This window comes from Thermorhabdus hydrogeniformans, from assembly GCF_049310025.1.
Taxonomy (GTDB): domain Bacteria; phylum Bacillota; class Thermosediminibacteria; order Thermosediminibacterales; family Tepidanaerobacteraceae; genus JBJYKD01.
Genome location: NZ_JBJYKD010000002.1, coordinates 114647 through 166342 on the forward strand (window position 1 = coordinate 114647; position 51696 = coordinate 166342).

The window sequence follows — 51696 nt, forward strand, 5'->3', positions numbered from 1 at the left end:
CCGGATCTTTTCGTACAGTTTTTGCTGCTGAAATTTGTCGGCTATTTCATCGGTTATGGCATCGGAGTCGGTGCCCAGGACGTCCATCAGGGAAATTTCGTTTCCTTCTTTGTCCACGCCGATTGGATCCTGGAGCGAAACCTCGGATTTGACCTTTTTTGTGGCCCTGATGTTCATTAAAATTTCGTTTTCTATACAGCGTGCGGCATAGGTCGCCAGGCGACTTCCTTTACTGTCGTTGAAAGTAGAAATTGCTTTTATAAGCCCGATGGTACCTATGGAAATAAGGTCATCCATTTCTTCGCCGGTGCCGGCAAATTTTTTTACTATATGAGCTACAAGCCGGAGGTTCCGCTCGATAAGAATATTTCTCGCTTCCTCACTTCCGTTTTTATACATCTCCAGGTACTTTTCCTCTTCCTTTGGTGTAAGCGGTTGGGGAAAAGTGGTGCTGTTCGTTATGAAACCGAGCCATGCCAGTATTTCCTTAAAAAGCAAAAAACCCAAAGTCAACATTACTGACAGGGCATCCATCATGTCACCCCTCCCTGTGCGGTACCTATAATATATGACTTTGGGTTATAAAAAGTGCATGTTTTACTCTCCATTAAATTCAATTAATTTTTCGGCTATCTCTCTAAAAACAGGCGCCGCTTTTGTGGGGCCGGAACCTCCTTCTTCAACAAATATGGAAATCACATATCTGGGGTTCTTTGCAGGAAAATAGCCAACGAACCAGGCATGGTAAGTATTCTTTTTTATTTCAGCCGTCCCGGTTTTCCCCGCGCTTTGCCAGGCTTTTTTATCGGGAGTGGCATATATGCCGGTGCCGTATTTTGTAACGGCTTCCAGCGCTTCCCGAACTTTTTCGGAGGTTCCTTCGGATACAATCCTCTTCTCCTCCGCCACCACCGGTGCTTTTATTATATTTCCGTTGAGATCTATGATTTCTTTAATCAAATAAGGTTTTTTCATCACACCATTATTCACTATCGCCAGAACCATTTGAGCCGCCTGTAAGGGTGTTATTTCAATAGAACCTTGCCCTATGGAAATATTACCCAGGTCCGCGTAATACACTTCGTCCGGCTGTGGGATAAAGCCGCGTTTTTCTTCGGGCAGACCTATTGATACCTTTTCTCCGAGCCCGAATCTCCGCGCGTACTCAAGGATTTTTTCACTGCCGAGCCTCATACCCAGTTCGATAAAAACGGAATTGCAGGAATGAGCCATGGCGTCTTTGAGCGTTATTCTCCCGTGGCCACCTTCTTCGTAACTGGAACATTTAAAAGTATTTCCGCCCACTTTTATATATCCCGGACATATAAATTCCTCTTCCAAACTTGTAATGTTTTCCTCCAGGGCGGCCGACAGAACTATTATCTTGAAAATCGACCCCGGGGCAAACCCCTCCACCGCCCGATTGATCAAAGGCGCGCCCTGCCTGTCCAGGTAATCCTTCAACCGGTACTGCTTATAATTGGGCCGGCTGGCCATGGCAAGTATCTCACCTGTATTTGCATCAAGAACAACCGCCGCGCCTTTTTCCACCTTTTCATCCATTATTTTTTCAACAATGGATTGAATTTTTTTATCCAGCGTCAGTTTTACCCCCCAGAGCCGCGAATCTATTTCTTCATTTGAGGCCCCGGCAATGGGCTGGCCATAACCGTCATTCACAATGTCAATGCGGTTTTGGTCTTTTGTCCCACTTAAAATCCCATTGAATGTTTTTTCCACCCCGGCCTTGCCGTTATAGCCCACCACATGAGTTGCAAGGGCTTCCGGACCATATCTAATCTTTTTTTTATACATAAAGACACCTGGGGTTCTACCCAACAATTCCTTGATTATGCCTGTATTTTCCTGGGAAATTTTTATATTTTGAGGTTTTTCGACATACAAAGAGCCCAATATGTGTTTCTCAAATAAGAACCGTTTCTGGGATTCTGTCAGCCAGCCAGGAGATATTACTGCATATGTCTCATAATAAGACCCGGTCAACGGCTCCCCGCTTCTGTCCATGACCTCCCCTCTTATTCTTTCCGCAAATGGACTGATTTTCTGGGCCGCGGCCATTTTGGAATAATACTGTCCCGCTACTACCTGAATGTAAAATAAACGCAATATCAAAATTGCGCTTATTATGCATATGCTCATATGCAAATTTCTCAAACGGCCGTATTTCTGCATAAAAATCCCCCGAAGGTATAATGCCCTTTTTCAACGACATTATTCCCCGGGTTTCCTCAAGATTGTGTAAGTGGTTACAGGTCTTTCTACTTTTATTTTAAAAATCTGCCTTGGATGAGGCGCTTTTTCAATTTCTTTTCCTTCTTCATCCCGCATTTCTTCAATTTTCTGTGTAAAGCTTGGCTGATCCGGGCTTAAAAATTCCACAATCTCTCCCGTTTTTACGGGATTTCTCTGTTCTACGGTAGCCACTTTACCGTCTTCGTCATAGTGTCTCACTATTCCAATAAAATCGTATTCCTTTACGTAAGCCCCCTGCTCATAGTTCTGGTCGACGCCGGTGGGCCTGCCGAAATAAAATCCGTGAGTGAATTCCCTGTGGGTGGTTTTCAAAAGCTCTCTCATCCATTCATCTTTAAAAGTATATGTTTCCGGATTTTTGTAATACTCGTCGATGGCGTTCCTGTATAGTTTGGTAACCTGTGCCACATAATGTATACTCTTCATGCGACCCTCTATCTTATAACTCGTAAGTTTTAAGCGGGCAAGTTCAGGAATCTTATCCAGCATACACAGATCCCTGGAATTAAAAAAATATGTCCCCCTCTCGTCTTCAAATACCGGAAAATACTGGCCCGGCCTTTTTTCCTCTACCAGGTAGTATCTGTATCGGCACGGGTGGGCGCATTCACCCCGGTTGGCGTCCCGGTAGGTCATGTAGTTGCTGATGAGACAGCGCCCGGAATAGGAAATGCACATGGCTCCGTGGACAAATATTTCCAGTTCCAGGGAGGGCGGGGTTTTCTCTCGAATTTCCTTTATTTCTTCCAAACTCAATTCCCTTGCCAGCACTATCCTGTCTACGCCCTGGCTTGCCCAGAAATTGCAACTCGCCCAGTTTGTAGGGTTGGCCTGAGTGCTTAAATGTATTTTAAGGGAAGGGGCTATTTCTTTCACCATCGTCAAAATCCCGGGGTCCGACAAAATTACCGCGTCAATACCCGTTTTCCAAACGGAATGAATAAATTTCGGCAACCGCTTTAAATCTTCGTTATGGGGAAAAATGTTTATGGCCACGTACACCTTTTTCCCCCGGGCATGAGCAAACTCCACCCCTTCTTCGATTTCGTCCAGGCTGAAATTTCCAGCACCGGCACGCAGACTGAATTCCTTTCCTCCTATATATACGGCATCGGCCCCGTATATAATCGCAAATTTGAGTTTTTCCAGATTGCCCGCCGGCGCCAGCAGCTCCGGTTTCACCATCTTTTTGCCCCTCCGTGGTTCAGTTTTTGCTGTCGCTCAGTCTCTGAATTCTGTTTTTGGCGTTTAGATGCTCGGTATAGGTCCTGCTGAAAGTGTGAGTTCCGTCCCCGTTTGCCACAAAATACAGATAATCCGCATCCGCCGGGTTTACGGCGGCCGCAATGGCGGTTGCACCCGGGGACCCGATGGGCCCAGGCGGAAGACCGGTGTATTTGTATGTGTTGTACAAAGAATCCACCTGAAGGTCTTCCAGGGTCAGAACTTCTTTATGCTCTTTGAGTGCGTATTCCACCGTGGCGCAGGATTGCAAAGGCAGCCCCTTTTCGAGACGGTTATAAAAGACCGCCGCGATGACGGGCTTTTCCTGATCCAGCTTTGCTTCAGCTTCGACTATAGAAGCTATCGTTATAATCTGATAGGTGTTAAAACCCGATTTTTTCTGTTTTTTGTTGAAACCGTTTTGTTTATAGTAAACTTCCTCAAATCTTTTCAGCATTTTCTCTACATAAAAACCGGCCGGTTTACCTTTAGGGAAAAAATACGTATCTGGAAATAAAAATCCTTCCAGGGTGGCGCCTTCAGGAAATTCCCTGATAAAATCGAATTTAGCTTTATAGTTATCGGCTTTTGCTGCTTTTAAAAACTCATCTCTGGCAACAAGACGATATTTTTCAAAAATGTCGGCTATTTTCTCAAGCGTGCTCCCTTCGGGTATTGTCACCCTCTCATCATCTCTAATTGCATCTCCCGCAATCATTTTTTTTAAGATTTCCCGCGGTGACATCGAAGGGCTTAACAAGTAAGTGCCTGACTTTATCTTTTTATCAAACCCTTTTAACCTGGCATAAATCTTGAATGCCAGGGGATTTTTTATTAAACCCTCCTGATGCATTTTTTTTGCAAGCTGCTCTGTCGTGGTTCCGCTTTTAACATTGAAATTCACAAAAGCTTCACTAACTACGTTTTTAGGGCTCAGCATCATCTGAAACCATAACATTACTGAAAATATAACCAACAAAACCGTAAATGCCACTATCCGTTTTTTATGTATCTTTATATACAGTAAAACAGGGCTTTCCAGGAACCTCTGCCATATAATTTTAATTTTAGAGTACAGAGGATGTCACCCCTTCATCTATTTTTCAAACATCCTGGCAAGGCCTGTCCTTTTTAGGACATAAAACAGAGGAATGCCAAGCCCCACCACCGCTATCATCTCGCCCAACCCGATATACGCCACCGTGACCCAGTAGGGGACATCGTATAACATGCTAAGGTAATAAGATACTCCAAATGCGTTTAAAACAACAGGCGGCACCGCTCCGAGGACTGGCCCAGGCATTTTGCTCGTCAGGTAAGCCGCGGCCAGCGTAATGAGGCTGCCGCCGTATATATCCCAGGGCCCGAGGCCTCCGAGTATATTGGCCAAAAGACACCCTACAAAGAGGCCCGGTATGGCGGATTTCTCCAAAAGCGGCAAAAGAGTCAGAGCTTCGGAAACTCTCACCTGTACGGGACCGTAGCTTATGGGTTTCAGCGCGTATGTAAGAATGGCGTAAACAGCAGCGATAACCGAGGCTCTCACCACGTAGCGCACAGGGTTCATAAAAGATTCTCCTTTCAATGATTTATGATCAATACCATATTTAGTTTATCGCTACTTAAACAAGCAGTCAATGTTCTGCACCGGAAGATTATTTACAATTGGCCTTTTTTATTATATAATTTATAACGCAAAACTAAAAAATTCATTTTTGCTGTTAAAGGGGAGTAGCCGTAATCGATAAAGCCACCAACACGGTATTTACCTGGCTTTATCCTCCGGAGTTTCCGAGGGCAAGACCTTTAACATAATTCATCTATAGAATTATGTTAGAGGTCTTTTTTAATTTTCTGTTGAGGGGAGGTGAGGTTAAAAAAGGTGTTTTTCCCACATACTAAAAAATAGACGGTAAAGGGAGGGCTTTTTTTGGAAAAAAAGAAATGGTACGCTCTTGAAAAGAAAGACGTGGCCGAATCTTTAAAAACACATCTGGAAAAGGGCCTCTCTTCACGCCAGGCGGAAGAGAGATTAAAAGCTCACGGATATAATGAGCTTATAGGAAAAAAGGGACTGACAATATGGGAAATGCTGCTTGAACAGTTTAAAGATTTTCTGGTGCTTATACTTATCGCAGCAAGCCTTGTTTCTATGCTGATAGGAGAGATTACGGATTCGGCCGTAATCATACTTATAGTCATATTAAACGCGGTCCTGGGCGTAATCCAGGAATCCAGAGCCAGCAAAGCCCTGGAGGCTCTACAAAAGATGGCCGCTCCCGAGGCCAAAGTCATCAGAGACGGGCACATAGTTGAAGTCCCGGCAAGGGAATTGGTGCCGGGAGACCTGGTGCTGCTCGAGGCGGGCAATTACGTACCGGCCGACTTGCGGCTGGTGGAGAGCGTAAATTTGAAAATTGACGAGGCTTCGCTGACTGGAGAATCTGTGCCCGTTGAAAAAAATGCCGACATAGTTTACCAGGAGGAAATGCCCCTCGGCGACAGGACCAATTCAGCTTTTATGGGAACCGTGGTGACCTACGGCAGGGGCAAGGGCATTGTTGTTTCCACAGGGATGAATACCGAAATAGGCATGATTGCAGAGATGCTGGAATCTTACCAGGAAGAAGAGACTCCCCTGCAGAAAAAACTCGCCGAACTTGGTAAAATTTTGGGTATCGCCAGTCTTGCCATATGCGGTGCGGTTTTCGTTCTCGGTCTTATAAGGGGAGTGCCGGCCCTTGAAATGTTTATGACCGCGGTGAGCCTTGCTGTGGCTGCCATACCCGAAGGGCTTCCGGCCATTGTGACAATTGTGCTGGCGCTGGGTATGCAACGAATGGTAAAACGCCATTCGATAATAAAAAAGCTCCACGCAGTCGAAACCCTCGGCAGCATCACGGTCATATGTTCAGATAAGACCGGGACCCTTACTCAAAACGAGATGACCGTTACCAGGATTTATACGGACGGCAAAATGTATTCTGTAAGCGGCGAGGGATACAGGCCTTACGGCGAGTTTACTCTGGATAAGTCCAAAATAGACCCCAAGGCGGACCCTCACTTAAAGCTCCTGTTGACCATCGGCACCCTGTGCAACGACTCTAAACTGGAAGAAAGCGGCACTGAAAAAGACAGTGAGAAATCCTGGCGCATCCTGGGGGACCCGACAGAAGGCGCCCTTGTGGTAGCCGCCGCCAAAGCCGGCATTTATACAGAAGATCTCGCCAGAACCATGCCCAGACTCCAGGAAATACCCTTTGATTCCGACAGGAAGAGAATGACTACTTTCCACCCGGCCGACCATGGTTATGTGGCATATGTAAAGGGAGCCCCCGACGTTATGCTCGGTTTATCCTCGACTATATATAAAGGCGGTAAGGTGGTCCCCCTGACTTCTGAGGATAAGAAAAAAATCATGGACGCCAACCGTGAAATGGCCACCCGCGCTCTCAGAGTTCTGGCCCTGGCTTACAGAAATCTCGACAGCATACCCGGAGAACCCAGGCCCGAAGAGATCGAAAAAGATATGACTTTTGTGGGCCTCGTTGGAATGATAGACCCTGCCAGGCCGGAAGCAAAAGAAGCCATTAAGATTTGCAAACAAGCCGGCATCAGGCCTGTTATGATCACCGGCGACTACAAAGACACAGCCGTAGCCATAGCAAAGGAACTGGGGATGATCGAAGACGAGACCAGGGTTTTAACCGGAGCCCAGCTGGATGAACTGAGTGACGAAGAATTGGCGGCCGCTGCCAGTGATGTATCCGTATACGCCCGGGTATCTCCGGTCCACAAACTTAAAATCGTCGATGCCATAAAGAAAAACAAACATATTGCTGCTATGACCGGAGATGGCGTCAACGACGCTCCCGCTTTGAAAAAGGCCGACATAGGCGTAGCCATGGGAATTACGGGGACCGACGTTGCAAAAGAAACAGCCGACATGATATTGACCGACGATAATTTTGCCAGCATCGTTGCGGCGGTGGAAGAGGGAAGGGTCATTTATTCCAACATACGGAAGTTTATCTTTTTCCTGCTTTCCTGCAATATCGCCGAAATATTGATTATTTTCGTGGCAATGCTTACAGGGTTGCCCGTGCCGCTGAAGCCCATTCAATTGCTGTGGTTGAATCTTTTGACCGACGCTTTCCCGGCGCTGGCGCTGGGGATGGAAAAGAGAGAACCGGATATTATGAAAAGACCGCCACGGGACCCCGATGAACCAATTATGGACAAACGCATGAAATGGCAGATCGCGATTCAGAGTACTTTCATGACGGTAGCCGTTCTCGGAGTCTTCGTATATGCCCTGAATTTCGAAAACGGCATTCAAACAGCCAGGACCTATGCCTTTACCACTCTTATATTCAGCGAGCTTTTAAGAGCTTATACATCCCGCTCGGAAACTTTCTCGGTATTTGAAATTGGATTCTTTACAAACAAATACATGGTGGGCGGCACCATAATATCATTCTTGCTGCTTCTTACCGTGATTTATGTTCCGTATTTAAGGTCGGTTTTCGATACAATATTTCTTTCCTTCCACGATTGGGATGTAATAGTGGCCTTCGGCTTGATACCGTTTATAGCCGCCGAAGTAAGCAAAGTATTCCTGAGAAGGCACCAAAACTGAAAGGATCAAGGGCCTGTCGTCTTTGACAGGCCCTTGATCTTATCCGGTTTAATTTTCTTTTTTTATGTTTTGCGGCTCCTGACATTCCCGGCAGTAGCCCAGAAATTTTACCACGTGGTCCACTATTTTAAACTCGTTGCTTTTTTCGACTTTCTGTTCCAGTTCATCCAGCAGGTCTCCGTCGAATTCGTAAACCCTGCCGCATTTTATGCATATCAGGTGGTGATGCTGGTGCTTTTCTTCTTCACTCAATTCGTATCTGTAACAACCATCCCCGAAATTAAGTTTTTTTATGATGTCAAACTCGTCGAAAAGCTGAAGGGTCCTGTAGATGGTAGCAAGACCTACGTCGGGGAATTTTTCTTTTACCAGGCCGTAAATTTCTTCGGTGCTAAGGTGCTTCGACTGGTTCTCCAAAAGCACGTCCAGCGTGGCTCTCCTCTGCGGGGTAAGCTTGCACTCTTTTTCCCTCATTTTTTCTTCTATCAACCTGAGTTTCCGGCTTTTTTCATCCAGCTTTTCTTCTGCGGCCACTTTGATCCCCCCTGATACCTATCCTGTACCTAGTATAGTGTAAATAAAAATCATTGTCAAGATTTTTAAAATCTGATGAGGACTGCATTGGCCATATCTTCAATCTTCCTGATTTCGTGTAATACTTCATCCGGAATGTTTTCGTCCACCCCCAGAGCCATTAAGGCTTCGCCCCGATATGATTTTCTGCCGACCTGCATGTAAGCAATATTTATGTCGTTTTTACCGAGCAGGGTCCCCACTTTTCCCACTATTCCCGGCCTGTCTTTATGAAAAGTTATCAAAACATATCCCGAGGGGATGAGATCAATCTTGTAGTCGTCAACGGCTATGATTCTCTCTTCATTATTGCCTGTAACCGTACCGGAAACAAGGCCTTCACCTTTATCGGTGGTTACCTTCATCGTAACCACCCCGGGGGCATCCTGCTCCTGTCTTATCTTTTTTTCTATGATTTTAATACCCCTCTCCTTTGCTATAAGGGGAGCATTTACCAGGTTTGCCTGAGTTTGAAGTATGTTCGACAAAATGCCCTTTATCCCGGCGGTGGTTACAAGTTTGACATCCATTTTTTCAATTTTGCCGGTGTATATCATTTCCACTTCTCTGATTCTTCCGTTTCTCAACTGTGTGTAAAAGGACCCCATTTTTTCCGCCAGGTCTATAAAGGGTTTTATTTCGTTGAATTCTTCCGGCTTTACAGACAGCATGTTTACGGGATTCTTAACAATTTCGCCTTTCAGCGCTCTCATTACATCCCTGGCCACCTCTTTTGCCACACTAATCTGTGCCTCAGCCGTCGAGGCCCCCAGGTGCGGTGTGGCTATCACATTGGGTAAGGCAATTAACGGGCTCTCAATCGGAGGCTCGTGCTCGAACACATCCAGAGCGCATCCGGCTATTTTTCCCGACTTTAAAGCATCGTAAAGAGCTTTTTCGTCTATGATGCCACCCCGCGCACAGTTTATGAGCATTACACCGTCTTTCATCATGGAAATTTGCTCTTGCCCGATCATATGATAAGTATTTTTTGTCAGCGGCACGTGAAATGTTATAAAATCCGCCTCTTTTAACAGCGTATGCAAATCCGTTACGGTAATATTAATATTTTCGACCTGGTCTTTGTTGATGTAGGGATCGTAAGCCAATACGCTCATTCCAAACCCCATCGCCTTTTTGGCCACTTCTTTTCCTATCCTTCCAAAACCCACAACGCCCAGAACTTTACCGTTTAATTCCACACCCATAAATTTGTTTCTTTCCCATTTCCCCGCCTTCAGGCTCGCTACCGCCTGAGGAATGTTTCTGGAAAGCGCCGCCAGCAAAGCCATAGTATGCTCGCTCGCAGCGATGGTATTGCCCTCTGGAGCATTTACAACGAGAATTCCTTTTCTGGTGGCCGTCTCCACATCTATATTATCCACACCAACACCGGCCCTGCCTATGACTTTTAAATTGCTGTTTTCTATAATGTTTTTTGTAACCTTCGTTGCACTTCTAACAATCAGGGCGTCGTAATCCTTGATTATTTCAATAATTTCTTTTTCGCTCAACCTGGTTTTTACATCCACTTCACACTCCTGTCTTAAAATGTCTATCCCTTCTACGGCGATATCATCGCTTATCAGTATTTTCATTGCCAACCACCTCTCCTTCAAAAACCTTCTCTGCGGCATTGACTCCTTTGCCGTAGAGACTTTCATCCCCCAGGACCATTTCCAGAGCCGCCAGCACATTGATTATATCAAGTTCGTCAACATATCCCAGGTGACCTATCCTCATTATTTTATTTTTCAATCTGTCCTGGCCGCCCGCGATGGTTATGTTGAACCTGCTCTTCATCAACTTTGGAAAGGCGAGTCTGCCTTCATACTGGGAGACATCCACTGAAGTCACCGTGGGAGACGCCCACCTGTCTTCTACAAAAAGCTTGAACCCCAGGGCCTTTAAACCCTCCCTTAAACCCCGGGAAAGCTTCATATGCCTTGCAAAAATATGAGCGAGGCCTTCCTGTTTAATCAATTCCAGAGACTCCTTCAGGGCAAAAATCAAAGATACCGCCGGAGTGTACGGCGTTTGTCCTTTTTCAAGACTTTTTCTGGCTGCCTTAAAATCCCAGTAAAATCTGGGCATCTTAGACTTCTCCACAAAGTGCCAGGCCTTCGGGCTCAGAGACACAAACCCAAGCCCCGGCGGCATCATGAGGGCTTTTTGCGAACCGGTAACCACCACGTCCAGATTCCACTCGTCAGTCTTTAAATCCACAGCTCCAAGAGAGCTTATGGCATCCACCAGCAACAGTGCCGGGTGGTCCCCCACCGCTTCCCTCAAGGACTTTACATCGTTTAAAACACCTGTGGATGTTTCGTTGTGTGTCAGCAAAATCCCTTTTATTTCCTTATTTTTATCCCTTAAAATTCTCTCTCTTACAATTTCCGGCGTAACAGGCTTTCCCCATTCTACTGAAATTCTTTCAACCCTTGCTCCAAAAGCTTCTGCAATCGAAGCGAACCTTTCGCCGAAGACGCCGCACGTAAATGAGACTATCAGGTCCCCGGGCGAAAAAAGGTTTACAATGGCTGCCTCCATCACTCCTGTACCGGCGGAGGGGAAAATGAGAACATCATTTTTTGTTTGAAACACCTCTTTTAAGCCTTCACTGACATCTTTAAAAAGCTTTGAAAACTCCTCTCCCCTGTGATTTATCATGGGCCGCTGCATCGCCCCTAAAACGCTTTCAGGCACTTCGGTGGGCCCAGGAATCCTCAAATGGTGCTTTTTCACAGTATCTCCTCCCCTGCAAAAATAAAAATATAAAAAAAACCGCCCACCAAGGGGCGGTAATTACCGCGGTGCCACCCTATTTCGGTTTCCCAAAATACAATAGCCCTCTCTCTATAATGTAACGGTTATACCCGTTTGACTCATCGCCAACAACTCCGAGGTGGAAATAAAGGTATTCTACCGGTTTGCACCTTCCACCGGCTCTCTTAAAGAATTGACCTTTAATTTTCCTCTTCATCGCTTTAACGATTTAATTTTTATCAGTAATTATAACATAAAAAGCCGGCATGTCAAGAGCTCATTCATCTTCGTCATCAATGTCCTCTTCGTCATCCGCCTCGTCCACTATATCAAAGTCTCCCTCTGATACGGCTTCCCATGCTTCTTTGACCTTTTCAAACTCATCATCGTCTTCCACTTCCGTCAGTACCTCTTCACCGTTTTCATCGGCGTCGATCCGGAAGATGTAAGCCTGTTCCCCGTCTTCGTCTAAAGGCACCAGAATGGCATAGTCGTTGTCTTCAACGTTTACCACACCCAACACTTCAAATTCCGTTTCCTGTCCTTCTTCATCGTAGAGAGTTATGGTTTCCCTTTCATCCATGGTCTTTCACTCCAATTCTATTAAATTACAAATATTGTATAGTATATTTCATTTAGTGTCAACATGGGATTTGTATTTGTAATCTAAATAATTCTGCAATATAAGCACCGCCGCCATTTTATCGATTAAACCTTTTCTTTTTTTTCGAGATAAATCGGCTTCTATTAAAGTTCTTTCAGCCGCTATGGTTGTAAGCCTTTCATCCCAGTATACGATATCGATGTTTGCATGATTTTTCAATTTTTCGCCAAAATTTTTTACCGACTCGCCCCGGGGCCCCAGCGTCCCGTTCATATTCCTCGGCAGACCGATGACCACCTTCCCAATATGGAAACGTTCAAGGATGTTTAAAATTTCTTTAATATCCTCTTTTAAACCTTTCCGCTCTATCACTCCTATGCCCCGGGCCGTCAGCTCTAGCTCATCGGAAACGGCGATTCCGATCCTTTTGTCTCCGACATCCAAACTTAAAATACGCATTTATTAGTACCCCTTTTATATGATTTTTATGCAAAACTCCGGACAGTAACCGGCACAATAACCGCAGAGAATGCAAGATTCCGGATTAACCGCCGCCTTGCCTTTTTGTAAAGTTAGGGCTCTAAACCTGCAGTGTTTAACACATCGCCCGCATCCCGCGCACCATTCCTCTATCATCAATTTTCTCTTCTGGCTTTCCAGTCTCTTCTCGAGCTCCTCAGGAACACGCTTTCCTTCAAAAATCATGGTGTTCGCCAGGACCTCATCTATGGATTTCATGCCGACGGCCACCGAATGCAAATAAGGAATATCAAGCACAAACCGAAAAGCCTTTTCTTTTATTCCTATTAAATTTCCACCTCCCAGGCACTTCATGCCGTATATACCTTTTCCATTTTTATAAGCCTTTTCCACCGCCAGCATCATATCGTTTACGTTTCCGTCCTTTATGCCGATCCCTTTTATGTTTATTATGGGGTGAATGACGTCAATTTCATCCATATCGGCCGCCACATTCACCACCTCTACAGTGTGTGTCGAAACCCCTATCGCTTTTACAAACCCCTTTTCCCTGGCATCGATTAAATACTCCAGAGCCGGTCGGTGGCCTTTTAAAGTCCATCTCGATTCCTGTTCGTGAAGCATGAATATTTCTATTACATCTTTATCCATTTCCTTTCTCGCCTTTTCTACGCTGGCCCTCATGCCGTCGTATGTAAAAGCGTAGGATTTTGAAGAAACCAGCAGTGGACGGTCGGAGTGCTTTAAAGCTTCTCTGATATAAGGATAATTATTGTAAAACTCCGCCGTATCAAGGAAATTTATTCCCAATTCCATAGCGGCCATGATAACTTCCGCCCCTTTTCTTAACGGCAAATTCGCCTGCAGAGGACTTATACTCAAACTGCCAAAACAAAGTCTCGATACTTTAAGGCCGGTATTTCCCAAAACCCTGTATTCCATCATCAAAACCCTTCTTAAAACCAAAAAAATAAAAACTTCGGGCCCATACCCGGAGTATTTCTTTAAAACTTCAGCGACATTCATCTTTGCGAATGCCGCAGCCTTTATAAAGCAGGTTGCCTCGCTCAGTCTTCGTCTAAATAATTTCTCAACAATTCTTCCAGCAACTCGTCTCTTTCCAATTTTCTGATGAGATTCCTGGCATTTTTATAACTTGTTATATACGCGGGATCCCCCGATAAGAGATAACCAACTATTTGATTAATGGGGTTGTATCCCTTTTCCTTGAGAGCTTCGTAGACCTTATGCAAAATCTCCTTCGTATCGGCCGCCTGCTCTTTTTCAACTTGAAATTTCATGGTTTCCTGAAAATTTTCCCCCATTAGATCTCCCTCCCTTTAATGGATATATTCTAGGCCCAGTTAAAAAATCCTCTTTTTAATTCAAAAGCGTGGAAAATTCCACGCTTTTCCTTAAAATATTATTTCTTATTAGCGGTTATTTATTCTACATCCCGCTTATTATACCCGGCACAGACTGTAAAGCCTCTTCCAGTTTGGCTGGATTTTTTCCGCCGGCCTGAGCGAAATCGCTCCGGCCGCCGCCGCTGCCTCCGGCTATCCTCGCTACTTCCCTGACAATTTTCCCGGCATGATAACCTTTTTGAATCAGGTCGTCAGAAACCGTCGCGACGAAATTCACCTTTTCACCGACGGCACTGCCCAGCACTATCAAACCCGATTTCATTTTCTGCCTCAGCATATCGCTCATTCTTCTGAGGTCGTCGATGTCTTTAGCTTTAACTCTAGTAGAAATCACATCTATTTCGTTGATGCGGAATTTCTTTTTTATAATTTCATCCACCTGGAGATTTATGAGATGCTGCTTTAAAGTTTCTATTTCCCGCTCCTGGTTCTTCAATTTCTCCATGAGTTCCTCGATTTTTTTAGTAACTTCCTGAGGCCCCACTTTAAGCAGCGCTGCCGCACTGTTTATAAAGTTCAGGGTTTGGTCCAGGTAATTTATCAAATTCCTACCGGTTACGGCTTCTATACGCCGCAGGCCCGCTCCTATGCTGGATTCGGAAATTATTTTAAACATGCCGATTTCAGCAGTGCTTTTTACATGGGTTCCTCCGCAGAGTTCCTTGCTATAGTCGCCCATGCTCACCAGGCGCACTTTTTCTCCATACTTTTCCCCGAATAGTGCGATCGCGCCGTGCTTCTGGGCTTCCTGGACGGTGGTTTCCTGAATTCGCACCGGCAGATTACCCAAAACGGCTTCATTTACCCTGCGTTCGATCTCATGGATTTCTTCCGGGGTGAGGGCGGAATAATGGGAAAAATCAAACCTCAGTCTGTTTTCATCGACCAGAGAGCCGGCTTGATTTACGTGTTCGCCTAAAACATCTTTCAACGCCCTGTGCAAAAGGTGTGTGGCGCTATGATTCCTGGCTATATTCTTCCTTCTCTCTCCGTCTACCCGGGAGAAAACCGCCTTTTTTATCGTCACGCTACCGCTTTCTATTTTTCCGATGTGATAAATTTTGCCGTCCGGTGTTTTCTGGGTATTTATAACCCTGAACTTAAACTCCTCATTTTCTATTGTACCGGTATCCCCCACCTGGCCTCCGGACTCACCGTAAAAAGGTGTCCTGTCGAGGACCAAAATCACCTCACCCGATTTATCGTCACAGCTTTCTACAGGCTTCTGATCCGATATTATCAACCGGACGAGGCCTTCCGATTCCAGGCTTTCGTAACCCACAAACTCTGTCTGCGGTAGAGGTGCCATTATTTCAAAAAGCCCATCTATTTTGTAGTTCTCTTTCCTCGCCGCCTTGGCTTTTTCTCTTTGCCTTGCCATAAGCTCTTCAAAGGCTTTTATATCTACCTGAAATCCTTTTTCCTCCGCTATATCTTTAGTTAAATCCAGGGGAAAACCGTAAGTGTCGTACAACATAAAGGCCATTTCGCCGGGAACAACTTTTGTTCGTTCTTTTTCAAGTTGCCCGATGCCTTCGTAAAGCATCTTCAAGCCGTCGTTTAAAGTCTCGTGGAACCTTTCTTCTTCAAATCTCACCACTGTCTGGATGTATCCGGCATTCTTTTTCAGCTCCGGGTAGGCGTCCTGCATCAGGGACACCACTTGAGGCACAACTTTGTACAAAAACGGCTCATTTAAGTCCAGTTCCTTTCCGAAGCGGGCGGCTCTCCTCAGGATACGCCTTAAAACATAGCTCCTGCCCTCGTTTCCGGGCACAACCCCGTCGGAGATTAAAAATGTGACAGCCCTGGAATGATCCGCTATTACCCGGAAAGGAAACCCTCTCTCATCTCCATAGTATTTTTTGCCGGTCATGTTTTCAACGAAAGCTATTATGGGCCTTAAAAGGTCGGTGTCGTAGTTGCTGTAAACATTTTGCATTACGGTGGCAATTCGCTCAAGGCCCATTCCCGTATCTATACTCGGTCTCGGCAGCGGCGACAAATTGCCTTTCTCATCCCTGTTGTACTGCATGAAAACCAGATTCCACAGTTCTCGCCAACGGTCACAGTCGCACCTGCCAATTTTGCATTCTGGGGCGTTACAGCGATGTTCCTCACCTCTATCGATATATATTTCACTGCAGGGACCGCACGGCCCCGTGTCTCCCATGCTCCAGAAGTTGTCTTTCTCTCCCATGCGCACGATTCTATCGGCCGGTAGCTTCGCCACTTCCTGCCACAATTCAAAGGCTTCATCATCTTCCCTGTAAATGCTCACCCACAACCTGTCTTTTGGCAGCCCGAGGACTTCTGTCAAAAACTCCCATGCGTAGGATATGGCTTCCCTTTTAAAGTAGTCGCCAAAAGAGAAATTCCCAAGCATTTCAAAGAAAGTGTGGTGCCTTGCGGTCCGGCCCACGCTGTCGAGGTCATTGTGCTTGCCGCCGGCTCGTACACATTTTTGGGAAGACGTGGCCCTTGTAAAAGGCAGCTTTTTAAGGCCCAAAAATACTTCTTTAAACTGGTTCATACCGGCGTTGGCAAACAGGAGTGTGGGATCATTGTGCGGAACCAGTGAAGAACTGCTAACTCTGGTGTGACCCTTGCTTTCAAAATAACTTAAAAACTTCTCTCTTATTTCATTACTGGTCATCATTCCGAAAACCTCCATAAACAGCACTCGAATGAATTATATAGAAAAGGGCCACCATTGTCAACATTTAGTATTTTACTGTATAATGCTGACTATACTTGAAGTATATTTTTTGCTTTTTTCAGCATCTTTACTGGTAAAATGTATCGCCAAAAAACCGAGCCCCATTGCCGCAAGGCCTGAGAACAAAGCAAATACTTCGCGAAGGCGAATTTGCAGCATCTCTGCTCCTTTATACCCAAGGGCGACGCCCACAAGGAAGGCAATTAAAGGCACGACATAAACCATGAAAGTGGCGGTGAGGAGTGCCGCGGTTTCCAGTTCAATCTCAACGGTCTGACCCACTTTCGCATGGACAGGGTTTTTGACCCAAACCTGAAGGGCCTTTTTTTCGGTGCCCACCGCACACCCCCGGCAATGATCGCAGGCTGAAGACCTGAGAATGGACACCTTTGCCTCTTTTCCTTTGCTCTCCACCACGACAGCCCTTTCTCTCAATTTTTCCCCCTCCTATTTTATAAATTTTAAAATTACATCCACCAGTTCTGAAATTTTCTCATCACGCATTTTCGTATCCATAGCCTGGGCCACACAACCCCTTATATGATCTTCTAAGATAATTAATCCCACTTTGTTCAAGGCAGCGCGAACGGCCGCTATCTGTATCAAAATGTCTACACAGTACTTTTCTTCTTCAATCATCTTTTGAATGCCCTTTATCTGACCTTCTATCTTTTTTAAACGCCTGAGCAAATCATCCCTGCTTTCATGATAGGAGCAAGAATTACACTCCATCTCATCGCCTCCAATACCATATAGGGGTATATTAATTATATACTTTTATACCCAATCAGTCAAATATTTAAAATATCTTTAATTACCTCCCCGGCAATGATTAGGCCGGCTACGGACGGCACGAAGGATATGCTGCCTGGAGTGGTGCGGCGGACGGCGCAGTGCCTTGCCGAATCCCGTGGACAGATGCAGTTGGTCTTACACGGATTTGCCTGCCCGTAAGTTTTCAGCGGGGGTTCTGTGGAGTAGACCACTTTAACGCCCCTGTGAATTCCGGCTTTTTTCAACTCCCGCCTCATAATTCTCGCCATGGGGCATACGGTAGTTTCGGATAAATCGGCGACCTTAAATAAAGTGGGATCCAGCTTATTCCCCGCACCCATGGAAGAAATCACGGGGATATTCATTTTTTTGCACCTTATTATAAGGTCTTTTTTTGATTTTATTGTATCAATGGCATCTATCACGTAATCAAGATCCCCTGTTATTATTTTGTCCGCATTATCTTCCGTGTAGAATTCTTTTAATGCTGTAACCTGGGCGTCGGGGTTGATATCCAGTATCCTTTTTTTCATTACCTCTACTTTCGGCAATCCTATAGTAGACTCAAGGGCGTGAATTTGCCTGTTGATATTCGTGAGGCACACCAAATCGTCGTCGACCAGCACCATTTTACCCATGCCCGCACGGGCCAGGGCTTCGGCCGCAAAAGAACCAACTCCGCCAACGCCTATGACCGCTACTTTGCAATTCTTTAGCTTTTCCAGTCCTTCTTTACCTATTAAAAGCTCCGTCCTGGAAAACCTGTGCTGCATTCGTTTCACCCCAAAAAAAATACCCCACTATGCCGTGCTACTGACAGTAAATAGAGACCCCGCTCTAACCAGGTGGGTGTCCTCCTAGATGCTTTATATTTCCCTTCCAAGAGGGCCTATATGCCACATCTAGAGACCGGACTCCCTATGTCATGGTGTTGGCTCTTTACTATGTCAGCTCGCACGCACACAGCAGGGAAGTTATTTGCTTTTTCTAGTCTTTATAATACCACAAATCATGCCTTTTATCAAGGTTACCGTGGTTTCGTCCGGTGCCAAATTCATACATTTTTTATATGAGGATTTTTTATATGAGAAAAGAAATACCGTACTTCCTTGGCCCCGGCAGGCCGAAGTTTTAAACACTAAGGCTATATTTGAACTTTAATATGAACATCCCTCAATTGTTTTGGGTCGACCTCCGCCGGCGCTTCCGTCATGAGGCAAGCCGCATTTTGAGTCTTTGGAAAAGCGATGCAATCCCTTATGCTTTCAAGGCCCAGCAAAAGCATAATCATCCGGTCGAGCCCATAAGCTATGCCGCCATGGGGGGGAGTACCGTATTCGAAAGCACGCAGCAAAAAACCAAAATTGCTTTTGGCCCGTTCTTCGGTAAAACCTAATACTTTAAATATCTTCTGCTGCAAAGAGCTGTCATGTATCCTTATACTGCCTCCCCCCAGCTCAACGCCGTTCAGCACAATATCATAGGCCTTCGCCCTAACCCGAGAGGGGTCCGTCTCCAGCAAAGGTATATCTTCATCCATGGGAGACGTAAAGGGGTGGTGCATGGCCACAAAGCGCTTTTCCTCTTGGCTGTATTCTAAAAGCGGGAACTCCGTCACCCACAGGAAATCCAGCCTGTTTTTATCTATCAGATTCAGGGCCTTACCCAGATAAAGCCTGAGTTGCCCCATGGAAGACAGCACCAGCTCCGGGTCGCTGTCGGCTATGAAAATCAGCAGGTCGTTAGTTTCAGCTCTCATCCTTTCAACAATTTCTTTGATCTTGTCTTCACTAAAAAATTTTGATATAGGAGATTTAATCCCCTCCGGAGTTACATTTATCCACGCCATGCCTTTGGCACCGAATCCCTTAGCCTTTTCAACCAGCTCGTCCACCTGCCGGCGACTGAAGATTTCCCCACCCTTCTTGATGTTAATTCCCTTTACCCTGCCGCCGCCTTTTACGGCCTCGGTGAACACTTTAAACTCACTTTGAGCGGCGATGTCCGAAACGTCCACCATTTCCAGACCAAACCGGATATCGGGTTTATCCGAGCCGTACCTCTCCATGGCTTCTTTATAAGTTATTCTTTTGAAGGGGATTTTTACTTCCCGTCCGGTAGTATTTTCTACCACATATTTTATTAATTCCTCGTTTAGCGATATGACATCTTCCACTTCCACAAAGGACATTTCTATATCCAGTTGTGTAAACTCCGGTTGCCTGTCCGCCCTCAGGTCTTCATCTCTGAAACACCTGGCTATCTGGTAATAGCGTTCCACTCCGGCTACCATCAAAATCTGTTTGAAAAGCTGCGGGGATTGGGGCAATGCATAAAAGTGACCGGGATTCAGGCGGCTGGGCACCAGGAAATCGCGGGCACCTTCCGGTGTGCTCCTGGTCAGCATCGGAGTTTCAATCTCCAGAAAGCCCTGCCCATCCAAAAAATCTCTTATGGCTTTATTTACCCGGTGTCTGAAAGTAATGTTTGAAAGCATCCTCGGTCTTCTCAAATCCAGGTACCTGTACCTGAGTCTTACGCTTTCGTCCACGTTTATGTTATCTTCTATGGGGAAAGGCGGAGTCTTGGCTTTGCTTAAAATCTCCAGCCGTTCCCCCACCACTTCCACATAACCGGTGGGTATTTTAGGATTTACGTTTTCCTCGGGTCTTTTAAATACTTTGCCTTTTACGGCGATGACATACTCGCTCCTGATTTCTTCGGCTTTCTCAAAAGCCTCGGGATACTCGGAATTGAAAACGACCTGTACTATGCCGCTGCGGTCCCTTAAATCGACGAAAATCAAACCTCCCAAATCCCGCCGCGTCTGTACCCATCCCATTAAGCCAACTTCATGACCAGCATCGCTTTCTCTTAAGTTTCCACAGTAGTGAGTCCTCTTTATTTTATGCGTCATAAATCCTCTACACCTTTCTTTATTTGATTTAACAAATAGTCTTGAATATCGTCCAGGCCTACCTTTTGCTGCTGACCCTGCGATAAATTCTTAACTGTAAGGAAATTTGATTTTATTTCTTCTTCCCCGATTAAAATTACATATTTTGCCATTATCTTATCGGCGTACTTCATCTGACCTTTTAAACTCCTGCCCAAATAATCCGTATCCGCGGAAAAGCCTTTTCTCCTCAAATCATAAAGAAGTTTTATGGCCACATCATTATATTTCTCATCCAGAAGGGCTATAAAGATGTCTGTTCTGTCCGGGGGTATATTGAACAGACCCTTTTTTTCCATTATGTTTAACAGGCGCTCAATCCCCATGCCGAACCCCGCCGCGGGTGTAGGCGGTCCCCCGCACTCTTCCACAAGATTATCATAGCGGCCGCCGCCGCAAACCGTGCTCTGAGCTCCCAGGTCTTCGGAAATTATTTCAAATACAGTCCTGGTGTAGTAGTCCAGCCCCCTTACCAGCCTGGCGTCCACCTCAAAATCTATTCCGACAGACGACAGGTGGGTTTTTACTTCCGCAAAGTGGGCTTTGCATTCATCGCAAAGGTAATCCAGGACCACCGGTGCGTCTTCGAGTATCTTTTTACAACCGGGATCCTTGCAATCCAGAATCCTGAGGGGGTTTCTATCCCACCTTGATTTGCACGTGGTGCAAAGAAACTCTTTTTTTTCCTCAAGGAATTCTTTTAAAGCTTTTTTATAACCGGCACGACATGATCCACAGCCTATGGAATTTATTCGGAGACCAACATCCTCAAGGCCCAGTTCTTTTAAAAAGAACATGGCCAGAGACATCGCCTCTACATCCACCTTTGGGCTCTTCGAGCCAAAAGCCTCGATGCCGAATTGGTGAAATTCCCGAAGTCTGCCGGCCTGAGGCCTTTCATACCTGAATCCGGGAATGATGTAAAAGAGCTTGATCGGCAAGGGCATGGTATAAAGTTTATGCTCTATATAAGCCCTTGCCGTGGGCGCGGTGCCTTCGGGCTTTAACGTAATACTTCTTCCCGACCTGTCAAAAAATGTGTACATTTCCTTCTCCACTATGTCTGTGGTTTCACCAACACCCCTTTGAAAAAGTTCGGTGTGTTCAAAAACGGGCGTTCTTATCTCTTTATAGCCGAACCGCCGGCAGATGTCCCGAAATTTGTTTTCCAGGTACACCCACTTGGCCGCCTCGTCGGGCAAGACATCTCTCGTGCCTCTCGGAGCCTGTGTCAGCATGATACCTTTTCCTCCCCGTGCATAATAAAACTCCCGCCACTGATACGCTTATCAGGGGCGAGAGTATTTTCCCGCGGTGCCACCCTGCTTGGATAATCCCACTCGAAAGGTTAACGGTGCTACCGGAAACCCCTACTTCATGTTCAGGGTCTCGGCTCCGGGGTGTTGTTCGGCATCCGTCCCCAAAAAGTGCTCTCAGTCGCGGCACTTTATCCCTGTTGAGTCATCTATGCCTGCTTCCCCTTCTTCGCCTTTACCTTATTTGTTGATAATTATAAAAAATATTAACATGAATGTCAAGATTAGAAACGGGATAATGGGCGATAATTTTGTAACATTGTTATTCTTGATATATTTGGTTAAAATATCGTAACAATACTGTTAATTGAAGTAAAACGCCCATTTTTTTCACAAATTCATAACAAATTCCACATAAACTCAATATAATCAATGGTTAAAATAGAATTTGAAAATCAATAAAAAACAATCGGAGGGGTGTAAAATGGCTCTATTCAATAAAAATAAATACCTGGTGGCTGTACTGCTCGGTTTTACCATCGGCGCAGCCGTTGTGGCCGGCGGTATATTCGCCTACAACCTCATTTATCCTTCTAATTGGGCCAAAGCGGGGATTGAAAATTCTTCACTGTTAAGTTCCCCGGCAACCGCCCTGCCAACAAATATACCCGATATAGTGGATAAGGTTAGCGATGCTGTAGTCTATATCGAGACAACTGCAGAAAGCCCGTCGGCTTCGGATCCCTTCTTTAATGATCCTTTTTTCAAGTATTTCTTCGGCGATAATTTCCGAATCCAGCCGACGCCTGAAATTAGAAAAGGAGTAGGCTCGGGCTTTATAATGAACCCGGAAGGGTATATATTAACCAACGAACACGTCATAGACGGTGCCAATGAGGTCAGCGTCACCGTAAAAGGGTTTGATAAGCCTTTTAAGGCCACAATAGTCGGAAAAGATTTTGACCTGGACCTTGCGGTTCTGAAGATAAACTCCACACAAAAGCTGCCTTATATAACTCTCGGAGATTCCGATAAGATGAAGGTAGGCGAATGGGTTATAGCCATAGGAAATCCCTACAGGCTCGATCACACCGTTACGGTAGGCGTCATCAGCGCAAAAGGAAGGCCCATTACCATCCCCGACCAGTCCGCGGGCAAGACGAGGGCCTATAAAAATCTTATCCAAACCGATGCGGCTATTAACCCCGGCAATAGCGGCGGGCCTCTCATATCCTTGAACGGCGAAGTTATTGGGATCAACACTGCCGTAAATGCCGAAGCTCAGGGCATCGGCTTTGCAATACCAATAAATACCGCAAAAGAAGTTCTGGACGACCTCATGAAAAACGGAAAGGTTACACGCCCCTATATTGGAGTTGGCCTGCAAGACTTGACCAAAGATCTGGCCGATTATTTTAAGCTGAAAGATACCAACGGCGCCATTATAACATACGTTTACCCCGGCAGCCCTGCGGAAAAAGCTGGCCTGCAGAGAGGCGACATAATCCTGGAAATCAACAAGAAATCTATAAAAAGCTCCAGCGACGTCAGCGATATAGTGAGCAAGGCAAAAATTAATGACAAACTCGTTCTCTTGATTTTCAGAAACGGTCAGACCATTTACAAAACTGTGACCGTCGGTCAAAAGCCTTAAATTTGAACCAAAATTGAATAATTTTTAAAAACCGGCGGAACAATCAGGTTTTCCGCCGGTCTTTTTTGGGCTTCCATGTTTTAAAAAAAGTCGATGGTGCATCATTAATCTCATCATCTTGCAATTCCTTTTTTATACTTCTGACCGTCTCAATGTCCAAATTCATATACCTGGCGATTTCCTCGTCGCTGACATCTTCGTTTTCCAGGAGATCATAAATTTCCGCGTAATCCGGGCCGGGATTAAGCGCATTCTTGATTTTCTTAATTCTTTTAACCATACCATCCCTCCATTCCCCGCTCTTATTTTTCCCGTTGAAGGAGATAATATTAGCGCAGGAACGGATTAGTATCTCTTTCTTGACCAATAGTGGTCTTTATGCCATGTCCGGGATAGATTATTGTATCATCTGCCTGTGTCAACAATTTGTATTTTATAGAATTGATCAATTCATCATAAGACCCTCCCGGAAAATCGGTCCTGCCAACGGAACCCGCAAAAAGGGTGTCGCCAGTGAAAATCAGGTTCCCGGTTTTTATGCATATGCTACCGGGGGTATGACCCGGAGTATGAATTATTTCCAACTCCAGGGAACCCGCCGTCAATTTTTCGCCGCCTTTTAATTTTACATCAGCTTCCGGTTGGGTTACGCCCGCTCCAAGGTATTCCGAGAGATTCTCCCGTGAGGAAAGAAGCATTTGTGAATCCTTTTCGTGTATCACAATTCTGGCGCCGGTGGCTTTTTTTATTTCCCGGACGCCCCCGATGTGGTCTATGTGACCATGGGTGAGAATTATAAACTCAACCTTGAAACCCTGACCGCTTAACACATCCAGAATGTCGGCAGCATCACCCCCGGGGTCGACCACAATGGCCTTCCCGCTTTTTTCGTCAGCCAGGATATAGCAGTTTGCCAGCAGCGGTCCTGCCTGCAAGCATTTTAAAAACATGCTGCACCTCCCTAAAACAGTTTTTTGCTATCCAGCAATATGGTGACAGGGCCGTCATTAATTATACTTACCAGCATTTCCGTCTGAAACTGCCCCGTTTCGACGCGCCCGATTTTCTGACGGCACATGTCCACGAAAGTTTCATAGAGGCTCTCGGCCAGTTCCGGGGAAGCCGCCAGGGTGAAACTGGGCCTCCTGCCCTTTCTCGCATCCCCCATTAAAGTAAATTGGGACACTATCAGCACCTCACCGTCTATATCCTGGACGGACCTGTTCATCTTGCCATGTTCGTCTTCAAATATTCTCAGGGACGCAATTTTATCGGCCAGGTAACCCGCGTCCTCCGCTGTATCGTCCTTCGCCACTCCAACCAGCACCGCAAGCCCTCTGCCTATCTCTCCCACGGTTTTTTCTCCAACGCTTACCGAGGCCTTTCTCACCCTCTGAATCACGGCTCTCACATCCACCACCCTCCATTTTATTGATTCATGACTCTTTTAACCTCAAATATTCCGTTGACCCTTCTCAGCTTTTGCATCACGTTTTCCAGGTGCTGCTTATCGTTGATTTCCACCACAAGATCTATTGTGGCAATACCGTTTTTTGAAGCTCGGGCATTAACCGCATCTATGGTGGTTTTCATATCTCCTATGACATTGATGATGTCGGAAAGCATCCCGGGCCTGTCATAAGCCGAAGCCTCAATCTCTACCGGATACGATGTGTCCCGGAAGCCTTCCCACTTCACCTCGATTAAACGCTCTCTATCGTATAGATTATTAAGCACATTTGGGCAATCCTGCCTGTGAATGGAAACTCCCCGGCCCCTGGTAATATACCCTATGATCCTGTCACCCGGCACCGGATTGCAACAGCGGGAAAATTTGATTAAGATGTTGTCGACACCGTCGATTTTTATGCCCCTGTCAACCTTTTTTCTGTCTTTCAACTTTGCATCTGTTTTATCCGCCGCCAGCTCTTCTTTTTCTGGTTTAACGGTTTTTCTGTACTCGTCAAGGATTTTCTGCATGATCTGATTGGGGGTTACACCACCGTAACCTATAGCGGCATACAGGTCTTCTATGCTGGCAAAGCTCATTCTCTTCAACAGGGCGGGCATAAAATCGTACTTTATCAGCTGGTAAATGTCATATCCCTGTCTTTTTGCCTCTTTTTCCAGCAGCTCTTTGCCCCTTGCAATATTTTCATCCCTGCGCTCCTTTTTAAACCACTGCCTTATTTTATTTTTGGCCTGGGTGGATTTTACAATATTCAGCCAATCTCTGCTCGGGCCATTGCTGTGGGCTGAAGTTATGATTTCAATTATATCGCCGTTTGAAAGTTTATAATCCAGAGGGACCATTTTACCGTTAACCTTGGCGCCGATGCACCTGTTCCCCACATCGGTGTGAATTCTGTATGCAAAATCTATGGGACACGAACCCGTGGGTAGGTCGATGACATCGCCTTTTGGAGTAAAGACGTAGACCTCGTCGGTAAAAAGATCTATTTTCAAAGACTCCATAAATTCACGGGCATCCCGCAACTCCCTCTGCCAATCAAGAATTTCCCGGAGCCATGACAGCTTTTTGTCAAATTCTCTGTCGCCCTTATCCCCTTCTTTGTACCTCCAGTGGGCCGCAATGCCGTATTCCGCGGTCTTGTGCATTTCATAGGTCCTTATCTGAATCTCCAGGGGATCCCCCGAAGAGTCAATAACCGTGGTATGGAGGGACTGGTACATGTTGGGTTTGGGCATGGCTATATAATCTTTAAACCTTCCGGGAATGGGCTTCCACAAAGTATGGACCACCCCCAGGGCGGCATAGCAGTCCCGCACCGTCTCCACAATTACACGGACTGCGGTCAAATCGTAAATCTGGTCAAAGGATTTATTCTGTTCCTTCATTTTTTTGTAGATGCTGTAAAAGTGCTTGGGCCTCCCCTGAATTTCGGCGGATATCCCGGCGGAGCTCAACCTCTCCCGCAATACGGAAATCATTCTATTGATGTGTTCTTCCCGTTCTTTTCTCTTCTTTGCAACTTTGTCCACCAGGTCATAGTAATGTTCAGGTTCCAGGTATCTAAAAGCCAGGTCTTCCAGCTCCCATTTTATTTTGGATATCCCGAGGCGATGCGCCAGGGGCGCAAAAATTTCTATGGTCTCAATAGCCTTTTCGCGCTGTTTTTCTTTTGGAAGGTATTTTAATGTCCTCATGTTGTGGAGTCTGTCCGCCAGTTTTATGAGGATAATGCGAATATCCTTGGCCATGGCCAGAAACATCTTCCGCAGGTTTTCCGCTTGCTGTTCCTCTTTTGTTCTGTATTCCAGCTTGCCCAGTTTTGTCACGCCATCCACCAGTAATGCGATTTCCGGGCCAAAGTTTTTCTCAATATCCTCAAAGGTGTACTGCGTGTCTTCCACTACATCGTGCAATATACCGGCGGCTATTGTCGCCAGGTCCAGTTCCAAGTCCGCCAGTATCATTGCCACTTCCAAGGGGTGGAATATGAAAAGTTCTCCGGATATCCTGTGCTGGCCGCTATGGGCATCTTTTGCGAAATCGTATGCCCTTCTGATGAGCGAAAGATCGGCCGAAGCATTATAAGTAAGTATACGCTTTTCCAGTGAAGCCAGTGTCAAATCTTCCACCCCTGATTCATTTAATATTTAATGAGAGAAATAACTTCGTAATTGGACAGGTAATCCCGGCCTTTTAATTCTGTCAACTCAATTAAAAATACCACCGCAGAAACCACTCCTCCAAGCTTTTCAACCAGTTCGATGGTAGAAAAAATCGTTCCCCCCGTGGCCAGTAGATCATCCGCCACTATAACCTTCTGGCCCTTCTTAATGGCGTCCACATGCATCTCCAGGACATCGGTACCGTACTCCAGTTTATATTCCGCTTTTATGGTCTCCCCCGGCAATTTTCCCCTTTTCCTAGCCGGAATAAACCCAACTCCAAGCTCATATGCCAGAGGGGCTCCTATAATGAAACCCCTGGCTTCCGGGCCGGTGATTAATTCAAACTCTTTGTGTCTTATCAGATCGGCCAGAGATTTGATGGCATACCTGTAAGCTTTGCCGTCCTTCAACAGCGTGGTGATGTCTTTGAAACTGATGCCCGGCTTTGGGAAGCCCTCGATTACTCTGATTTTCTCTTTTAAATCCATGTGGTCTCCTCCTAAAATATAAAATTAAAATTTGCGGCTAAACTCCACAACCATATCTCTAATGGCTTTAAGACTTCTATATGTACCGGAATCGTCAAGTTTTAGCTTCCTGTCCTGTTTTTTGTACTTCGTGATGTTAATAAAACCATTCTCCAGTGTAAAATCCAAGATTCCCAATTCACTAAAAATCTTGAAAGAATTTATTAATCCCGCATAGTGTAAATCACCTGTCAGATAATCCTTTAAAACGGCTGTAAACTCCCTCATATTTATCCTGCCGATAAATCTTCCGCAAGTAAATTTGTTAACCAAACCGTAAATCGCTCTAATCCCCTCGAGGTCCGGAAACATTTTTTGACATACCAGCAAGTTGTAGCGCAGATCGTCCCTGTTGAAAATTAAGTGCACACCGGCACCGGGAGGAACGCCCCCCAGTTGCCTTTCAAGAATCTCCACGCCAAAGGGTGTATCATAAAACACGATGTCATCGGCCCAATCATCAAAACACGTTACCATCGGGTTTATTAAAATAACATTTTTTTTACACATTTTTTCTTTCGAAGCGGGATTATAAAAAACGCCCACACTATTTCGCAAATCTTCCATATTCCTCAGGTAAACCAGCAGCCGCCACGCCTGGTAAGGGGTGTTTATAATTACCAGAACTTTTTTATCCTGTTGAAACAACGCTTTAACATAGTCCCTTTTTTTCAGTTCGTTCATCTTTTCTGAAAAAGGTTTTTCATGCAGCACACGCTTTGAATCGACGTGAAAGGTGTCGCTCATTCCCCGACAAAATTTGGATAAAAACCGCTTAAAATAACCCTCCTCAAGCCGGTTCAATAAATCGTCTTTCAGGTAGAGCACCTTCATATCTTTTATGTTTAACTGGGGTTCTACGTATCCCTGCCAGCGGTTTACCTCCAGGTGAAAAGCCAGGTCAAGGGCGGGGGCCAGGTCGAGTTCTTCTTTGCAAAAACCCAGGTTAAAACCTATGGCCGCCAGCGGTTTTTGCTTTTTGCTTAAACTCAATCGCAAATGTTTATCCTCACCGCCCACCGTCTGTATTTTTCGTATGGTTAAATTTCTGCACATGAATACCGGCTTTGGATTGCCGAATCCGAAAGGTTCGAGCAATTCCAACTGCTCAGCAAGTTCCAGGCTTATGTCTTTTTCTTCAAGCTCCAATTCAATATTCAGTTTTGGAGCTATATCCTCGTCTTTGATAAGTTTTTTAGCCAGAGCATTAATTTCTTCCCTGAATTCGCCTATCTCGCTTATTTTTATGGCAAGGCCCGCCGCCTGTTCATGTCCACCGTATCTTAAGAGCCTATGGGATAGCCGGCTCAGGGCGTCAAAAAGATTAAAACCCGGAATGCTCCTCCCCGAACCTCTGCCTTCCTCACCCTCCTCGGCAATGAGGATGCAGGGGCGGTGGTAAAGTTCCACCAATCTGGACGCCACAATTCCTATAACCCCTGGATGCCACTCAGGGCTCGAAATCACTATGACTCTATCTTCATCCAGATCCATGTGGCTGTCAATTTTTTCTCTGGCTTCCTCCAGTATTCTGGTCTCTATGGATTGCCTCTCCTGATTTACGTGCTCAAGAGTCCTCGCCAGTTCCAAAGCCTCGATTTCATCTTCCGTAAGCAAAAGTTTTACCGCCACATTGGGATCAGAAATCCTCCCTGCCGCATTCAGCCTGGGAGCCAGCATGAAACTTATCTTCCTTGCATCAACAGGAGCATCCTTTAAATTTAAAACAGAAAGCAGGGAGGAAAGACCCTTATTCCGTGTATTTTCAATGGCTTTAATTCCGTTTTTTACAATTATTCTATTTTCATCGAGGAGCGGCACTATATCCGCCACTGTTCCCAGGGCGGCCAGATCCAGATATTCCTGTATAGACTTAAAATCCATGTCCATCAGTGCGTGGGCCAGTTTTAATGCAACTCCCACCCCCGCGAGGTTTTTAAAAGGGTATTTACAGTCCCTTCTTTTGGGATCAACTACGGCCGCCGCTTTCGGTATCGTATCCTGAGGCTCGTGATGGTCGGTTATAACCGTATCTATTCCCAATTCTCTCGCAAACTCCACTTCTTCAAAGGAACTTATGCCGTTGTCCACGGTTATTATTAGTGTAGCACCGGAACCGTGAATTTTTTTTACGGCTTCTTTGTTCAGTCCGTATCCCTCATCCAGCCTGGATGGGATATAATAATCCACCATTGCACCCATTTTTCTTAGAAGCCTTACTATCAAGCAGCAGCTTGTTATTCCGTCTACATCGTAATCACCGTAAACCGTTATCCTTTCGCTGTTTGCGATTGCCTTTTTAATCCTGGCTACGGCTTTGTCCATATCTTTTAAAAGCATCGGGTCATACAGGTAATCCATCCTGGGGTCCAGGAAACGGTTTAGCTCCTCCCGGGTCTTTATACCCCTGTTTTTTAAAAGTTGCAGTATTACCGGATGAAGCCGGCTGTGGCTTATCTGGACATCCGCCGGCAGATTCACTTGCCATTCGTAATCGCTTTCTATAGTAAACATCAAAAGCCTCCGAATTCTTATCTTGGGAACACACAATTAATTATAAACCAAATGACCGGTTATATCAATAAAAAAGACAACCGGTTAACTACCGGTCGTATCTGGGCTTTGATCCACTTTGCCGTTTTTTCCATCTTGAGAAATGTGATTCAGTCTCTCATTTTGAAGATTCATTCCCCGATATTTTTCATTTTCTTCCCTGAAGGTTTTGTATTTCCTTTTCAAACACAAGAATGAATTGCATATATTAGACCCCTACTCACATATTTTATTTAAAATACTTCTATGTTTTTTGCTGATTCCTGCATGACTAGAGCAGCTGGCCACTTTTCCTGGCCGCATCCAGCAGAGCCTCTCGATTGAGTTCATCAACTATAAACAACTTGCCTTTGGCAGCCTGAGTAATTTTCACAAGGCAGTCTCTATTCGGTTGAAGACCTATACAGCAAAAATTAATATTTTTTCTGGAAATTCTGGTCGCGGCATTTATGGCATCCTGTACCGGATCGGCCGTCCAAAGGGAAACTGTTGGAATCCCATCTGTTATCAGTATTATAAGAGGGTTTTTTAAATGCCTGGAGCTCAAATATGAAAGCCCCCTGTCTATAGCCAACGCCAGAGGGGTAAGGCCGGTGGAAATAATGTCGTTAAGGCCTTTTTCCAGTGTATCGAAATTTTTCGTAAAGGGTACGAATACCTTGACATCTTTCTCCTGAAATGCCAGCACGCTAACCCTCCGGTGTGATTTTAAGATGAGGTGTTTGGCCAAAAACTTGGCGTTCCTCAGACGGTATCCGGCCATGCTGGCGCTGGCATCTATTATAAGACATACATCCTGATTAATTTTAGGGTAATGTTTTACGGTCACAAGGTCGCACTTATTTATGCTGAAGGCTTCTTTCTCATGATAGCATCTGACAAGAGAGTTTTTAACCGTTTCCACTACATCCAGTTCTTCTATCCAGTCCGTTGAGTCGTAATTTTCCCTTACGGTACGCCCTCGTTTTATCTGTTTTTCCTTTTTGGCGGTGTAGGCGATGTTTAGGCCGGTATCATTGTTCAATCTCGGCAATCTCTTAATGGATTTTTTCAATATCGATTCCAATTGTTTGTAGTTTAAATTAATATATTCATGCAGTTTTTCTCCATCCCTCGTCAAACGATACCGGTTCTGACGCTTATTCAGAAATTGTTTGCGCTCCATGTAGCTTATAATATCCACAAGATCGGCGTATTTTCTTTGTAAGTTACATACTCCCCCGGCCGAACTGGCTTCTTTCACGATAGTGTCCAGGATCTCCTTAATTTCACTTAAACTTCCGAATTTATCGAGCAGCTCCACCGCTTCTCTGGCCATCCGCTCCTCGTTGTATTTTGCCGCGTTTTGCTTGAGATATGAATCGAAATCCGCAGAATATGGGGACATATCCATGGGAGTGTTGCCAAACTCGTGGACTATTTTTTCAATTTTTCTCAACTCTATCTTCTGTTCCCTTAAGGCTTTTTCCACATTATCTATCAAAAAAAAGATGAAAGCAAGTTCATCATCCGGCAAGAGTATAGCCAGGTGAACATGGTTCAAATGGTCTTTTTTCAAGCTCTCGGATAAACCATAGTCTAGACTGCCTGAAAGCCTGCCTCCTCCACCGCCGGTCTGGATGTCTATATAATCCACCAGATATGAAAGCGGGCTTAATTCAATATGTTTTTTAAGGAATAAAGCCAATTTTTTAACATCACATACGGCAATCTGGTGAAATAAATCAATATGGACTATTTCATTTTCTTGAAAACGATTGTAAAATACTCTTCCGGCATCGGAATTCACTACTACATGAACCACTTCAGGACAGTTGGGATATATGGAATGGACCTTCCTGCTGACAACCGCGGTCTGACCAACCCTGACGCCCCTTTGCCTTAAAAGTTCCATTTGAAGTTTTTCCACAGGAATCATCAGCCGAGTTCCTCCTCGGTCTTAACATATTCCGTGATATCCAGTTCCTTGATCGGTAAGGCCTTTTGAGGAGGGGCTTTTATTTCTACATCTTTAGGGTCTATGCTCCTGGGGGAGGGATTTTTGCTTTTTGATTTAAAACCGTTTTTCAGCCGGGATAACAATTGCTCAAAACCGTTAAAAAATTTGTCCTGCATCTTTCGAGAAGCCATTTTTTTGTTTTCACCGGCTCTCCTGGAGGTTGAGGTCTTTGTGGATTCATCTTCTGGCAGAGGCTTTGTCGCCTTGAGACTTTTCTCCTGCAGGCTTTTTGATTGCTCCAAACTCTTTAAAATGTCGTTCAATGTTTTGGCGTCGGTCCTGTGGCGCAGAGCGTACCTTGCGACAAAAATCACATCGTCAATGTCGGGTGTTTTCCTTAACAGTGCCCCTCTTAAGTTTACCCCCAGTAAAATTGATTCGATCCCCCGCAGGCTTTCAAGGCCGAAGTTCACATATAAAGAAGCCAGCAAGGAATGTATATCGGCTGCAGGAACAAAATTGTTTATTATTTTTTTCGCTTCCAGGAGCATTTTCATTTTTTCTTTCTCAGAACGGGAATCGACTGGCAAATGCTGTTCATCTAATATCCGTTTTATATAGTCTACATCTACGGGTCGCTCAACATTCACCGCAAAATCAAATCTGTCGGAAAGCTGCCTGCGAATTTCCTCAAGCGGACCTGGATCTTCATCGGGGTTGGAAGCGGCCCAGACGCTGACCTGTACCGGTATTTCCACAGTGGGCAGCCCGACTTCTTCGATCTGAAGACGGCCGGGCTTCGTTCCCATTACATCCAGCAAGATATCCGCCAGTTCCGGTGATGTATCGGCTATTCGATTTATTTCGTCTACAAATATAATTCCCCTGTGGGCCTTTGGAATAGTACCCAAGAGAAGCGCGGCTTCAGGGTGTTCTTTAGAAGATAATTTTTTCAAATCTATGCTTCCAACCACTGTACCTTTTTTTGCCGAAGGAGAAATTTCTAAAAACGGCATATCAACAATTTCAACCCCAATTTTTTCTATCTCAGCAGGGGTGAGATGGCTGTGTTCAGGGCAGTGGGGTTTTTTGGGGTCACAATTGTATAAACAGCCTCTTATCCTTTCAATCTTAGGCAGAATTCCCTTTGATGCACGAATTATGGTGGTCTTCCCCGTTCCCCTCAAGCCCTCGGCGTGGATGTGTACCGGAACCCCGCTTAAAGTCCCCAGTATGGATATGTCGATTATATCGAAAAGAGAGCTGTTGCCCTGATGTCGTATGAGTTGAGAATATTTTTTCATGGTTTATCCCTCTCGCTGTTTCATTTTTTACTTTGAATTCTTATAAATATTTTCTCCGAAAGGGTTTTTTTTAATTAAAAAAGAGGCCTTTTTAAGCCTCTTTTTCATCAGTTTTTTGATTTAATTTTTTTTCCAGTTCTTCCAGCCGTTTTTTTACCTCGTCCAGTTCCGCCTTCCTTACAAGGTTCATGGAAGAAATTATATTCTCTACCTGTTCCTGAACTTTCAGCTTTAACCTCTCTCTTTCTTCTTGCATCCTGTTAATTAAATTATTCAGCGTCTCCCTGCCTTCATCTTTAGACAATTCGCCTTTTTTGACAAGCTCCGCCACAATCTCTTCGGCCTTTTCCTTAGTGAGTGATGCAAGGCCTATGCCTGCATAAAACAATTCTTTTAACACCTTTTTCCACCTCTTTCAGGCTTTTAAGGGCTTTGGTTTTTCTCTCAACATACCCCATAGGGGGCTTGCTATAAATATTGACGAATATGTGCCGCTTGTTATACCTACGATAAGGGCCAGTGTGAAGTTTTTTATGGTTTCTCCTCCAAACAGGAAAAGGGCAACAATAGTGATCAAGGTTGTCAGCGAAGTATTAATCGACCTTGCCATGGTCTGCACAATGCTGAGATTTGCCACATCGTTAAACGAAGTTTTTCTCATCAATTTTAAGTTCTCTCTGATCCTGTCAAACACCACGATGGTGTCGTTGATGGAATAACCTACTATGGTGAGGAGAGCGGCCACAAAGGTGCTGTCCACAGGGATCTGAAATATGGCGAACAAGCTTATCAATATCAATACGTCGTGAATTAATGCTATTATAGCCGCCACCGCCGATTTAAACTCAAACCTGAAGGTGATGTAAATCAACATACCTATATTGGCGATGATTAAAGCTATAATCGCCTGCCGCTGGAGTTCCCTCCCGATCACGGCATCGACTTTATCAGCCCTTTCCAGTTCCAGCCGGGGCCATTTTTGTTTCAGCGCCCCGGTTATTTCACCCACCTGCTTATTTGTCAGGTAAACGGTCCTCACTATCAATTCCTGCTTGTTATCGCCGGCTTTTTTTACATCAAAGTCTTTGAGATTAAAGGTGCCCAAAATCCCCCTCACTTCTTCCAGGTTATAAGGCTGGTGTACGCTGTACTGGAGTATGCTGCCCCCGGTAAAATCAATACCCCAGTTCAAACCGCCGTACATGACCAGAGAAATGATGCCTAATGCGATTATTGTGAGAGATATCCCAAACCAGAGCCATTTTTTCTCCATTATTTTATATACTTTCACTTTTTTCACCTCTTATGCGCCGAATAATTTTTTATTTGTGAAGAGCCCGGTATTTATCAGATTCTTCAATAACACGCGAGTCACCACAATTGCCGTAAACATACTGGTGAGAATTCCTATAATCAGAGTTACAGCAAATCCTTTAATGGGGCCCGAACCAAAATACAGAAGTACCACCGCCGCTATTATTGTGGTAATATTTGAGTCGAGGATGGTGGTCATTGCCCTGTGGAATCCGGCGTCCACAGCAGCCCTCAGGGTCTTGCCGTTTCTAAGTTCTTCCTTTAACCTTTCAAAAATCAAAACGTTTGCATCCACGGCCATTCCGATGGAAAGTATAAAGCCGGCTATGCCAGGTAATGTAAGCGTAGCCCCGATAGCCACAAAAATCAATAAAACCAGCATCACGTAAATCAGAAGCGCAAAATCTGCAATCAGGCCGGGCAAACGGTAATAAAATAGCATAAATAATAAAACCACTATGACTCCAATTTCACCCGCTTTAATGCTTTTATTCAGAGAATCGGCCCCCAGCGTGGGTCCAACGGTCATAACCTGTCTTTGTTCCAGGTCCACGGGCAGGGCGCCGGCGCGTATTAATGTCGCCAGTTCCCCGGCTTTGTCGATATTCGGAAGGCCTTCGATTACCGCTTCTCCTCCTGTTATGACGTCCCTCACAAATGGAGCTGAAATCACCTGTTGATCCAGTTTTATGGCTATTTGCTGGTTTAAATATTTTTTAGTTGCGTCCGCAAACTTTTTGGCCCCTTCCGAATCCAGCTTAAGACTTACCATGGGTTCGTTCCGATTTCCGTACACGGCTTTTGCATCCCTCACGTTGTCCCCAGTTAGTATTACCCTGCCGTCGGGGCCAATGAATTGAAGAGAAGCCGTTTTGCCGATGATCTCAAGAGCCCTTTGGGAATCCTTAACCCCCGGCAATTCCACCCTTATCCTGGTATCTCCCTGTCTTGCGATTAGCGGCTCGGCTACCCCAAGCTGGTCTACCCTGCCCCTTATGACTTCAACGGCTCCGTTCATTTTTTCGCTCGTTACAGTTTCACCGGGCTTTGGTTTGGCTTCCAGCAATACAGAAACACCGCCCCGCAGGTCAAGCCCTAATTTTATTGCATCTTTTATGGGCACTACCTTATATCCCGCCACTTGAAAGCCGACTAACAACGAATAGGCTAAAAACGCTGCCAGTGCTATCACTGCTGCGATTTTAAGAATACTTTTTGTTTTTAGATCCATTTAGAAACTTCCCCCAATCTCCTGCATATTGCAGCTTTAATTATATCCCTCGGTTTGAGAGGTTGTCAATAATTGCGGAAGGAGCAATTGGTTCCGAAACACCAAAAATATAGGATGCCGAAAAATAATAAAAGGGCCTCCTGGGGCCCGGGGTTACTTATCTTTTTGGCATACCTGGTTTGCCACAGTGCACGAAGTTTTGCACGCCGACTGGCACGAAGACTGACATTCACCGCAGCCTTTACGAAATATGGAATCTTTTTGATTTAGATTTCCTTTATGTATCAAAATCACATGCCGCAACGCCGGTTCCTCCTTTTTTAATTTCTTAAAGAATTATAACACAAAATTTCCAGGTTGAAAAGCTCAATTTAACAAGGAAGAAATCGTAACAAATTTATATCCTTTTCCCGCCAGATTTTTTATGATTATTGGAAGTGCTTTCAATGTCTTTTCTTCCTCAGGATGAAATAGGATTATGGAGCCGTTTCTGGTTTTTTTCAAAACCGTCTCGACAACTTGTTTATAATCCACATCACTCAAATCTTCGGAGTCCACAGACCACAGCACGGTTTTGTAACCGAGTAAACTTGCCGTTTCTACCACGTTTTTATCGTAACTGCCGGCCGGAGGCCTGAAAATTGCCAGGTCTCTCCCGGTTTTCTCCCTATACTTGTTTTCCATATCTTTTATCTCTGCTATTATTTCTTCTTCGCTGAGGCCCTTTAAGTTCTTAAAATTATTCGTCAGGTTTCCTATTTCATGCCCCTTTGACAGGAGTTTTGAGAGGGCCTCCTGATTTTTTTCCATCCAGTTGCCCGTAACGAAAAAAGTTGCATTTACCGAATACTGTTCCAGAATGTTCAGCAGTTTATCGTAGTCCCCGCCGGGCCAAACGGCGTCAAAAGTTATGGCTATTTGTTTTTCTTCGCCGTCACCGCTGTAAACCAAATCAACGCCGGTAGACATTGCGGTCAATAGTCTCCTCATTCCGCCCGTGTAGTTATTATAAGCATAAAATCCAAGGACGGCAAGTAATAGCAATAAAATTACTCTAATTCTGAATTTTGCCGTCCTGATTTTAATCCCTTTCATCTTATCCCCTCCTACAAATTTACTCCCAGCGCTCCGGCCACAGCTCCCACCGCAAATCCCAGGGCCAGGTCAATCATTGCCTGAAATCCGAAATTCGCAGCCGGCCCGATAAAAAGCCCGGCTATCAGGAGAATTGCAACGTAAAGAATGCCTATTAACCCGCCATGAAGCCAACCCATGTACTCTATATCCCTCGTGGCATTTACTCCGCTGACAACTATACTTATGGCGCTGAGGGCAATCACAGAATGGGGGATAATGCTTTCGGTAATCTTTGTGAAATATAGTACACCGCCCAGGAGCAAGAAGAAAAACAGGGTTAATAAATACGCATTAACGACGCCCTTGATGATTTTAATATAGTTCAGGCCCTTTTTGCTCTTTAATGAAGTTTTCATAAAAAATCGACCTCCTTTTTCTAATACTCTATTTACCATAGGAGGTCGAATATGACAAAAAGCAGAAGAAAATCTTCTGCTTTTTTATTCCGTCAATCGCTTTTTTCGTTTCGCTTTAGAACATTGCCTATGGCGGAGCGAGTCACTTTGATCTTCAGTTTATCCCCCACTTCAAGGGTGATCACGTCGTCCTTGATGTTGAGTATGCGACCGTAAATTCCACCTATGGTTATGATGTCGTCACCTTCTTTTAGGCTTGCCAGCATGCTCCTGCGGTCCCTTTCTCGTTTTTGCTGGGGCCTGATTATCAAAAAGTAAAAAATCGCAAAGATAAGTATCAGTGGCCCAAACTGCTGTAAAAAAACTGCCGGATTCAAACTCTGATCCCGCCCTTTCTTTATTATTCTCAATTATTTAATTCTATAAAAAAGCAAAAAATCCTTTTTTAATACATAAAATTATGGCTCATACCCGAACCTGCTAAAAAATTCTTCTTTCAGTTCGATTAAATAGTCTCCTTCGATGGCCTTTCGAATTTCTTTCATGAGATTTAGCAAGAAGTATAAATTGTGAATCGTGGTAAGCCTTATGCCGAGCACTTCCTTCGCGTTGATGAGATGGCGGATATAAGCCCTTGTGTAGTTCCTGCAAACGTAGCAATCACATTCGGGATCCGGAGGAGAATAATCCCTGGCGTAGGCTGCGTTTCTAATAACCAATTTTCCATTTCTGGTAAAAATTGTACCGTTCCTGGCAATCCTTGTAGGCAAAACGCAATCGAACATGTCTATACCCCGAATTACCCCCTCGAAAATGGCATCAGGTGAACCAACACCCATTAAATACCGGGGCTTTTCCTCCGGCAGGAGAGGCACAGTGTAATCCAGTACTTTATACATTTCTTCTTTCGATTCACCTACGCTCAACCCACCCACGGCGTAACCCTTAAAATCCATGGAAGTCAGGTCTTTTGCGCTCTTTACTCTAAGATCTCTGTACAATCCCCCCTGCACTATTCCGAAAAGAGTCTGGTTAGGATTCTTATGGGCCTTTTGGCACCGCTGCGCCCAGCGAGTGGTTCTCTCCACCGAGTTTTTAACATATTCATAATTTGCAGGATAGGGGATACATTCGTCGAAAGCCATTATAATGTCGGCGCCAAGGGCATTTTGTATCTCTATAGACGTTTCGGGCCCTATAAAGTGCAGCGAACCGTCTATATGAGATCTAAAGGTAACTCCTTCCTCTCTAATCTCCCTTAATTCTCCCAGGCTGAATACTTGATAGCCGCCACTGTCTGTCAGAATTGGACCGTCCCAGTGCATAAATTTGTGAAGCCCTCCCGCCTCCTCCACTACCCTGTGGCCGGGCCTGAGATAAAGATGGTAGGTATTGCTTAAAATGATTCTCGCCCCGATATCTTTAAGTTCTTCGGGCGTCATGGTCTTAACGGTGGCCTGGGTGCCCACCGGCATAAACACGGGTGTTTCAACGGTTCCATGAGGGGTTTCCAGCAGACCCAACCTCGCCCTGCCATCTTTTGTCCTTTTTATGACATTAAACCTCACTAGACATCATCCTCTTGTTGATTTTTTACCACAATCAGTTTTTCTATTAGATCATCTTCCATCGAGTATATAGAAATTTTCGCATCCGCCACTCTAAAGGTTTTCCCCACTTCGGGCTTTTCGCCACGTTCCCTGCAGAGGCGCGCCACCACTCCTCCAATGGTGTTGCCCAGGGTCTCGGGTATATTGACATTGACCAGCTCATTGACATCCCTGACCAGCATGGCGGAGTTAACTACGGTACCTTCCTCTACAAAAGACTTGCCAGGCGTAAAAACCTTATTTATCGCGAAAAGACCCGCGATGGCCAGAATGCCCAGCAGTATATCCAGCATGGTCTTTGCTTCTATTATCATCTTCCTTGCGATGGCGTAAAGCAGAACTTCTATTACGCTGGAGGGAGTATGCCTTACCAGCATAATCACCAGCTCCAGGCCGATGACCAGGGTTAACGTGTGACCGAGAAATGTCTGTAGCACCGGAAAGGTCTCCAGCGGAGGGGTTTCAAAAATTATTTTAAAATACCTGAATAAATCCGTAGAACCTATGATTACACCTATAACTATAAAGAGAGCTAGAACCGCTTCAAGGATAAAAACGCTTTTGACCATTTGTTCGGATACTTTACCCTTCATAAAACACCCCCTATATGATAAGCATGGCATCACCAAAGCTGTAAAACCTGTATTTTTTATTTATGGCCTCTTCATAGGCTCTGAATACCTTTTCCTTTCCCGCAAAGGCGCAGACCAGCATTATCAAAGTGGATTCCGGGAGGTGAAAATTTGTGACAAGGCCGTCTATGGCCTTAAACCTGTACCCGGGGTAAATAAAAATATCAGACCAGCCGCTTTTCGGCTGTATCTTACCGTTTTCATCCGCTACCGTCTCAAGGGTCCTGGTAGAGGTGGTTCCGACGGCTATAACCCTGCGCCCTTTTTCCCTGGCCGAATTTATTTTTTGGGCGGCTTCGCTGCTTACTTCGTAATACTCGGCGTGCATTTTATGCTCTTCTATGTTTTTTACTCTGACGGGTCTAAACGTGCCGAGCCCTACGTGGAGTGTAATATAAGCTGTTTCCACGCCTTTATTTGTTATCCCGGCGAGCAAATCCCTGGTAAAGTGTAGCCCCGCCGTCGGAGCCGCCGCGGAACCGGGATAACGGGCGTATACGGTCTGGTAGCGATCTTTATCTTTTAGTTTCTTTTTGATGTAAGGTGGCACGGGCATCTGGCCCAATTCATCCAGCACCTGCTCAAAAATTCCATCATAATAGAATTCGGCAATCCTGCCTCCTGCGTCGGTATAATCTATAATTCTGGCTCTTAAACGCCCGTCTCCAAAAATGATTTCACTGCCTGCCTTAGCCCTTCGGCCGGGTTTAACCAGTATTTCCCACATGTCTTTGCCTGTCCTCTTCAACAAGACGAACTCAACTTTCCCTCCGGTATCTTTACGGGTTCCTACCAGCCTTGCCGGTATGACTTTCGTATCGTTTAACACCAGACAATCGCCGGGCTCGAGATATTCGATTATATCCTCAAAAATTCTATGTTCTATCGCCCCGTCGTTTTTATGCAGTACGAGCAACCTTGATTTGGACCTGTCTTCAAGCGGTTCCTGGGCTATCAAATCTTCGGGCAGATGATAATAAAATTCCTTTAATTCCATCGGATGCACTTCTTTCCAAGCTGTTATTTTATTTCCACATTTTTGTAATAGTGTTGCAATATCTCTATATAATTATACCCTTTTTGTGCCATTGCCCTGGCCCCCAACTGGCTCATGCCCACTCCATGGCCGTAGCCCCTGCCTACCAGCTTATAATCGCCTGACGAATTAGTTACGGTTCTTAATCCATCGGCCCCAGCCAGGTAAACGGTATCCGCCGAAATGTAAAGGCGGCCGTTTTCGTTTATGGCGTATTTTCCTTTTAACGGCACCCTGCTTTGTCCTGTGCTGCTTTCCAGTATCATATATAAATCGGAACCTCCCGTAATATCAAAAAGGGTGCTCTTCAATTGCAATACATTTCTTATCTCTGAAGACGACAGGACTTTTTGTCCCAAACTTGCGGAAAGTAAAATCTTTTTGACTCTACCCGAAGGGCTCCTCTCGAGCACTGAAATGCTCCGGACTTCACCTATGGATATTGCCATATCCGCTAGCCTTTTGCTGAGTTCCTGCAAAGACAGGTTTACTTCCCACCTCTGAGTGGAATCTTCGACAAAGGTATCCTCCATACCCTTTAAATAGGGTAAATCAAATCCGAATACCTCTGCACTGTCTTCGGTAACGCCGCCGCTGTCGGCGTGATACATGGCCAGAATAGGCTTTTGGTCGTACAAGATCAGTTGACCGCGTGTTTCGTCAACAGCTCTGTTGGTGAGTTTATTTTCGACGTCATAACCGCCGTAAACCTGGTCCCCATTTCCCGCGCTAACATCGAACCCAAATTTTTGCATTTTTGAAAGGTTGTATACGGCGTAAGTTCTGGACGCCACCGCCTGCGCTTTCAGCGCCTCCATCGGCCAGTTAGGAGGCATTTCAGTAGGAACAACTCCGTACAGGTATTCTTCCAGCCCAAGTTCGTTTACCGCCGTTATCTTTCCTTTATCGGAGGGCAAAAACTCGATTATCCCCCTGTACCTGCGGCCGTTTAACGAGATCAGACCGGACTCCACCGTGCCTGCCACAAATACGGGGCTGTCCATTTTGAGTGGCAGAATAATTTTTTTTGAATCCGCACTGCCGGTGATTTCAATTAGGTCGGCAGAACTTCCAGAAGAAGCGTTCCGGGATACTTTTTCCATTACAGCCCACTGGCCGTCAAAAAAGAGGTAAGCCTGCTCCCGCCTTGAAAGCAGCTTTTCTAAAATTCCCAAAGCCTCTTCCATATTTTTTATATTTCCCGCGACCACTGAAAAATCCTCAGAGTCCCTTGCGAAAACGTCCACCACTTCGTCATTGATGTTAAGAACCGGAACCAATTCTTTTCCCCTTTTAAACCCCACTGTAAAGCTTTTCTCCGATGCCAATCGATAGGAACCTTTCGCCGTGGCGCCATAAAATAGGCCCACCCTTATGGTGGAGGGTGTCATCACGGCGGACTCACCGCGGGCAGGTACCGCTTTCACTGCAAAAAAGAGGATGAAAATAAAAAGAACGACTGGTCCAACGGCCGGGTACCGCCCCGTCATTTTTACCGTGAAAAGACCTTTTGTATACCAATCAAGTAAAAGCTTTTTCATTAACACCAAGACCCCCTGAAAAAGGCATAACAGTATTGCTTTATTTACTTTTCTTTTGCTGCCTCAGCACATACTTTTTATTTTACCTTCGAAAAAGGCTGAATATCACAGTGAGTATTATGCTCAGAATTATGCTTGTGGCGAGTGGAAAATAAAAGGTAAAATTACCTTTTTTTACAACTATGTCGCCGGGCAACCTGCCTATCCCTATATTTGAGCCCAAGAGAAATATTCCGCCAATCGCTATCAAAAATACGCCCATCATTATGAGAATTTTCCCGAAGGAATTGAGCATAACATACCTCCCGCTATTGTTTCTTTATCCCAAGATGTTCATAGGCCCTGTCAGAAAGGACTCTGCCTCTGGAGGTCCTGAAAATGTACCCTTCTTGGATAAGATAGGGTTCGTACAAATCTTCTATGGTCGAGATCTCTTCGTTCAGGGCGGCGGCAATGCTTTCTATCCCTACGGGCCCTCCATTGAACTTTTCCGCGATGGTCAAAAGCAGCCGCCGGTCGTTTTGATCCAGGCCGTTAGAATCAATCTCCAGCAGTTTCAAGCCTTCCTCCGCAATATCCGGCGTGATAACGCCATCTCCCTTAACCTGAGCGTAATCCCTCACTCGTTTTAAAAGGCGGTTGGCTATTCTGGGGGTTCCTCGGGAACACCCGGCTATTTTTTCCGCCGCCTTCTCCTCTATCGGCACGTTGAGTATTCTGGCGGATCTAAGTAAAATATCAATCAGCTCCTGTTTATTATAAAAATTGAGTCGAAGGCTCACTCCGAAGCGGTCCCGCAGAGGCGATGTCAAAAGACCCGCCTTTGTAGTGGCTCCCACCAGAGTAAAAGGGCTCAAATTAAGCCTGATAGACCGGGCGCTGGGCCCCTTTCCGATCATTATGTCGAGAGCAAAATCCTCCATGGCCGGGTATAAAATTTCTTCTATGCTGGGGTGGAGGCGATGGATTTCATCGATAAATAATAAGTCTCTTTCACCCAGATTGGTCAGTATCGCCGCAAGATCTCCCGGCCGCTCGATGGCGGGGCCGGAAGTTATCCTTATGTTTACACCCAACTCGCGCGCTATAATGTAAGCCAGCGTTGTCTTGCCCAGACCCGGAGGACCGTATAACAGAACGTGATCCAGAGCCTCCTGCCTCATCAGAGCGGCTTTGACATATATCTTAAGATTTTCTTTAACCTGCTCCTGGCCTATGTATTCGTCAAAATTAAGCGGCCTCAAATCCTTTTCATATTCCAGTTCCTCACTGTTTTTTAAAACGGGTGTGACCATTCGTTCTTTCATCATAAATATCACCCTTCTACCTGGACAATTTCTTTAAGGCTTTTGTAACAATTTCTTCTACTGAATTTCCGGTATTATCGATTAAAGCCAGTTGTATTTCGCCTGGATTAAATCCCAGAGACATGAGGACTTCCCTGGCTTCGTACAAAGCGTCCCCGCTTTCGGATTTCCCCGCTTCCACGGGCAGGTCTTTTACGCTGTCTTTCAAATCTATTATTATCTTTTGCGCCGTTTTTTTTCCGATTCCGGGCACTGAAACAAGGGTTTTCACATCTTCGGATAAAATACAGGCTTTTAATTTTGCCACATCAATCAGCGAAAGAATGGATATGGCCGCTTTGGGGCCGATCCCAGACACCCTGTTCAACAGCATAAATGCCCGCCTCTCCAAGATATCGAAAAAACCTATAAGTTCTATCGTTTCTTCTTTTATTATCATGTAGGTGTACAGCTTTATTTCTTGCCCATTCATGGTTTTTATCCTGTTGTAAGTATGCAGGGATATGGTTAGCCTCAATCCCCAGCCGCCGGTCTCTATGACGGCGAAATTTGGCTCCAATTCTATCAGCGTTCCTCTAATGTAATCCAGCATTTTTAAAACCTCTTTGCACTATTGAATAGACTGTTTATCCTGCTTGAGTTTAAATGGCACAGAGCGGCGGCCAGCGCATCAGCCGCGTCGTCCGGTTTGGGTATGCTGTCCAGATGGAGAAGTACTCTAATCATTTCCTGCACCTGATGTTTGTCCGCCCTCCCGTAGCCCACCACAGCCTGTTTTACCTGCAATGGGGTATACTCAAAAACTTCAATATTCAACAAAGAGGCGGCCAGAATGGCAACACCCCTTGCCTGTCCCACCGTAATTATGGTTTTTGCATTTTTATTGTAAAAGAGTTCTTCCACGGCAATGGCGTCGGGTTTATACTTCCGCATTAAATCAAGATAACCTTTATAAATACACTTTAACCTCTGGGGAATCGAAAGATTGGTATCGGTTTTTATAACCCCATATTCCACGACGGTGTACCCGTTATCCTTACCCTCGACGAAGCCGAAACCGCTTATGGCAATCCCCGGGTCTATACCCATAATTAACATAAAATCACCCTTAAAGTTTATTCTACATCCAAGGGTGATTTCCTTTTTTTAAAAAACATTTAATTTTATATAGAGGAGCCCTTAATTTGTCAATCCTTCCCTGATTTTTAAAAATTCTTCCCTTCCTGTGATAATCAGGCCCTTTTCCAGAAGATTGCGGTCTTCCTCCCGCAGGGTATCGGCCAGAATGTCGGTTTTCTCTATAACTTTTGACGCCACACCCGGTATGCCCTGGAACAGGGCTACATAACCGTCTTTTAAACCGATGTAATAATGTTCATTGCAAATGTCGTCCACCTGTTTTCTTAATATAACCTCTTCGGATGTAAAACTTCGAATTTCCCAGCCGGCCATTTCCTGCTCCAGTTGCGCTCTGGTAAAACCTTCATATTTTTCAGGGGCCGTTTCCTCGCTTTTAATCTCATGCCCGCATTTTGAATAAAAAATTACAAACACAAATTTTGCTCCGGTTTTCAGTTTTGTCTCCGGAGTGAAATTCGCTTCCTCTTCCTCGCCGCGATTCTGATTTATATCCGGACTTGGTTCTCGCAATGATACAAAGGTTTTAAAATAACCGTATCCAAAGCTGAGAACCGCAAAAACCAAAATAAAGATTATATACCTAAATAATTTTTTAGGCATACTTATTCCTCCCTGTACTCTTCGGATGAATAGTATGCCCTTAAAATAACATTATTATACATTATTACTCTTTACAAGACGGCTCTTAAGCCTTCACCGCTCTCCCAAAAGACGGCATTTTCAATCATCTTCCACATCTTCTGGCATTTCAAGATTATGATATACATTCTGGACATCATCATGTTCTTCCAGGGCATCCAGCAGGCGTTCCAGACTTTCGCTTTCCTTGCCCGATAAAGTTATGGTGGTTTTTGGCAAATAAGTGATTTCTGCGGAAGACAGAGCTATATTGCTGCTCTCCAGTGCTTTTTTTACGGCCTCGAACTGTTCGGGACTGGTGGTTATCTCTATGGAATCATCCTGTTCTTCCACATCATCCGCCCCGGCATCGATGGCCGATATCATGATGTCATCCACACTGATATTTTCACTTTTCTCTATTATTATTAACCCTTTCTTTTCAAACATCCATGCCACGCAACCCGCTTCACCGAGGTTCCCGCCGTATTTGTCGAACAAGTGTCTTAGTTCTCCGGCGGTGCGATTTCTGTTATCCGTGGTAACTTCCAGCAAAATCGCAACGCCGCCGGGCCCGTAACCTTCATACATGATTTCCTCATAATCGGCGCCGCCTAGCTCTCCACTGCCTCTTTTTATGGCCCTCATTATGTTTTCATTGGGCATATTGACCTCTTTCGCTTTTTCAATGATATCTTTAAGCCTGGAGTTGGCATTAGGGTCCGGACCGCCTTCTCTAACGGCCACGATAATCATCTTGCTGAACTTGGTATAAATCTTTCCTTTTTGCGCATCCATCTTTGCCTTTTTGTGCTTGATATTAGCCCACTTTGAGTGGCCGGACATTTTCATCCTCCCCCTTTCTTAAACGAATTCCTCAATTATTTTAGCATAAATCGGCCATATTGAAAAGAAGGATGGCGTTTTGATGGCTTTCACGTTCTCTCCGGTTGAGTTCCATGCTTCTTTTGCAGGATTAATCGGGCCAGGGACCCACTGTGGGAGGTTGTCCGATCATTGAACATCATCTATTTCCCGAATCCACAGCGATCCGTCGGCATCGCTCGGCATTCTCCAATCGCCTCTGGGGGAAAGACTTACCGAGCCCACTTTTGGTCCGTCAGGCAAACATGACCTCTTGAATTGTTGCGTGAAAAACCTTCTATAAAATACCTTCAGCCATTTTTTAATATCAGCCGTTGAATATTCCCCCGCAAAAGCTTTTTCAGCAAGAAACAGTACCTTTCCGGGTTCCGATCCAAATCTCACCGTATGATACAGGAAAAAATCATGCAGCTCATAAGGACCGATAATGTCTTCGGTTTTTTGATTAATTTTACCCGGTTTATCTGGAGGTAAAAGTTCCGGACTTATGGGAGTATCCAGTATTTTCTTTAAAATAATCCTTGAATCCCCAGACATTTCATTGTTCGCCACCCATTCCACAAGGAATTTAACCAACGTCTTCGGCACCCCCGCATTAACGGCATACATAGACATATGGTCTCCGTTGTAAGTACACCAGCCAAGTGCGAGCTCGGAAAGATCCCCCGTACCTACCACGAGACCGTTTACCTTATTGGCAAGGTCCATTAAAATTTGCGTTCTTTCCCTCGCCTGGGTGTTTTCGTAAGTCACATCATGAATGTTCGTATCATGTTCTATATCTTTAAAATGGCGCAAGCAGGCTTCTTTTATGTCTATCTCTTTTATTGTAACATTCAGGGATCTCATTAATTCCATTGCGTTGTTATAAGTTTCATCGGTGGTGCCAAAGCCGGGCATTGTAACGGCCATGATGTTTTTTGAAGGGATTCCGAGCAAATCAAAAGTCTTTCTTGTAACCAATAGCGCCAGGGTGGAGTCCAAACCTCCTGAAACTCCTATAACCGCATTTTTCATGCCGGTGTGTTCAAGCCTTTTGGCCAGCCCTGCCACCTGGATATTGAAAATTTCCTGGCATCTTTCAGTCATGGTCGATGAATCCTTTGGCACAAATGGGTTCTTATCCACTTTCCTATCAAAATTATCTCTTGTTACATAATAATCTCTATTATATTCCAGTTCGACAAGGTGGTATTCCGCATGTTTTGAATAAAAGTCCACATTATCGGCAAAACTTTTGTTTAATCGCCTCTCGGCATTTAAACGTTCAATATCTATATCGGAATATATAACTTCATTTTCCCTGCTAAATCTTCTTGACGTTTCGAGTATGATACCGTTTTCGCATATTATACATTCTCCCCCAAAGACCACATCGGTAGTGGATTCATGCACTCCCGCTGATGCGTAAAGATAAGCGCAAATTCCCCTTGCACTTTGTTGAGAAATTAACTGCCTTCTGTACTCCGATTTTGCTACAAGTTCATTGCTTGCTGATAGATTGGCTATAATGTCGGCACCATTCAGTATGAGATATGAACTTGGAGGAATTGGCGCCCACAAATCTTCACATATCTCTATCCCCAGTGAAAAATTCAGCTCTTTCGATTTGAAAATAATATTGCCAAAGGGCACTTTTTTGTCAAATAAACATACTTCTTTCAAAGACCTGCCTGCTTCATACCCGGAACTGAACCATCTTTTTTCGTAATATTCTTTATAATTTGGGATATTTATCTTAGGTACAATTCCAATCAATTTTCCGCGCTGAATGGCCACAGCGCAGTTATACAATTTGCCTTCTACGAATAATGGCATCCCCACCAGAGATAAGACCGCTAATTCCTTAGATTTCTCTGCCAGCGTTTTCAATGCTTCCATCGACTTATTCAACAGAAATTTTTGATGAAATAAATCGCCACAGGTATACCCAGTCACACAAAGTTCGGGAAAAACAATAATCGCCGCTCCCCTTTTGTCCGCTTCGTTCATTATATTATATATTTGGGATATGTTGTACTCGGGATTGGCTACTTTTAGCCTGGGTGAAGCTGCGGCCACTTTTACAAACCCATATCTATTCATTTTACTCCCCCCTTCAGTAATTATTAAATTAATTGTTATTGAATTTTCTATCCGCCCCGAATGGCCTCATCAACATAACACTCACCCATCCATTTAACCGCCGCATTGCCCGATGTAATATTTAAAATATAATCGGTAAAATTTAAGTTTGAAGAAAAAGGAACATATATTCTCAGCGATACCTTCTCGGTATAGTTTATACCCCCGGGTATGAGATTTTTCTGTTTAATCTCCCATTGAACTTTTCCCAGCATGTTATATTCAATTGAAACCTCATATTCGTCGCACTTAATTTTTTTAATTATTCCGGCCTTCTCAAGGGCCGTACCGGCACTATCGCTGTACGCCCTCGCCAGGCCGCCCGCTCCTAAAAGTATGCCTCCAAAATATCGCGTCACCACCACCAGAACATTTTTCAAACCTTTGGATTTTATTACTTCCAGAACCGGCCTTCCGGCCGTCCCGGCAGGCTCGCCATCATCGCTGAATTTCTGTACTTCGTCTTTAAGGCCTATAACATAAGCATATACATTATGAGCGGCGTCCCAGTATTTTTTACGGATCAAGTCCAGGTATTTTTCAGCTTCTTCCTGATTTTCAACAGGTGTTGCATTGGCGATGAATTTGGACTTCTTTATGACCAGAAGGCTCTCGATCGAATTTTGTATGGTAAAAAATTCACTGTCATTCATAGAAAAAACCACCCGTTACTCATCTCGCTCTAATTATCTTAAATTATTCCGGGAATGTCAAACGTAAGGTAAGATAATTTTTGGAATAACCTTTTTACATAATACAAGTTAGCAAAATTTTTTTGCTTCTGTATGGTATATTAAGAGGGCTTTCAACAAGCGAAAGCCCTCTTTTGTTTGTTATATTAATTTGTTATATTTAATTCTCATTCTACTTTGAAAAAACGTGATTGCCGATGGTGGTGACATAGGGCCTTGACCTTACCCACCTGTCACTAGTCTTGCCGGGGTTATAGAAAGTTGTAGCTCCCCCGGTAGGGTCAAAACCCGCCAGTGCGTCCATCACTGCTCTTCTTGCGGTCTCATCGGGAGTCAAATAAATCTGGCCGTTTTGCACCGGGCTATACTGGTAATAGCCGTCTACCACCTGAAAGATTACGCCAGGTATGGTATCAGGATACCTTGGATCCTTAAGCCTGTTCAGCACTGTTGCCGCCACAGCTACCTGGCCAAGATACGGTTCTCCCCGGGCTTCAGCATAAACTAATTTTGCCAGTAACTCTATATCTCTTTGTGAAAATCTGCCTGTGCTCCCGCGGTACGAAGGATAAACCTTCAATGCTCTAAAAGTCTGGGGGCCTACAATGCCATCGACACGTATCCCCCTCGCCCTTTGAAACCTCTTAACTGCAGCTTTGGTTTTGGGGCCGAATATCCCATCAACTTTGCCGGCCCAAAATCCCAATGTATTCAATTTTTGCTGGAGTTGAGCGACATCTCTTCCCCTCGACCCCTGTCTGAGTGTTCGATCTCCAAGGTTGGCAGCCATGGCAACCGGTGTCAGTGTTAAAAGCAAAAGCAGGACAACCAAAACCCTTGTAGCAGTTTTTCGCATGGTTTCCCCTCCTTTGTTTTTCTGAGACCGAAGAAGAGTTGTCAAAATTATAACATCCTGAGCCTTTTTTAACAAAAACCGTATGCGATTAAAATCAGGCTTTAATTGTTTACCATAATTATTTTACGTAAATATTTTATATGATTTTACCCGGATAAAATATCTCTCCGTAATTCTACCGTATGGTTTTCAAAGGTTTTTAATCAAAAATAAGCCTCTTCAGCCAGTATAATGGAAAATTGACAACCGCAGGAAAATTTTTTGCCAGCTCGAACAAGCTTTTTTTATAACAGTGACTCTCAGGGGGTTCAGTCATAATATGGAAAATCGCTTCCAAAAATTTTTCCTCCTGATTAGGTTTAAGAAAAGATTTTTTGTCCGCCATGATAATGCTTAAAATTGCAGAATTCCTGAATTCATTCAAAAAGATCTTATAGCACTTTTCCTCATAATTTTCACCTTTCTGTCCATTATTCGCCATTTCTGCGGCTATCTGCGCGCTTCTTAAACCGTAATAAATACCTTCCCCCGAAAACGGGTCTACAAGGCCCGCAGCATCTCCAATCAAAAATAACTTATCACTGGAAATTTTTCTCTTTCTGCCGCCGACCGGGAGAAAAGCCGGTTCAATTTTTAGCCTTTGAGTCACGGTTTTATTTTTAATTTTGTCATATAAAAAATCGTGAAAAGCTCGATAAACCAGCCTGCCGTTGAGAAATGAGCCTCCCACTCCGATGTTAAAAAAGTCGCTGCCCGGGAAACACCATCCCATTCCCGATATTACATCGGGGAAAAAAAATTCTACGCGGTCTGTTTGACTGTCTTTGATATGTTCTTTTGATACTTTGGTGCAGAAAGCCATCCCCAACTCCCAGCGAGGCCATTTATTTCTGATACCGCCAGCTTCGGCTACACTGCTGAAAACGCCGTCGGCTCCCATAAGGTACTCTGCGTAAAATACCCCGCATGTCGTATATATTTTGTAGCAGTCCTTCTGTTTTTCATAACCTTCAAACAGGCAGTTCTCCTTAAATTCAACACCGGTATTTTGGGCCCGGGTAACCAAATAATAGTCGAATTCTCTTCTTTTTACAACGATTCCAACAGGACTTTGATCAATCAACACCGGTTTCCTTTCACCATTCAAATCAAGGCTTATTCCATAGACGGGATTGCAATCTATTTCATCAAAAACACCTCTTCCCAAAATATTTATGGTTTTTCTTGAAATCAAGCCACCGCACGTCTTGTCTCGTGGAAAAGAACTTTTATCTATCATTATAGTTTTAAATCCTTTCTTCGACAGATTTTCCGCACAAAATGAACCCGAAGGGCCTGCTCCTATAACCGCAGCATCATACCTCAAGTTCTTCACCTCGTGATAAAGTTTTTCCTTTATATTTTATCCACGTACACGCCCGTTCATTTTTAATAACAAAAAAAGCCCATCGGGCTTCAAATATAGAAAATCTGAATTCTGACTCACATCATTAACATTTATTTCAAAACCTTCTCCACTTCCTTCAATTTATCATAAAGATTCTTAAAATTCCTCAACCGAACGGCGGTTTTGTACATCTCATCCAGCTCGTTTTTTATGCGGTTATAAAGGAGTTCAACACTTACGGTTTTTAATTCGGGTGCTATGGATCTAACTTTATCTCCCGTTATTTCAAATTTCTGGTTAAATTCAGGAATGATTACTTCCACACCCCTACAAAAAACAAAAATGGCTCCCCGAGCAGGATTCGAACCTGCGACCCTCCGGTTAACAGCCGGATGCTCTACCGCTGAGCTATCGAGGAACACATCTTTAATACATACATATATATAATTTTAATCCCGGCAGCGACCTACTCTCCCGGGGGATGACCCCAAGTACCATCGGCGCTGGAGGGCTTAACCTGTG

Annotated in this window: 50 protein-coding genes, 1 tRNA gene, 1 other RNA gene and 2 other annotated features (1 of these 54 running past the window's edge); of the genes, 2 read left to right on the top strand and 50 right to left on the bottom strand. The window is 44.7% G+C overall.

What is annotated here, in order from left to right; all coding sequences use genetic code 11:
- The 5 genes in view from sigK to ACKX14_RS01605 are tightly spaced (at most 60 nt apart) and all read right to left on the bottom strand, a layout consistent with a single transcriptional unit that may run on beyond the window.
- Positions 1–537, bottom strand: the 5' portion of a protein-coding gene (gene sigK, locus ACKX14_RS01585) for an RNA polymerase sporulation sigma factor SigK (protein ID WP_422443984.1). It extends 183 nt beyond the left edge of the window; 537 of the gene's 720 nt are visible here — the first part of the coding sequence; the start codon lies at positions 535–537; the stop codon falls past the left edge of the window.
- A gap of 60 nt (positions 538–597) precedes the next feature.
- Positions 598–2193: a peptidoglycan D,D-transpeptidase FtsI family protein gene (locus tag ACKX14_RS01590; RefSeq protein WP_422443986.1), complete on the bottom strand. Its 1596-nt coding sequence runs from the start codon at positions 2191–2193 to the stop codon at positions 598–600.
- A 39-nt stretch (positions 2194–2232) separates the two neighbouring features.
- Positions 2233–3459, bottom strand: a complete 1227-nt coding sequence (locus tag ACKX14_RS01595; protein ID WP_422443988.1) for a peptidase U32 family protein — start codon at positions 3457–3459, stop codon at positions 2233–2235.
- Between the two features lie 19 nt (positions 3460–3478).
- Positions 3479–4576 carry an endolytic transglycosylase MltG gene (gene mltG / locus ACKX14_RS01600; protein WP_422444075.1) on the bottom strand — a complete coding sequence of 366 codons (1098 nt, stop codon included), beginning with the start codon at positions 4574–4576 and terminating at the stop codon, positions 3479–3481.
- A gap of 18 nt (positions 4577–4594) precedes the next feature.
- The gene (locus tag ACKX14_RS01605; RefSeq protein ID WP_422443990.1) at positions 4595–5065 is read right to left on the bottom strand and encodes a QueT transporter family protein; all 471 of its coding nucleotides are present in this window, start codon (positions 5063–5065) and stop codon (positions 4595–4597) included.
- A 363-nt stretch (positions 5066–5428) separates the two neighbouring features.
- On the opposite strand from ACKX14_RS01605, the gene ACKX14_RS01610 reads away from it, so the two are divergent.
- Entirely contained in the window at positions 5429–8137 is a 2709-nt protein-coding gene (locus tag ACKX14_RS01610; protein ID WP_422443992.1) for a calcium-transporting P-type ATPase, PMR1-type, read from the top strand.
- 48 nt (positions 8138–8185) lie between these two features.
- Here the strand turns inward: ACKX14_RS01610 and ACKX14_RS01615 are convergent, their stop codons facing one another.
- From ACKX14_RS01615 to hisS, 14 genes are all read right to left on the bottom strand, one after another.
- On the bottom strand, positions 8186–8611 hold the full coding sequence (locus tag ACKX14_RS01615; protein ID WP_422444076.1) for a Fur family transcriptional regulator: 426 nt from the start codon (positions 8609–8611) through the stop codon (positions 8186–8188).
- Between the two features lie 125 nt (positions 8612–8736).
- Positions 8737–10308 carry a phosphoglycerate dehydrogenase gene (serA, locus tag ACKX14_RS01620; protein WP_422443994.1) on the bottom strand — a complete coding sequence of 524 codons (1572 nt, stop codon included), beginning with the start codon at positions 10306–10308 and terminating at the stop codon, positions 8737–8739.
- Entirely contained in the window at positions 10286–11455 is a 1170-nt protein-coding gene (locus tag ACKX14_RS01625; protein WP_422443996.1) for a pyridoxal-phosphate-dependent aminotransferase family protein, read from the bottom strand. Before ACKX14_RS01625 ends, serA begins: the two co-directional genes overlap by 23 nt.
- Positions 11456–11501: 46 nt before the next feature.
- Positions 11502–11702, bottom strand: a binding site (T-box leader).
- 51 nt (positions 11703–11753) lie between these two features.
- Positions 11754–12059, bottom strand: a complete 306-nt coding sequence (locus ACKX14_RS01630; RefSeq protein ID WP_422443998.1) for a DUF1292 domain-containing protein — start codon at positions 12057–12059, stop codon at positions 11754–11756.
- A 48-nt stretch (positions 12060–12107) separates the two neighbouring features.
- The gene (ruvX, locus tag ACKX14_RS01635) at positions 12108–12539 is read right to left on the bottom strand and encodes a Holliday junction resolvase RuvX (protein WP_422444000.1); all 432 of its coding nucleotides are present in this window, start codon (positions 12537–12539) and stop codon (positions 12108–12110) included.
- A gap of 15 nt (positions 12540–12554) precedes the next feature.
- A complete protein-coding gene (locus ACKX14_RS01640; RefSeq protein WP_422444078.1) occupies positions 12555–13502 on the bottom strand; it encodes an aldo/keto reductase in 948 nt (315 codons plus the stop codon).
- Positions 13503–13627: 125 nt separating this feature from the next.
- Entirely contained in the window at positions 13628–13885 is a 258-nt protein-coding gene (locus ACKX14_RS01645) for an IreB family regulatory phosphoprotein (protein WP_422444002.1), read from the bottom strand.
- A gap of 124 nt (positions 13886–14009) precedes the next feature.
- On the bottom strand, positions 14010–16646 hold the full coding sequence (gene alaS / locus ACKX14_RS01650; RefSeq protein WP_422444004.1) for an alanine--tRNA ligase: 2637 nt from the start codon (positions 16644–16646) through the stop codon (positions 14010–14012).
- 72 nt (positions 16647–16718) lie between these two features.
- Positions 16719–17141, bottom strand: a complete 423-nt coding sequence (locus tag ACKX14_RS01655) for a SoxR reducing system RseC family protein (RefSeq protein WP_422444006.1) — start codon at positions 17139–17141, stop codon at positions 16719–16721.
- A gap of 12 nt (positions 17142–17153) precedes the next feature.
- On the bottom strand, positions 17154–17438 hold the full coding sequence (locus tag ACKX14_RS01660) for a metal-sensitive transcriptional regulator (protein ID WP_422444008.1): 285 nt from the start codon (positions 17436–17438) through the stop codon (positions 17154–17156).
- 59 nt (positions 17439–17497) lie between these two features.
- On the bottom strand, positions 17498–18253 hold the full coding sequence (locus tag ACKX14_RS01665) for a tRNA threonylcarbamoyladenosine dehydratase (RefSeq protein WP_422444010.1): 756 nt from the start codon (positions 18251–18253) through the stop codon (positions 17498–17500).
- A 17-nt stretch (positions 18254–18270) separates the two neighbouring features.
- Positions 18271–18455: non-coding RNA, 6S RNA (ssrS, locus tag ACKX14_RS01670), on the bottom strand.
- 169 nt (positions 18456–18624) lie between these two features.
- Positions 18625–20397 (bottom strand): aspartate--tRNA ligase, encoded by a 1773-nt coding sequence (aspS, locus tag ACKX14_RS01675; RefSeq protein WP_422444012.1) that lies wholly within the window; start codon positions 20395–20397, stop codon positions 18625–18627.
- Positions 20394–21674, bottom strand: coding sequence for a histidine--tRNA ligase (gene hisS, locus ACKX14_RS01680; RefSeq protein WP_422444014.1), 1281 nt, complete (start codon positions 21672–21674; stop codon positions 20394–20396). The genes aspS and hisS overlap by 4 nt, the downstream gene beginning before the upstream one ends.
- Positions 21675–21724: 50 nt before the next feature.
- Positions 21725–21931 (bottom strand) — a binding site (T-box leader).
- A 245-nt stretch (positions 21932–22176) separates the two neighbouring features.
- Between hisS and ACKX14_RS01685 the strand changes: the two genes are divergently transcribed.
- Positions 22177–23346 (top strand): S1C family serine protease, encoded by a 1170-nt coding sequence (locus ACKX14_RS01685; RefSeq protein WP_422444016.1) that lies wholly within the window; start codon positions 22177–22179, stop codon positions 23344–23346.
- A 43-nt stretch (positions 23347–23389) separates the two neighbouring features.
- Here ACKX14_RS01685 and ACKX14_RS01690 read toward each other — a convergent pair whose 3' ends face one another.
- From ACKX14_RS01690 to ACKX14_RS01840, 31 genes are all read right to left on the bottom strand, one after another.
- A complete protein-coding gene (locus tag ACKX14_RS01690; protein WP_422444018.1) occupies positions 23390–23626 on the bottom strand; it encodes a hypothetical protein in 237 nt (78 codons plus the stop codon).
- 49 nt (positions 23627–23675) lie between these two features.
- The gene (locus tag ACKX14_RS01695; protein ID WP_422444020.1) at positions 23676–24296 is read right to left on the bottom strand and encodes an MBL fold metallo-hydrolase; all 621 of its coding nucleotides are present in this window, start codon (positions 24294–24296) and stop codon (positions 23676–23678) included.
- Between the two features lie 11 nt (positions 24297–24307).
- On the bottom strand, positions 24308–24757 hold the full coding sequence (gene dtd, locus ACKX14_RS01700) for a D-aminoacyl-tRNA deacylase (RefSeq protein ID WP_422444022.1): 450 nt from the start codon (positions 24755–24757) through the stop codon (positions 24308–24310).
- 17 nt (positions 24758–24774) lie between these two features.
- Complete coding sequence (locus tag ACKX14_RS01705) at positions 24775–26940, bottom strand: RelA/SpoT family protein (protein ID WP_422444024.1); 2166 nt, start codon at positions 26938–26940, stop codon at positions 24775–24777.
- A 20-nt stretch (positions 26941–26960) separates the two neighbouring features.
- The gene (locus tag ACKX14_RS01710; RefSeq protein ID WP_422444026.1) at positions 26961–27473 is read right to left on the bottom strand and encodes an adenine phosphoribosyltransferase; all 513 of its coding nucleotides are present in this window, start codon (positions 27471–27473) and stop codon (positions 26961–26963) included.
- Positions 27474–27497: 24 nt separating this feature from the next.
- Complete coding sequence (recJ, locus tag ACKX14_RS01715) at positions 27498–30026, bottom strand: single-stranded-DNA-specific exonuclease RecJ (protein ID WP_422444028.1); 2529 nt, start codon at positions 30024–30026, stop codon at positions 27498–27500.
- 310 nt (positions 30027–30336) lie between these two features.
- Positions 30337–31983, bottom strand: a complete 1647-nt coding sequence (locus ACKX14_RS01720; protein WP_422444030.1) for a vWA domain-containing protein — start codon at positions 31981–31983, stop codon at positions 30337–30339.
- Positions 31983–33308 carry a magnesium chelatase ATPase subunit I gene (locus ACKX14_RS01725; protein ID WP_422444031.1) on the bottom strand — a complete coding sequence of 442 codons (1326 nt, stop codon included), beginning with the start codon at positions 33306–33308 and terminating at the stop codon, positions 31983–31985. The genes ACKX14_RS01720 and ACKX14_RS01725 overlap by 1 nt, the downstream gene beginning before the upstream one ends.
- Positions 33309–33399: 91 nt before the next feature.
- Positions 33400–33708: a phasin family protein gene (locus ACKX14_RS01730; protein WP_422444033.1), complete on the bottom strand. Its 309-nt coding sequence runs from the start codon at positions 33706–33708 to the stop codon at positions 33400–33402.
- A gap of 15 nt (positions 33709–33723) precedes the next feature.
- Positions 33724–34599, bottom strand: a complete 876-nt coding sequence (gene secF / locus ACKX14_RS01735) for a protein translocase subunit SecF (protein ID WP_422444034.1) — start codon at positions 34597–34599, stop codon at positions 33724–33726.
- Between the two features lie 12 nt (positions 34600–34611).
- Positions 34612–35853: a protein translocase subunit SecD gene (secD, locus tag ACKX14_RS01740; RefSeq protein ID WP_422444036.1), complete on the bottom strand. Its 1242-nt coding sequence runs from the start codon at positions 35851–35853 to the stop codon at positions 34612–34614.
- Positions 35854–36006: 153 nt separating this feature from the next.
- Positions 36007–36156 (bottom strand): six-cysteine ranthipeptide SCIFF, encoded by a 150-nt coding sequence (gene scfA / locus ACKX14_RS01745; RefSeq protein WP_422444038.1) that lies wholly within the window; start codon positions 36154–36156, stop codon positions 36007–36009.
- Positions 36157–36219: 63 nt separating this feature from the next.
- Complete coding sequence (locus ACKX14_RS01750) at positions 36220–36948, bottom strand: polysaccharide deacetylase family protein (RefSeq protein WP_422444040.1); 729 nt, start codon at positions 36946–36948, stop codon at positions 36220–36222.
- Between the two features lie 11 nt (positions 36949–36959).
- Complete coding sequence (locus ACKX14_RS01755) at positions 36960–37346, bottom strand: TIGR04086 family membrane protein (protein WP_422444041.1); 387 nt, start codon at positions 37344–37346, stop codon at positions 36960–36962.
- 92 nt (positions 37347–37438) lie between these two features.
- Entirely contained in the window at positions 37439–37723 is a 285-nt protein-coding gene (gene yajC, locus ACKX14_RS01760) for a preprotein translocase subunit YajC (protein ID WP_422444043.1), read from the bottom strand.
- 81 nt (positions 37724–37804) lie between these two features.
- Positions 37805–38914, bottom strand: coding sequence for a tRNA guanosine(34) transglycosylase Tgt (gene tgt, locus ACKX14_RS01765; RefSeq protein WP_422444045.1), 1110 nt, complete (start codon positions 38912–38914; stop codon positions 37805–37807).
- Complete coding sequence (locus ACKX14_RS01770) at positions 38914–39549, bottom strand: transporter associated domain-containing protein (RefSeq protein ID WP_422444047.1); 636 nt, start codon at positions 39547–39549, stop codon at positions 38914–38916. The genes tgt and ACKX14_RS01770 overlap by 1 nt, the downstream gene beginning before the upstream one ends.
- Before the next feature lie 10 nt (positions 39550–39559).
- Positions 39560–40585, bottom strand: coding sequence for a tRNA preQ1(34) S-adenosylmethionine ribosyltransferase-isomerase QueA (gene queA, locus ACKX14_RS01775; RefSeq protein WP_422444049.1), 1026 nt, complete (start codon positions 40583–40585; stop codon positions 39560–39562).
- A 23-nt stretch (positions 40586–40608) separates the two neighbouring features.
- A complete protein-coding gene (locus tag ACKX14_RS01780) occupies positions 40609–42165 on the bottom strand; it encodes a SpoIID/LytB domain-containing protein (protein WP_422444051.1) in 1557 nt (518 codons plus the stop codon).
- A gap of 82 nt (positions 42166–42247) precedes the next feature.
- On the bottom strand, positions 42248–42460 hold the full coding sequence (locus tag ACKX14_RS01785) for a DUF2905 domain-containing protein (RefSeq protein WP_422444053.1): 213 nt from the start codon (positions 42458–42460) through the stop codon (positions 42248–42250).
- A 13-nt stretch (positions 42461–42473) separates the two neighbouring features.
- The gene (gene ruvB, locus ACKX14_RS01790; RefSeq protein ID WP_422444080.1) at positions 42474–43472 is read right to left on the bottom strand and encodes a Holliday junction branch migration DNA helicase RuvB; all 999 of its coding nucleotides are present in this window, start codon (positions 43470–43472) and stop codon (positions 42474–42476) included.
- Positions 43473–43488: 16 nt separating this feature from the next.
- On the bottom strand, positions 43489–44064 hold the full coding sequence (ruvA, locus tag ACKX14_RS01795) for a Holliday junction branch migration protein RuvA (RefSeq protein WP_422444055.1): 576 nt from the start codon (positions 44062–44064) through the stop codon (positions 43489–43491).
- Between the two features lie 2 nt (positions 44065–44066).
- On the bottom strand, positions 44067–44570 hold the full coding sequence (ruvC, locus tag ACKX14_RS01800) for a crossover junction endodeoxyribonuclease RuvC (RefSeq protein WP_422444057.1): 504 nt from the start codon (positions 44568–44570) through the stop codon (positions 44067–44069).
- A gap of 81 nt (positions 44571–44651) precedes the next feature.
- A complete protein-coding gene (locus tag ACKX14_RS01805) occupies positions 44652–45212 on the bottom strand; it encodes a BofC C-terminal domain-containing protein (RefSeq protein ID WP_422444059.1) in 561 nt (186 codons plus the stop codon).
- A gap of 120 nt (positions 45213–45332) precedes the next feature.
- Positions 45333–46076, bottom strand: coding sequence for a YebC/PmpR family DNA-binding transcriptional regulator (locus ACKX14_RS01810; protein ID WP_422444061.1), 744 nt, complete (start codon positions 46074–46076; stop codon positions 45333–45335).
- A gap of 168 nt (positions 46077–46244) precedes the next feature.
- A complete protein-coding gene (locus ACKX14_RS01815) occupies positions 46245–48200 on the bottom strand; it encodes an NAD(+) synthase (protein WP_422444063.1) in 1956 nt (651 codons plus the stop codon).
- Positions 48201–48247: 47 nt separating this feature from the next.
- On the bottom strand, positions 48248–48892 hold the full coding sequence (locus ACKX14_RS01820) for a YigZ family protein (RefSeq protein WP_422444065.1): 645 nt from the start codon (positions 48890–48892) through the stop codon (positions 48248–48250).
- Between the two features lie 211 nt (positions 48893–49103).
- Positions 49104–49787 carry a spore cortex-lytic enzyme gene (sleB, locus tag ACKX14_RS01825; RefSeq protein WP_422444067.1) on the bottom strand — a complete coding sequence of 228 codons (684 nt, stop codon included), beginning with the start codon at positions 49785–49787 and terminating at the stop codon, positions 49104–49106.
- Positions 49788–49986: 199 nt separating this feature from the next.
- The gene (locus ACKX14_RS01830; RefSeq protein ID WP_422444069.1) at positions 49987–51153 is read right to left on the bottom strand and encodes an NAD(P)/FAD-dependent oxidoreductase; all 1167 of its coding nucleotides are present in this window, start codon (positions 51151–51153) and stop codon (positions 49987–49989) included.
- Between the two features lie 131 nt (positions 51154–51284).
- The gene (locus ACKX14_RS01835) at positions 51285–51497 is read right to left on the bottom strand and encodes a hypothetical protein (RefSeq protein WP_422444071.1); all 213 of its coding nucleotides are present in this window, start codon (positions 51495–51497) and stop codon (positions 51285–51287) included.
- A 20-nt stretch (positions 51498–51517) separates the two neighbouring features.
- Positions 51518–51592 (bottom strand) — tRNA-Asn (locus ACKX14_RS01840).
- Between the last annotated feature and the right edge of the window lie 104 nt (positions 51593–51696).

Bases quoted from the DNA above. Each gene is read 5' to 3' on its own strand.
- ruvB (WP_422444080.1), bottom strand. From the start codon at position 43,472: ATGAAAGAACGAATGGTCACACCCGTTTTAAAAAACAGTGAGGAACTG.
- ACKX14_RS01755 (WP_422444041.1), bottom strand. From the start codon at position 37,346: ATGAAAACTTCATTAAAGAGCAAAAAGGGCCTGAACTATATTAAAATC.
- ACKX14_RS01805 (WP_422444059.1), bottom strand. From the start codon at position 45,212: ATGCCTAAAAAATTATTTAGGTATATAATCTTTATTTTGGTTTTTGCG.
- aspS (WP_422444012.1), bottom strand. From the start codon at position 20,397: ATGACGCATAAAATAAAGAGGACTCACTACTGTGGAAACTTAAGAGAA.
- ACKX14_RS01815 (WP_422444063.1), bottom strand. From the start codon at position 48,200: ATGAATAGATATGGGTTTGTAAAAGTGGCCGCAGCTTCACCCAGGCTA.
- ACKX14_RS01750 (WP_422444040.1), bottom strand. From the start codon at position 36,948: ATGAAAGGGATTAAAATCAGGACGGCAAAATTCAGAATTAGAGTAATT.
- ACKX14_RS01780 (WP_422444051.1), bottom strand. From the start codon at position 42,165: ATGAAAAAGCTTTTACTTGATTGGTATACAAAAGGTCTTTTCACGGTA.
- ACKX14_RS01595 (WP_422443988.1), bottom strand. From the start codon at position 3,459: ATGGTGAAACCGGAGCTGCTGGCGCCGGCGGGCAATCTGGAAAAACTC.
- queA (WP_422444049.1), bottom strand. From the start codon at position 40,585: ATGGAATTAAAGGAATTTTATTATCATCTGCCCGAAGATTTGATAGCC.
- ACKX14_RS01665 (WP_422444010.1), bottom strand. From the start codon at position 18,253: ATGCAGCACAGGTTTTCCAGGACGGAGCTTTTAATAGGTAAAGAAGGA.
- ACKX14_RS01645 (WP_422444002.1), bottom strand. From the start codon at position 13,885: ATGGGGGAAAATTTTCAGGAAACCATGAAATTTCAAGTTGAAAAAGAG.
- ACKX14_RS01615 (WP_422444076.1), bottom strand. From the start codon at position 8,611: ATGAGGGAAAAAGAGTGCAAGCTTACCCCGCAGAGGAGAGCCACGCTG.
- ACKX14_RS01785 (WP_422444053.1), bottom strand. From the start codon at position 42,460: ATGCTCAATTCCTTCGGGAAAATTCTCATAATGATGGGCGTATTTTTG.
- ACKX14_RS01695 (WP_422444020.1), bottom strand. From the start codon at position 24,296: ATGTTTTTAAAATGCTTGCAGGCAGGACCGCTGCTGGCAAACTGCTAT.
- secD (WP_422444036.1), bottom strand. From the start codon at position 35,853: ATGGATCTAAAAACAAAAAGTATTCTTAAAATCGCAGCAGTGATAGCA.
- hisS (WP_422444014.1), bottom strand. From the start codon at position 21,674: ATGCTGACACAGGCTCCGAGAGGCACGAGAGATGTCTTGCCCGACGAG.
- alaS (WP_422444004.1), bottom strand. From the start codon at position 16,646: ATGATGACCAGTAATGAAATAAGAGAGAAGTTTTTAAGTTATTTTGAA.
- recJ (WP_422444028.1), bottom strand. From the start codon at position 30,026: ATGTTTACTATAGAAAGCGATTACGAATGGCAAGTGAATCTGCCGGCG.
- ACKX14_RS01725 (WP_422444031.1), bottom strand. From the start codon at position 33,308: ATGAAAAAATATTCTCAACTCATACGACATCAGGGCAACAGCTCTCTT.
- sleB (WP_422444067.1), bottom strand. From the start codon at position 49,787: ATGCGAAAAACTGCTACAAGGGTTTTGGTTGTCCTGCTTTTGCTTTTA.
- ACKX14_RS01770 (WP_422444047.1), bottom strand. From the start codon at position 39,549: ATGAAGGGTAAAGTATCCGAACAAATGGTCAAAAGCGTTTTTATCCTT.
- ACKX14_RS01720 (WP_422444030.1), bottom strand. From the start codon at position 31,983: ATGATTCCTGTGGAAAAACTTCAAATGGAACTTTTAAGGCAAAGGGGC.
- serA (WP_422443994.1), bottom strand. From the start codon at position 10,308: ATGAAAATACTGATAAGCGATGATATCGCCGTAGAAGGGATAGACATT.
- ACKX14_RS01640 (WP_422444078.1), bottom strand. From the start codon at position 13,502: ATGGAATACAGGGTTTTGGGAAATACCGGCCTTAAAGTATCGAGACTT.
- ACKX14_RS01660 (WP_422444008.1), bottom strand. From the start codon at position 17,438: ATGGAGTGTAATTCTTGCTCCTATCATGAAAGCAGGGATGATTTGCTC.
- ACKX14_RS01690 (WP_422444018.1), bottom strand. From the start codon at position 23,626: ATGGTTAAAAGAATTAAGAAAATCAAGAATGCGCTTAATCCCGGCCCG.
- ACKX14_RS01810 (WP_422444061.1), bottom strand. From the start codon at position 46,076: ATGTCCGGCCACTCAAAGTGGGCTAATATCAAGCACAAAAAGGCAAAG.
- ruvX (WP_422444000.1), bottom strand. From the start codon at position 12,539: ATGCGTATTTTAAGTTTGGATGTCGGAGACAAAAGGATCGGAATCGCC.
- ACKX14_RS01605 (WP_422443990.1), bottom strand. From the start codon at position 5,065: ATGAACCCTGTGCGCTACGTGGTGAGAGCCTCGGTTATCGCTGCTGTT.
- ACKX14_RS01685 (WP_422444016.1), top strand. From the start codon at position 22,177: ATGGCTCTATTCAATAAAAATAAATACCTGGTGGCTGTACTGCTCGGT.
- ACKX14_RS01710 (WP_422444026.1), bottom strand. From the start codon at position 27,473: ATGGATTTAAAAGAGAAAATCAGAGTAATCGAGGGCTTCCCAAAGCCG.
- ruvA (WP_422444055.1), bottom strand. From the start codon at position 44,064: ATGCTGGATTACATTAGAGGAACGCTGATAGAATTGGAGCCAAATTTC.
- ACKX14_RS01820 (WP_422444065.1), bottom strand. From the start codon at position 48,892: ATGAATGACAGTGAATTTTTTACCATACAAAATTCGATCGAGAGCCTT.
- ACKX14_RS01590 (WP_422443986.1), bottom strand. From the start codon at position 2,193: ATGCAGAAATACGGCCGTTTGAGAAATTTGCATATGAGCATATGCATA.
- ruvC (WP_422444057.1), bottom strand. From the start codon at position 44,570: ATGTTAATTATGGGTATAGACCCGGGGATTGCCATAAGCGGTTTCGGC.
- ACKX14_RS01630 (WP_422443998.1), bottom strand. From the start codon at position 12,059: ATGGATGAAAGGGAAACCATAACTCTCTACGATGAAGAAGGACAGGAA.